Genomic DNA, 54,384 nt, shown 5'->3' with positions numbered 1-54,384 from the left:
CGGCCGGTGCCATTCGGCCCAGACGGTGGCGATCGCGATGATCGTCACGTACGCCGCGCCGATCAGGGCGACGGTGCCGCGGATCGCGAACGGCAGCACCAGGATCAGCGCGAACGCCACCGAGGCGGCCGCGGTGGTGTGGCCGCTCGGGAACGAGTTCGGCGCCGGGAAGCCGTCCAGGTCGGGGCGGGGCAGGCGCATCTTGAACAGCCGGGTGCTCGCGTTCGCGCCGAGCACCAGCAGGCCGGCGGCGAGCGCCAGGTCGACCCGGCGCCGGACGATGCCGATCGCCGCGGCCGCCACGCACACCAGCACCAGGCTGGCCAGCGTCGTGCCGTTCAGCGCCCGGTCCAGGACCTGCACCACGCGTTCGTGCTCGACGTCCGCGCCGCGCATCATCAGCGTGTCCACGCTCTGCCCGAGCGGGGTGCGCACGCAGGCCAGGTAGACCCCGGCCACGGCGGCGGCGGCCAGCAGCGCGACGCACGCGTGACCGACCACGTGCCAGAAGCCGCGGCCCGGCCGGTCGTCCGGGGTGGAGCCGGTGCTCCCGGCGGGGCGGGATGCCAGGGCCGTCATCGGCGGTGTCCTCCAGTACGTCACGAGTGGGCGGTTCCGTTTTGCCCAGACGCCACCCATCTCAAGCACGTCCGCGGCGCGGATCATAGTCCTCTTCCGTGACATCCGTCCCGTTCTCCCCGGGCCTGCCCCTCGGCAACTCGGATGCACCCGCGCGCACCCCTGACCCGCAACGCCGTCCCGCGATCTTCGAACAGACGCCGCGACACGGATGCCGGCCGCGATGAAGGGGACGTTCATGCTGCACACCGCTCGCCGGTTGCTCACCGCGCCGCTGCTGCTCGCCGCGCTCGGCGCCGGGCTGGTCGTCGCCCCCGGCACCGCCGAGGCGGCCGGGGTGTCGGCCACCATCAAGGTCGGGAGCACGCTGAAGGTGCGCTCCGCGCCCTCGCTGAACGCCAAGGTCGTCGGCACGGTCCGGAACAAGCAGAAGGTGAGCGTGGCCTGCTTCGTGATCGGCCAGAAGGTCAAGGGCTCGGTGCGCACCACCACCGCCTGGGACCGGCTGAGCACGGGCCGCTACGTCTCGCACGGTTACGTGACGGCGGCGAAGTCGCTCCCGCGCTGCGCGGTCAGCTCGCCGACCGCCGTACCCAGCAGGACCAAGACCTCGGGCACCTCCCGGTACGTCACCGGCACCGTCAAGAGCACCGAGGGCGTGGTGAACCTGCGCTCCGGCGCGGCCACCACCGAGTCCGTGACCGGTACGGTCGCCAGTGGCGCGAAGATCGACCTGACCTGCGCGGTCACCGGCCAGCTGATCGACGGCACCGTCCGCTCCACGACCCAGTGGGACCGGACGCCGACCGGCTCGTACATCTCGCACGCCTATGTCTACTCCGGCACGCTGCCGGTGTGCGCGGGCTCGCAGACGCCGACGCCGTCGGTGACCCTGACCCCGGCCCAGTTCATCGCGGCCTCGGTGCCCGGCGCGCAGCGCGGCTGGCGCGAGTACGGCGTCCCGCCGTCGGTCACCATCGCCCAGGCCGTCCTCGAGTCCGGCTGGGGCCGCAGCGGCCTGGCGGCGGTGGACCGCAACTACTTCGGCATCAAGTGCCAGAACGGCAGCTTCGGCAAGCTCGCCACCGGCTGCCACGTCTACCGGACCAACGAGTGCACCAAGGCCGGCACCTGCTTCGCCACCTCGGCGAGCTTCCGGACCTACGCCACCCAGTCGCACTCGTTCCGGGATCACGGCAACTTCCTGCGGGTCAACAGCCGGTACGCCGGCGCCTTCACCCACACCAGGGACGCCAACAAGTTCATCTGGACGGTCTGGAAGGCCGGCTACGCCACCGACCCGAACTACTACACCAAGGTCACCGGCATCATGGCCTCCTACGACCTGTACCAGTACGACACCTGGAAGTGAACCGGACTCACCCCCGTCGGCGGAAGCCCGCCGGTGGGGGTGATTCGCGTCTTATGCTCCGTTCGGTGAGAAGTCGCGGTGCGCGGGTGCGGGCCGGCGCGACGGGGGCGTGGCAGGGACGCTTCGTCGGCCCGCTGCTGGCCGCCACCGTCTTCATCGTCGGGCTCACCGCCACCCTGCTCACCGTCACCGCGCTCCGCGCCGACCAGCGCGAGAGCGCGGCCCGGGTGATGGACCAGCGCACCGCGGTCGCCCGGGTGGCGGTGGCCGGCGAGGTCGGGCGCTACCGCGACCTGCTCCAGACGGTCGCCGCCGGGCTGGGCACCAACGGCCGGCTCACCGCCGAGGACTACCGGGCCGCAACCGCACCGCTGGCGACGGCCGACCTGCTCGGCGCCACCTCGGTCGCGTACGTCGTGCCGGCCCGGACCGAGGCGGTCGCCGCCACCCAGGCCCGCTGGCGCGCCCTCGGAGCCACCGGGCTCCGCCTGGTCCCCAGCGGCAACCACGACGAGCACTACTTCTCGATCTTCCAGCGCAGCCTGGCCGGCACCAAGCCGGTCACCCCCGGGCAGGACGTGGCACCGTCCGCCGAGGGCAGCGCCGCGCTCACCGAGTCCCGCCGCACCGGCCGGCCGGCCGTGTCCGACACCTACGTGCTGCTGCGCGACCGCGGGTTGCCGGCGGACCGCCAGCAGCTGTCGTTCGTGTTCGTGGCGCCGGTCTACGCCACCGACGCCGGCGCCGGGCGGTACCCCGAGTTCCGCGGCTGGGTCGCGATGGGCCTGCACGGCCAGGACTTCCTCGGCGGCGTGCTGGGCACCGCCAGCCAGGGCCTGCTCGACGGCGAGCTGTACGCCACCAACGGCGACGGGCGCCGGGTGCGGGTGGCCGCCTACGACGCCCCGGGCGGGCAGGATCTGCGCCGGGTGGCGACCTTCCCGGTGGCCGACCGGCATTGGACGCTGGTGACCGCGGCCGCGGCCGCCAACCTGCCCGGCGCGCTCAGCAGCACGCCCCTGATCGTGCTGGCCGGTGGTCTGTCGATGACCGCCCTGCTGGCCTGGCTGGTCTGGATCCTGGCCACCGGCCGCTCCCGCGCCAAGGCCCAGGTGCTGGTCGCGACGGCGGAGCTGCGGACCGCCGAGACGGAGAGCCGGCGCCAGGCCGGGCTGCTCGGCGCGATCATGTCCAGCCTCGGCGACGGCGTGGGCGTGGTCGACGAGAACGGCGCCTTCCTGCTGCACAACCCGGCGGCCAAGACGTTGCTCGGGGTCCCCCACGACGTCGACAATCCCGGGGACTGGCAGGAACACTACGGGCTGTTCCGCCCGGACGGGCACACCCCGTTCCCGATGGCGGAGATGCCGCTGGTCCGGGCCCTGCACGGGGAGGTCTCCAACGGCGTCGAGATACTCATCCGCAACGAGCACCGGCCCGAGGGCATCCTGGTCAGCGTCGACGGCCGGCCGCTGGACGCCAACGCCGCGGGCCGGCACGGCGCGGTCGCGGTCTTCCACGACATCACCGAGCTGCGCCGTTACGAGACGGACCTGGCGGTCTTCGCCGGGGTGGTCGCGCACGACCTGAAGGCCCCGCTGGCGGTCATCCGCGGGCACTGCGAGACCGCGTCGGACGAGCTCGGTGACGCCCCGCCGAGCCCGGAGGTGACCGAGGCGAGGCGCACCCTCGGCCGGATCGCCGACAACGCCGACCGGATGGCCGCGCTGATCGACACCCTGCTGGCGTACACGACCTCGCGGGACGCGCCGCTGCGGCTCGGCACCGTGCAGCTCGGCCCGCTGGTCGCCGACGTCATCGAGCACCGCATCGAGTCCCCGCGCCCGGGCGGCGGCGCCCCGCCCGACTTCTACCTCGGGCCGCTGCCCGACGTCTGGGGCGACGCCGCGATGCTGCGCCACGTGGTGGACAACCTGATCGGCAACGCGCTCAAGTACGTGGCGGTGGGCCGGCACGCCCGGATCGACATCACCGCGGGTCCGGGACAGCCCGGCTGGACCCGGGTCGAGATCGCCGACCGCGGCATCGGCATCCCGGACGAGGACAAGCCGCGGATCTTCGAGTCGTTCCACCGGGCCCGCACCGCCGTCGGCTACGCCGGCACCGGTCTCGGCCTGGCCATCTGCCGGCGGATCGTGGAGCGCCACGGCGGCACGATCGGGGTCGCCGACAACCCCGGCGGGGGTACGCGGTTCTTCTTCACACTGCCGCTGCCCGCCGCCCGGGAGAGCGCCGACCCGGAGGCGGACCGGAGCGCCCTGGAGCGGGCCCTGGCCGAACGCGCGGCGGTCGAGGAGTCGACGCCGGCGTCGCTCCCGCCGCTCAGGCCGGGTCCGGCGGCAGCAACGACGCCACACACGCCAGGAGCTGAGCGGGCAGGAACGGCTTGAGCAGGGTCGCGTTCGCGCCGACCTCGGCCGCCCGGGCGTCGCCGGGCAGCATGGAACCGCTGGCCAGCACCACCGGGATGTGCTTGAGACGGGCGTCGGCCCGGATCGCCCGGCACAGGTCCAGGCCGGTCATCCGGGGCATGTCCACGTCGGTCACCACGATGTCCGGGCGATGCTTGCGGACCGCCTCCAGGGCGGCGGCGCCGTCACTCGCGACGATGACCTGGTGCCCGGCGCGCTCGAGAGCCCGCTGGAGCACGAACCGGATGTCCTCGTGGTCCTCTGCGACGACGATCATGGCACCTCGGTCTCTCTACGCCGGCCACGCTGCCGGAAGCTGTCCGAGAGATACCGAATGAGACGCCCGGGGGAAACGGTCTGCCGCGCTGAGTTTGCTGTGGAGCAAACATCGTGGCCTGATCCCGCGCGCGCTGGGCAAGATGGGGACATGACGATTCCCTCGGTGCCGCTGGGTGGCTCGGTCGAGATGCCGCTGCTCGGCTTCGGCACCTGGCAGATCCGTGGTGCCGCCGCGTACGAGGCGGTGCGCGAGGCGCTGGAGGCCGGCTACCGCCACCTCGACACCGCCACCATGTACGGCAACGAGGCCGAGGTCGGCCGGGCCCTGCGGGACAGCGGCGTGCCCCGCGACGAGGTCTTCGTCACCACCAAGCTGCCGCCCGACCGGGCCGGCCGGGAACGGGCCACCCTGGACGCCAGCCTCGCGGCGCTGGGCCTCGACGCCGTCGACCTGTGGCTGATCCACTGGCCGCCGCGGCGCGGCAAGTCGGTGCCGGTGTGGCGCGAGTTCCTGGCCGCCCGCGACCAGGGGCGGGCCCGCGCGGTCGGGGTCAGCAACTACGGCACCGACGAGATCGACGAGCTGATCGCCGCCACCGGGCAGCGGCCGGCAGTCAACCAGATCCGCTGGGGCCCCCGGCTGTACGACGCCAAACTCGTCGCCGAGCACCGCGGGCGCGGCGTCGTGGTCGAGGGTTACTCGCCGTTCCGGACCACCGACCTGCACGACCCGGTGCTGACCCGGATCGCCGCCGCGCACGGCGTGGAGCCGGCCCAGGTGGTGCTGCGCTGGCACGTGCAGCACGGGATCGTGGTGATCCCGAAGAGCGTGACCCCCGAGCGGATCGCCCGCAACGCGCAGCTCACCGGCTTCGTGCTCAGCGAGCAGGAGATGGCGCAGGTCGACGGCCTGTCCCGGGTGTGACCGGAACGGCCGGTTAATCACCAGGCGATCCGGGCCCGGACTGCCTATTGTTGACCCGCCATGTCTGTCACACCCATCAGCCCGGATCTCGCCGAGCTCCGCCGCCGCCTGTCCGAGCTGTTGCCGCGCGACGAGCGCCGGCTCCAGCGCCGCATCGAGGGCACCCGCAGGATCCGCGACGAGGTCGCCCGCGCCGCCGTGCTCACCGAGATCGCCGCCGAGGTGGCCGAGGCCGAGCAGCGGCGCGCCGCCCGGCTGGCCGCGGTCCCGCCGATCACCTACCCGGCCGAGCTGCCGGTCAGCCAGCGCCGCGACGACATCCTGGCCGCGATCCGCGATCACCAGGTCGTGGTGATCGCCGGCGAGACCGGCTCCGGCAAGACCACCCAGCTGCCGAAGATCTGCCTGGAGCTGGGCCGCGGGGTGCGCGGCCAGATCGGGCACACCCAGCCGCGCCGGATCGCCGCGCGCACGGTGGCCGAGCGCATCGCCGAGGAGCTGGGCACGCCGCTGGGCGCGACGGTGGGCTACAAGGTCCGCTTCACCGACCAGGTCACCGACGAGACCATGGTCAAGGTGATGACCGACGGCATCCTGCTGGCGGAGATCCAGAACGACCGGATGCTGCGCCGCTACGACACGCTGATCATCGACGAGGCGCACGAGCGCAGCCTCAACATCGACTTCATCCTGGGCTACCTGGCCCAGCTGCTGCCCAAACGCCCCGATCTCAAGCTGATCATCACCTCGGCCACCATCGAGACCGCGCGCTTCGCGGAGCACTTCGCCGGCCCCGCCGGTCCCGCGCCGGTCATCGAGGTGTCCGGCCGCACCTACCCGGTCGAGGTCCGCTACCGGCCGCTGCTGGAGCAGACCGGCGACGAGGAGGACGAGCAGGCCCGGGAGGAGCCGATCGACCAGGTGGACGGCATCGCCGCCGCGGTCGACGAGCTGGGCCGCGAGAGCGACGGCGACATCCTGGTCTTCCTCAGCGGCGAGCGGGAGATCCGCGACGCCGCCGACGCGCTGACCAAACGCAACCTGCGCAACACCGAGATCGTCCCGCTCTACGGCCGGCTGTCCGCCGCCGAGCAGCACAAGGTCTTCCAGCGGCACACCGGCCGGCGGGTGGTGCTGGCCACCAACGTCGCCGAGACCTCGCTGACCGTGCCGGGCATCCGGTACGTGATCGACCCCGGCACCGCGCGCATCTCCCGCTACAGCAGCCGGCTCAAGGTGCAGCGGCTGCCCATCGAGCCGGTGTCGCAGGCCAGCGCCAACCAGCGCAAGGGCCGCTGCGGGCGCACCTCGGACGGCATCTGCATCCGGCTCTACGCCGAGGAGGACTTCGCGGCCCGGCCCGCGTTCACCGAGCCGGAGATCCTGCGCACCAACCTGGCCTCGGTCATCCTGCAGATGACCGCGCTCGGGCTCGGCGACCTGGCCGCGTTCCCGTTCATCGACCCGCCGGACAAGCGCAACGTCACCGACGGCATCAAGCTGCTGGAGGAGCTCGGCGCGCTGGAGGGCAGCCGCAAGCTCACCGCGCTGGGCCGCCAGCTGGCCCAGCTGCCGGTCGACCCGCGGCTGGCCCGCATGGTCATCGAGGCGGACAAGCAGGACTGCCTGGCCGAGGTCATGGTGATCACCGCGGCGCTGTCCATCCAGGATCCGCGCGAGCGCCCGGCGGACAAGCAGCAGCAGGCCGACGAGAAGCACGGCCGGTTCGCCGACAAGGAATCCGACTTCTTCAGCTACCTCAACCTCTGGAACTACCTGCGCGAGCAGCAGCGCGAGCTGTCCGGCAACCAGTTCCGCCGGCTGTGCCGCAGCGAGTTCCTCAACTACCTGCGGGTCCGCGAGTGGCAGGACATCTACTCGCAGCTGCGGCAGGTCGCCCGTACCCTCGGATTGACCCTGCACGAGCGCGACGAGCTCGCCGCCGCCCAGTCCGTGCACACGGCCATGCTCTCCGGCCTGCTCTCGCACATCGGGCTCAAGGACACCGACAAGCGGGAGTATCTCGGCGCCCGCGGCGCCAAGTTCGCGATCTTCCCCGGCTCGGCGCTGTTCCGGAAACAGCCGCGCTGGGTGATGTCGGCCGAGCTGGTGGAGACCTCGAGGCTGTGGGGCCGGGTGAACGCGCGGATCGAGCCGGAGTGGGCCGAGAAGCTCGCGCCGCACCTGGTCAAGCGCAGCTACAGCGAGCCGCACTGGGAGAAGAACCAGGGCGCGGTGATGGCCTACGAGAAGGTCACCCTGTACGGCCTGCCGATCGTGCCGCGCCGCAAGGTCGGCTACGCCCGGGTCGACCCGGCAATGTGCCGCGAGCTGTTCATCCGGCACGCGCTGGTCGAGGGCGACTGGGAGACCCACCACACGTTCTTCGCGGAGAACAAGAAGCTGCTGGAACGCATCGAGGAGATCGAGAACAGGGCCCGCCGGCGGGACATCGCGGTCGACGACGAGACCGTGTACGCCCTCTACGACGCCCGCATCCCGGCCGACGTGGTCTCGGCCCGGCACTTCGACGCGTGGTGGAAGAAAGCCCGGCACACCGACCCGGACCTGCTCACCTTCACCCGCGAGCTGCTGGTCAACGCGGGGCGTGACGGCGTCGACCCGGGCGCGTACCCGGATGCCTGGCTGGTCGGCGACGTCCGGCTGCCGCTGAGCTACCAGTTCGAGCCGGGTGCGGCCGCCGACGGGGTGACCGTGCGGGTGCCGCTGCCGCTGCTCAACAAGCTCGACGGCGGCGACTTCGGCTGGTCGGTGCCGGGCCTGCGCCGGGAGGTCGTGATCGCGCTGATCAGGGCCCTGCCCAAGCACCTGCGGACCAGCTTCGTCCCGGTGCCGGACTGGGCCGAGGCCGTGCTGAGCCGGATCCCGGCGCGCCGCGGCGCGCTGCCGGACGCGGTCGGCGACGAGCTGCGCCGGCTGACCGGCACCGTCGTGCCGCGCGACGCCTGGCGCCCCGATCAGGTCCCGGACCACCTCCGGATGAACTTCCGGGTGGTCAACGAGGACGGTGCCGTCGTCGGGCAGGGGCGTGACCTCGACGTGCTGCGCGCGAGCCTGGCGCCCAAGGTGCAGGCGACGATCTCCGCGGCCGCCGGCAACATCGAGCGCCGCGGCATCACCACCAACGACTTCGGCACGCTGCCCCGTTCGATCGTGCAGGTCCGGGGCGGCTACGAGGTCACCGTGCACCCGGCGCTGGCCGACGAGGGCGACAGCGTGGCGGTCCGGGTCTTCGAGACCGAGGCCGAGCAGCGCGAGGCGATGCGTGCGGGCACCCGCCGGCTGCTGCTGCTCACGCTGCCGCCGGCCGCCCGGTTCCTGCAGGGCCGGCTGGACAACCGGGCGAAGCTGGAGCTGTCCCGGGGCAACCCGTACCGGTCGATCGCCGACCTGCTCGACGACTGCGCCGGCGCGGCGGTCGACAAGCTGGTCGCCGACGCGGGCGGGCCGGCCTGGGACAAGGAGTCCTTCGCCAAGCTGCGCGACGAGGTGCGGGCCGACCTGGTGGACGCGGTCGCCAACGTGGTGACCCACGTACGGGCGGTGCTGGCCACCGCGTACGACGTCGAGCAGCGCCTCGGCGGCATCCGCGACCCGGCTTTGCTCCCGGCGCTGGCCGACATCCGGCAGCAGCTCAAGGGGCTGGTGCATCCCGGGTTCGTCACCGAGACCGGCTGGAAGCAGCTGCACCACCTGCCCCGCTACCTGCGGGCCGTGGCGCACCGGATGGACCGCCTCGGCGGCACCCTGCCCCGCGACCGGCAGCTCACCGCGCAGGTGCACGAGATCGAGCGGGAATATCGCGAGCTGCGCGCCGAGCTGCCCGCGGGCGGCCCGGCCGACGAGGGGCTGCGGGAGATCCGCTGGATGATCGAGGAGCTGCGGGTCAACTTCTTCGCCCAGGCCCTCGGGACCGCGTACCCCGTGTCGGACAAGCGCATCTACAAGGCCATGGATCAGCTGCCCGGCTAGGAGCCGGTCTGAGTTTTTCCGCGCGCTGTCCTGTTCCGGGGGGTTTCTCCGGCAGCGGGGTGCATGCCGGGCAGCGGTCGGGTGCCGTTCGGTTACCCGGCTGTCAACTCGTGGCGCGAGGCCCTAGCGTCCTTCCCATGACGAACGAATTCCTCGCCTTCGCCCCGCTTTCCACCGCTCCCGCCGTCGACCCGGCCCGCGCGCTGCTGGACGAGATGATGGCGCGGGTGGGGGTCGACGGCCTCGCCGCCGCGCTCGGCGACGCCGGTCTGCTCGCCCACGTCGACCAGCACGCCGCCGCGGTCCGGGACGCGCTGCGCAACGCCGGCCGCGACGTCGACGCCGAGGGCCTGGCCGCGTACGCCAAGTCGATCGCCGCGGCCGCCGACCGGATGGGCCGCCCGGTGCCGCAGCCGGGTCACGCCTACCTGTCGGGCAGCGCGTGGCTGGCCGCCGAGTGGCACCTGATGCGTCTGGTGGCCGTCTGCATGATCGCGGAGTCGGCCGGACTGTTGTAGGGATCAGCCGACACGCTGAACCACCGTTGCATGCGGCGCGATGCGTATTCCGTACCTTATGTCCCATGCGTTTCACCGCCAAGACAGCTTCACTCGCCCTCGCGATGACCGCCCTGCCGGGCATCGCCGCCCCCTCGCCCGCGCTCGCCGCGCCGCCGGTGGTGTCCGCGCCCGCCGCGGTCACCCCGGTCGTGGCGGCACCCGCCGCTGCGGCGGCCGGACCGGTCACCGTCGCCCGCTACTCGTTCGACAAGGGCGCCGGCGCCACCGGCCGGGTCGCCGAGAACTCCGGCCGCGGGACCGCCCTGACGGTCCGCGCCGCCGACCGCGGCCGGGTCACGTTCCCCGGCACCACCGACAAGGTCGCGTCGTTCCCCGCCGCCTGCGCCGCCACCGCCCGGACCTGCCCGCGCGCCCTGCTCGAGGGCACCGACGACGCCGACCTCGACCCCGGCACCCGGCTGTTCCGCTGGGGCGCCGCGGTGCGGGTCACCCGGGCCCAGGTGAACGGCTCGTCGAACGTCGTGCAGAAGGGCGTCGTCGACACCGAGAGCCAGTGGAAGATGCAGATCGGCGCCAAGCGGGGACGGGCCCACTGCGTCGTCGTCGGCAAGGGCTCGGCCCAGGTCTACCTGGTCCGCAGCACCGTCGGCGTCGCCGACGCCAAGTGGCACAGCATCATGTGCCAGCGCGCGGGTGCGTCCCTGACGGTGTACGTCGACGGCCAGGCCCGCGGCCGGATCGCCATCCCGGCGACCCTGAGCATCGCCAACACCCGGCCGCTGCGCATCGGCGGGCCGAACTTCAACGCCAAGAGCGACATGTTCCACGGCCAGCTCGACGACGTGTACGCCCGCCTGGGCTGAGCACCGCCCGCCGGAACGCGCGGCGGCGGCGCCGGCAGGCCACTGGCTGGGCCGGCCGGTGCCGCCACCACCGCGCCGGGAAGGGCCGGCACCGGCACGGTCCGGTCCTTCCCGCCGGGCAGCTCGGGTGGCCCGGCTCTGCCACCATGCCCGTCATGGACCTGCAGTTCAGCGGCGACATCTGGCATTGGCGCGGGCCGGCGCCGTGGTATTTCGTCACCGTCCCCGAGCCCGAGTGCGACACCCTCCGCTCGTGGTCGTACGCGAGCTACGGCTGGGGCATGATCCCGGTGGTGGCGCGGATCGGCGGCACCGAGTGGGAGACCTCGCTGTGGCCCAAGGACGGGCGGTACGTCGTGCCGCTCAAGGCCCACGTGCGCCGGGCCGAGCAGCTCGACGAGGGCGGGACGGTGGCGGTGCGGCTCGCCGTGCGGCTGCCGGAGTGACCGATCAGGACGGTGGCCGCCAGCCCCGCGGGGTCGAGGCGTCCCGGCGCATGACCACCGGGAAGACGCTGGAGTAGGCCTGCCAGGACGGTTGCGCCCGCGGCTTGGGCGCGCCGGCCGACCGGACCAGCGACTGCAGGATGTCCTGCACCGCCCGGTGCAGCTGCGGATCGGTCACCAGGCCCTGCGCGTCGACGGCGGCCGGGTCGAGCGGCACCCGGATGCAGGCCGGCCGCAGCAGCCGCGCGTTGCCGAAGCTGAGGGCCGTCTGCAGCGTGCCGAGCGCGCTCTCGTCGTCGCCGGGCGCAGCCACCGAGAGCCAGGCGGCCGGCTTGCCGGTCAGGTCGCCGCCGTCGACCAGCCAGTCGAGCAGGTTCTTCAGGCTGCCCGGCAACGAGCCGGCGTACTCCGGGGTGCTGAACAGCAGCGCCCCGGCCGCCGCGACCTCGTCCCGCAGCCCGGCCACCGCGGCGGGCACCGGCTGCTCGCCGGGCACGAACGCCGGCAGCCCGCGCAGGCCGTCGTAGAGCGTCGCGGTGAGGTCCGCCGGGGCGAACCGGACCGCCGTGCGCAGGGCGGCGGTGTGCAGCGAACCCTCGCTGGTGCCGCCCGTGATCAGCAGGATGCGCGTCATGACGTGACGATAAGGCCGGGCCCCCGCACAACCCGTGCGACGCGGCGGGGTCGGCGGCTGTCGATCTTGTGGAACCGCGCACCCCGGCGGGTCAGCGGCCCAGCGCGGCCAGGGCGGCGCGGACCTGATCGAGCGGGTTCGCTCCCAGCGGGCGCAGCACCACCGTGTCCGCACCGGCGGCCCGGAGGGCCTCGACCCGCTCCGGTACGGCACCGGCCGGCCCGATCAGCGTGAACAGCTCCGCCGACTCGGCGCCCAGCCAGGCGGCCTGATCGGCGACCATCTCCCGGGTGGCCGCGGCGGCCCGCCCGGCGTCGTCCTCGACGTGCAGATACGTGAAGACGATCAGCTCGTGCCCCGGGCGGTCCCCGGCCGCGCGCCCCCGGTCGATCGGTGCCAGGGCGGCGGCGATCCGCTCGGGCCCGATGCCCTCGGCGAGGATCGTGCCGTCGGCGACGCGCCCGGAGAGCTCCAGCGACTTCGGCCGGACCACCCCGGTCACCAGCGGCGGCGCCGGGACGGGTGGGTGCACCAGCCGGACCCCGTCGACGGTGACCTCCCGGCCCTTCATCGTCACGGTCTCGCCGGCCAGCAGCCCGCGGACGGCGACGATGGTCTCCTCCAGCAGCGCCAGCTTGCTGCCGGCCTCCGCGCCGACCTGGCGCATCCACTCGGCCACCCCGTGCCCGAGCCCGGCAACCAGCCGCCCCGGGTACGCCCGGGCGAGCGTCGCCAGCTCCATGGCCAGCAGGGCCGGGTTGCGCAACGCCACCGGCGCGATGCCGATGCCCACCCGCAGGCGCCCGGTCGCGGCGAGGGCGATGGCGGCCGAGCTGATCGAGCCGGCCCAGCCCAGGTCCTCCACCACCCACAGGTCGTCGGCGCCGGCCCGCTCCACCTCGGCGGCGAAGGTGGCCAGCTCCTCGGGTGCGCGGTCCCGGTCGAACATGACGCCGATCCGCGGCCGTCCGGACCCTGGGGTGGTGATCGTGGCAGACATCGGCCGAGTCTAGGGGTTCCGGCCGGCGACCGTGTGGTGCGCCGGAGCCGGCGGTGTCGAGCACGTCGAGAGCTACCTGGTGCGGGGCGCTCGTCCCGCCGAGGCCGACCCATTCGGCGAACGGCGGGCGAACAGGGAGGATCGCCCGTCTCGGGGCAATCCGGCCGACCGCTCGGCGCTCACGATCATGAATGTGGAATCCTCGGTGGGCCGCCTGGCCATTCCTGGCCGCGGGATCCGACGGACGGAAGGAACTTCCTATGGCAGTCTCCGCGAACCTCGACAAGATCCTCGACAAGGCGTACGAATCCAGCTCGCCCGCCGAGCTGCTCAACGCCCCGGTCGCCGCGCTGGCCGGGGTCAGCGACAGCGACGCCGAGCTGCTGCAGAAGGCGTTCAACATCAAGACCATCGGCGACCTGGCCGGCAACAAGTACTTCAAGGCCGCCGGCGCCATCGCGGCGATCGCCGCGGTCTCCGCGTAGGTCCGAGCACAGTCGACGGCGCCCGCCCTTGTGGCGGGCGCCGTCGTGTTTCCGGGGGCTTCAGGGGTGGTGGCGATGGCCTCCTCAGCGATCGCCGCAGTGGCCCACCGGTGGATGCCGGCCCGGTCAGCTGCGCCGGAAGGCGTAGCTGCGGGCCGATCCGCCGGTTGCCCGGCCCGCGTGGGCGCGTTCGGAGCGCTGGCGGGCCGCCAGCCGGGCGTCCCGGGCGCCGTGGCGCACCGCGGTGTCACCGGCGGCGGGCTGCTGGTCGGCCGGGCCGCTGACGGCGGTGTCCATGGACACCGCCGCGGTCAGGTCCCGGCGGGCGAGCTCGTCGGGATCGACGTGCACGGAGAAAGGTCGGTCAGGCATACGGCTACCTCCTCATGGAGCGAGGTGAGAGGTGCGGACGGAACGGGAGCACACGGCGGCCGCGGGAAGCGGGAACCGTGGCGGGCACGCGCCGGCGCGGCGCGGCGGGACCGGGGCCTCGCCCTGGGTCCGGATCTGCGCGGGGCGGCGTCAGGAGATCATGCCCGTACGGTAACTCCGCGGCCGGCCGAAGCGCTACGTCTTTATTCGCGGAGCGTCGCCACACCCGCGTCGAGGATCGCCACCGCCGACGGGAAGTCGCGGAGCTGGTCGCGGATCAGCGTCAGGCCGATCTGCAGGGCCACCGGCGGCACCCGGCGGGCCTCCAGCACCCGCGCCGTCCAGCCGACGAAGTCGGTGAAGACCAGGTCGTCGGCGACGTACAGCGCCGCGGCCAGGAAGTCGACCACGTGGCCGAGGTCCTCCACGGTCGAGTCGTGCTGGCGCTGGCTGTAGCCGCTCATCGGCGGGTACGCCGCGGTCAGCCGGGTCACCGCGGTGCTCACCAGCTCGCCCCGGTGCCGGACCAGGTATGTGTACTCGTCGTCGCCCAGGAACCCGGTCTGGTACGGGTCGTCGATCTGCGGCGGCCAGTCGCGGGCCAGCCGCTGCACCGCACCCTCCGCCCCGGCCGCCCAGGCGTCCGCGCCCAGCCGGTGTGCCCACCGGCCGTCGGGACCGAAGCCCGGGCCGCCGGCGATCACCGGCACGCCCACCGAGCGGCAGGCGGTGATCGCCGCGTGCGCCCGCGGCAGCCGGGTCGCCAGCATGCAGCTCAGCGCCACCGCGTCCGGGCCGGTCTGGTGCAGGTGGGTGACCAGGTGCGGGCCGGGCACGTTGGCGCCGAGGAAGTCCACCCGCCAGCCGTCCAGCCGCAGGATCTCGCCGATTATCCGCACCGGCACGGCGTGCCACTCACCGTCGACGCAGGCCACCGTGATCCGCCCGCGGGTCGGGCGCACCGGGGTCCGGGCCGAGACGGTGGCCAGCGCCCGCTCGCTGATCGCGGTCGCCGCGTGTTCCCGGGCGATCGACCAGTCGTTGGTGGCCCACAGCTCGCCGACCCGGCGCTGGGTGCGGGCGATCAGGTCGAGCATGAGGCGCGCCGGCGGCACCCCGTTGTCCAGCAGGGCGGTGACGATCTCGATGGCGCCGTACTCGTCGCCGTCGCCCACCAGGCGCAGATACCGGTCGCCGAGGCCGGGGTCGTCCAGGGAGCGCGGGGGAGTGGTGGTCGAGACGGTCATCAGCGGCTCCGGCCCCGGCGGTCACCCCGTCGGGCGTCGATGGCGAACGGCGAGGCGGCCGGCGCGCCGGTCTCCATCAGGCTGAGCTTGGTGCGCGACGGGGCGCGGACCACGAGCATCGCGATGTCGTCCCGGACGCCGCCGTGCACCCAGTCGGAGACCAGCTGGCGGACCCGTTCCACGGCCGCCGCGCCGGGCATGCCCAGGCAGCTCGCCAGCGCGTCGCGCAGCCGGGCCTCGCCGTACTGCTCGGTGCCGCTCGCGCCGCCGCGGGCCTCGGTGAGGCCGTCGCTGTAGAGCAGGCAGAGCTCACCCGGGGCCAGCTCGACCACCGCGGGCTGCACGGCGATCCGCGGCACCACGCCGATCAGGGTGCCGGCCACCGGCACGGTCTCGACCGTGCCGTCGGCGCGCAGCACCAGCGGCGCCGGGTGCCCGCCGGTGGCCAGGTGCAGCCGGACCCGGCCGTGCTCGGCCCGGCTGACCGCGGCCACGACCAGGGTGACGAAGCGGTGCTGGCGGCTGGCGCCGAGCAGCGCCTGGTTGAGCACCGTCAGCATGGCGGCCGGGTCGGAGCCGACCAGGCGCAGCGCACGCAGCGTCTGGCGCACCTTGCCGGTCAGCACCGCAGCCTCCGGGCCCTTGCCGCAGACGTCGCCCAGGGCGATCACCGTCTCCGGGCTGTCGGCGGTCGGGCCGAAGACGTCGTAGAAGTCGCCGCCGATCCGCACCGCGTCCCGGGCCGCCTGGTAGGAGCCGAGCAGCTCGATGCCCTCGGGCTGGGGCAGCTCCGGCGGGAGCAGGTCGGCCTGCAGGATCGCGGTGGTGTCGACCTGCTCACGGTAGAGGGCGGCCGCGGAGATCGCGCCGCCGGCCCGGGCGGCGAAGATCCGGGCCAGCATCTCGTCCTCGCCGGAGAACACCGCGTCGGCGCCGCACCGGGCCAGGATCAGCGCGCCGGCCGGCTCCGCGTTGCCCGGCAGCGGCGTGACCAGCAGCGCGCCGACCGGGCCGAAGCCCTCGGGCAGCAGCCAGCCGGGCACCTGCCCGGCGTCCAGCCAGCGGCTCGGGATCGGCGGGAACCCGCCGAGCGCCTCCTCGAGGCCGGGCACCTCGCCCAGCTGGTGCTCGCGCAGCACGCCGTCGGTGACGCCGCCGCCGGCCACCAGCCGTACCCACTCGCTCTGCCGGCTGCGGGCCGGCAGCACCACGACCGCGGCGTCGGCCAGGTGCGCCGCCGCCAGCTCGACGGTGGTACGCAGGCAGCGCCGCTGGTTCAGCGAGGCGGACAGCCGGCGGCTCGCCTCGGCCAGGAAGATCGTGCGGGCCCGTTCGGCCTGGAACGCCTCGGCCCGCGCCAGCTCCTCGGTGGTGTCCTGCAGATACCACCCGTAGTGGTCGTCGCCGAGCGGGCGGCGGTAGCCGAGCAGCTGCCGGCCCTGATACTCGCCGGTGAAGACGGCGGCGTCCTCGGCGGTGGCGTGGGCCAGCCCGGCCAGCGGGCTGCCGACGGTGCTGCCACCCGGCTCCAGGCCCGGCAGCAGGGCCCGCGCGGCGGCGTTGACCAGCACGATCCGGTCGTCGGCCGCGGTGCACAGCAGCACCGCCTCACCGGCGGCGTCCAGGGCGGCACGCAGCAGCGCAGGCGCGGGGGCGAGGACCGGAGCGGCCGGTACCCGGGTGTCCAATACCGTTCCCCTCTCACTCCCCGCCGGATTTTCGGTGATCCGGCCAGCCTACGCGGTGGGCGCGGATCCGGCTCTGCTCAGACGGAGGACCCCGGCACCTCGATGTCCACGATCACCGGGGCGTGGTCGGACGGGCCCTTGCCCTTGCGGGCCTCCCGGTCGACCACCGCATCGCGGACCGCGGCGGCCACGTCGGCGGTGGCGTAGACCAGGTCGATCCGCATGCCCTTGTTCTGGTGGAACATGCCGGCGCGGTAGTCCCAGTAGGTGAAGGGATGATCACCTTTCAGCGGCCGGGGCAGCACGTCGGTGAGCCCGAGCGCGCGCAGCGCCGCCAGCGCCTCGCGCTCCGGCGCGGTGACGTGGGTCGAGCCGACGAAGACCTGCGGGTCCCAGACGTCGTCGTCGGTGGGCGCGACGTTGAAGTCCCCGGCCACCACGGCCGGGCCGGTCGTGGCGGCGAGCGCGTCCCGCAGCGCGGCGAACCAGGCCAGCTTGTACGCGTAGTGCGGGTCCTCCGGCGTGCGCCCGTTCGGCACGTACACCGAGGTGAACCGGATGCCGGCGCAGGTGGCGCTGATCGCGCGGGCCTCGGGCTCGGGGAAGCCGGGCTCGCCGTCGAAGCCGTGCCGCACGTCGTCGAGGCCGACCCGGGAGAGCAGGGCGACGCCGTTCCAGCGGCCCTGGCCGTACGCGGCGGTGCGGTAGCCGAGCGCGGCGACCTCCTGCTCGGGGAAGCCGTCGGCGGCGACCTTGGTCTCCTGCAGGCAGAGCACGTCGGGCCGGGCCTGATCGAGCCACTCCAGCAGCCGGGGCAGCCGGGCCTTGACCGAGTTCACGTTCCACGTGGCGAAGCGCATCGCCCCAGCCTGCCAGCGCCCCGGCCGGGCGTCGCGGCTGGGTCAGCGCTCGGGGGCGCGGTGCTCGGTGCGGATCGGCGCCGAGCTGCTCCGCACGGCCGCGAGCAGGGCGCCCGCCAGCCCGGAGGCCAGCACGAGCAGCACCAGGACGAGCCACAGCACGGACCCCTCGGATCCGATCAACGTCGTCATCATGTCGCCTCCTCCGGTCTCCCTGTCATCGGCCGGCCGATGCGCGGGGCAAGGATCCGGGCCGAGGGAATAATGCCGGACTTGTCGGCGGTGCACCAGTGGCAGGGGAGACGTTTGTCACCCCATGGGGAAGACGGTACCCCCGGGTGCGCTCTCAGCCGGGTGGCACGGGCGCGTACCGGCGGGCGGCCCAGTGGCCGGCGAAATCGCCCGCCGGCACCCCCGGGCCCCACAGCCAGCCCTGGCCCTGGGTGACGCCGACCGCGGCGAGCGCGTCGCGCTGCACCCGGGTCTCCACGCCCTCGGCCACGATGCTCAGCCCCAGCGCCCGGCTCATCGCCACCACGGCCCGGACGATCTCCTCGTCCTCGACGCTCTCGCCCAGGCCGGAGACGAACGACCGGTCGATCTTGACGCCGGTGACCGGGAAGCGGCGCAGGTAGCCCAGCGCCGAGAAGCCCGTGCCGAAGTCGTCGACCAGCAGCTTGAGGCCGAGCTCGCGCAGCTCGTACAGCACCCGGGCGGTGACGCTGCCGCCGTCGGCCATCACCGACTCGGTCATCTCCAGGGCCACCGCCGCGGCCGGCACCCCGTGCTGGAGCAGCTCGCCGGCCACGATCAGGGGCAGCTCGGCGTTGCTGAGCTGGCGCGGCGAGACGTTGATCGACAGGTAGAACTCCGGGCCCACCGTGCCGTCCGCGCGCCACCGGGCCAGCTGGGCCAGCGCCTCGTTGCGCACCCAGGTGCCGAGCGCGCCGATCAGCCCGGCGTCCTCGGCGACCGGGATGAAGGTCATCGGCGGGATCGGCCCGCGCCGCGGGTGATTCCACCGCACCAGCGCCTCGGCGCCGATCGGCCGGCCGTTCTCCAGCCGCACGATGGGCTGGTAGACGACGGAGAGCTGGCCCTCGGCCAGGGCCGTGCGCAGCGCGCCCTCCAGCTCGATGCGCTCGCGGACCCGGTCGTGCATCGAGGTGTCGAAGATCGTGGAGCGGCCCGGGCCCTCGGCCTTGGACCGGTACATCGCGGTGTCGGCGTCGCGCAGCAGGGCCTGGGTGGTCACCTCGGGGGAGTCGTCGCCGGGCGCGTGCGCGATGCCGATCGACGCGCTGATCACCAGCTCGGTGTCGCGGACCGGCAGCGCCCGGGCGAAACACCCGTGCACGTCCTCGACCAGCCGCAGCGCGCCCTGCTCGTCGCCGAGGTAGGCGACCAGGAACTCGTCGCCGCCGACCCGGGCCAGCATGGTGCCGGCCGGGATGGCCGCGCGCAGCCGCGCCGCGACCTCGATGACCAGCTGGTCGCCGGTGTCGTGGCCCCAGGAGTCGTTGACCCACTTGAAGCCGTCCAGGTCGAGGAAGTACACCCAGATCCGCCGGACGTCCGGCGGCGGCACGGTGCCGAGCAGTCGCTCGATCTCGTGCGAGATCATCCGCCGGTTCGGCAGCCCGGTCAGCGGGTCGTGCATCGCCTGGTGCTCGGAGTGCAGCTGCGCCGCCACCTGGGCCTGCACCGCGGAGATCGCCCGCAGCAGCAGGAGCGCGACGATGGCCAGGCCGCAGGCGCCGATCAGCGCGCGGTATTCCGGCGAATCCCCGCCGACGGCCACCAACAGCACGAACGGGGTGGACACCGCGGGCACCAGCAGCGTCATCCGGCGCCACGACCAGGCCTGCACCGGGTGCCGGGCCGCGTGCCCCAGCTGGACCACCGACGGGTGCAGGGCGGCGACCCCGAGCAGCACGTACGCGAGCAGGAACGGCACGTCCAGCAGCGGCGACACGTACGTCTTGCCGCCCACGCCGATGATCGCGTACGCCACGTCGCCGATCACCATGAGCACCATCCCGGCGACCAGCGTCGCCAGGCTCACCGGCCAGCTCCGCGCGGTGAAGGTCAGGTTGACGCACAGCGCCAGCAGCACCACGTCGAACAGCGGGTAGAGCCCGGCCAGCACCGACTCGATCGGCGGCCGGTCGGCGATGGCGGCGGCCGGCGCGGCCAGCAGCAGCGCGCTGGCCAGCCCGCCGGCCAGGCACACCATCAGCCCGTCCAGCACCGAGTGCCGGGCGATGCTGCCCCGGGAGCGCAGCAGCATGGCGAAGAAGACGGCCTGCAGCACGTAGCCGGGCACGGTGAAGGCGTCGGCGATCAGCGGCTGGCTCACCACCAGCGGCCGGACCACCACGCCGACCAGGAAGCAGGCCGCGGCGGCGCCCATGAACGGCCAGGCGGCCCGGGGCTCGGCGCGGAAGCGGCGGGGAGCGGTGAAACAGGCCCAGACGGTGCCGATGCCGATGACGGCGAAGGCGGCGCTGTTGACCGCGGAGGCCAGGTTGAGCGTGTAGAGGGCGGTGGCGAGCACGCCGGCGACGCCGAAGACCTTCCACCATCGCCGACCCTGTGTCGACGGAGCTGTGGACAGCACCCGTCATCGCCCCCTGGCCAGTCAGCTCATCAGCGCTCCCGCCGATGGCACCGTACCCGCCGGTGAGCTCTCCCCGGCAGAGGTTCCGTGGACAAAGACTGTCGGACAGGCACACCTGCGCAGCAACTGCTGGGCCACCTCGCCGAGCAGTGAGCCGCCGCTGGTACCCCGCGGACCCACGATCATCATCCGTGCCCGGTGCGACGCGTGGACCAGAATCGGCGCAGCGTCGCCGACCAGCAACCGGGTCCGGGCCCCGCTCAGCTCCGGCACACCCGCCAGCGCGGACTCCAGCAGCCGGCGCCCCGCCTCCCGCTCGTCGTCGTGGCCCACCACGTGGGCGACCTCCACCGCGATGCTCCGGCGGCGGCCCTCCGCCGCGGCCATCCGCAGGGCCAGCAGCGAGCTGGGCGAGCCGTCGACCGCGGTCAGCAGCGGGCCGGCCGGCGGGCGGTTGCCGCGGGACACCACCACCGGGCAGCGCGCCCGGGAGACCGTCTGGACCAGCACGGAGTCGGCCGGCAGGCGCGGGCTCAGCGCCAGGTCGTCGTCGCCGAGCACGATCAGCTCCGCGGTCCGGCTCTGCCGCAGCAGCTCGCGCACCGGCAGGCCGTCCACCAGCAGGCCCTCGACCTGGACGCCGGGGACGGTGCGGCCGGCGGTCGCCACCGCCTCGGCCACGATCCGGGCCGCCTCGCGGCGCGCGGTGGCCCAATCCGGTGCATCATCGGAGGAAGGGCGGCCGGGCCAGGCGAACACGTGCAGGATCCGCAGCGGTTGTCCCCGGGCCACCGCCTCGCGGGCGCCGAGCCGGGCGGCGGCCAGCCCGGAGGACGTGCCGTTGACGCCTACGACGACAGGAGCAGGACCCGGCATCCGCATCGGTGCACCACCTCCGGACCGCGACGGCGCGGTAGACAGACCATTATCTATGGTGTTCCTGGGAAGGCGGTCGTGATCAATCCCTCAGCGCTCGACCGCCTGATGACCCGTTCAGCTTGAGGGTTTACGGTGAACGGCAGGTTATTGGCGACATCTGCCGGTGAAGTGAGGGAATTACATGACGGATGTCAAGCTCGACCACCCAGGTGGCCAGTTGTCCATGCCGGTGCGCCCGGCGGTCGAGGGTCCAGGCGGGATCGACGTCAGCGCGCTGCTGAAGGAGACCGGATACGTCACCCTGGACCAGGGCTTCGTCAACACCGCCTCGTGCGCGTCGGCGATCACCTACATCGACGGTGACGCCGGGATCCTGCGCTATCGGGGCTTCCCGATCGAGCAGCTCGCCGGCAAGGCCTCGTTCCTCGAGGTTTCGTACCTGCTGATCCACGACGCGCTGCCGACGCCGGCCCAGCTGGCCGAGTTCGGCGACAAGATCCGCGTGCACACCCTGCTGCAGGAGGAGATGCGCGCCTTCTTCTCCGGCTTCCCGCGCGACGCGCACCCGATGGCGGTGCTCTCCTCGGCCGTCACCGCGCTGTCGACGTTCTACCAGGACGCGCTCGACCCGACGGACCCCGAGCAGGTCGAGATCTCCGGGATCCGGCTGATGGCGAAGCTTCCGACGATCGCGGCGTACGCGTACAAGAAGTCCATCGGCCACCCGCTGCCGTACCCGGACAACTCGCTGGACTACGTCGAGAACTTCCTGCGCATGACGTTCGGGCTGCCCACCGTCAACTACGAGGTGGACCCGACGCTGGCCAAGGTCCTCGACATGCTGTTCGTGCTGCACGCCGACCACGAGCAGAACTGTTCCACGTCGACCGTCCGGCTGGTGGGCTCGGCGCAGGCCAACCTGTTCGCCTCGGTCTCGTCGGGCATCAACGCGCTCTCCGGCCCGCTGCACGGCGGCGCCAACTCCGCGGTGCTGGAGATGCTCGAGGGCATCCGCACCGACGGCGGTGACGTCGACGCCTTCGTGCGCCGCGTCAAGGCCAAGGAGAAGGGCGTGAAGCTCATGGGCTTCGGGCACCGGGTCTACAAGAACTACGACCCGCGCGCCGCCATCGTGAAGAAGGCCGTCGAGGACGTCGTCTCCACCATGGACAAGCCCGACCCGCTGCTCGAGATCGCGCTGCGGCTCGAGGAGATCGCCCTGGCGGACGACTACTTCGTCTCCCGCAAGCTGTACCCGAACGTCGACTTCTACACCGGCCTGATCTACAAGGCCATGGGCTTCCCGACGAAGATGTTCACGGTGCTGTTCGCGCTCGGCCGGCTGCCCGGCTGGATCGCGCAGTGGGGCGAGATGATGGCCGACCCGACCACCAAGATCGGCCGCCCGCGCCAGCTCTACACGGGCGAGGCGGAGCGTCGGTTCGTCCCGATCAACGAGCGCTGACCGTCCGCTCGCGAAGCGTCGCGGCCGTCCCCCTGATCAGGAGGACGGCCGCTGTTCGTCCAGCCAGCCGAGGATCCGGGTGGCGCCGTCCTCCGTGGCGAGCCGGGCCGCGACGGCCGCGGCCCGCGCCGCGTACCGCGGGTCGGCCGTGACCGACCGCAGGGCGCCGGCCAGCCGGTCCGCCGTCAGCTTCGGCAGCGGTACGGGCGCCGGCGCGACCCCGAGCTCGTGCAGCCGCCGGGCCCAGAACGGCTGATCGGCCAGCACCGGCACACCCACCGCCGGCACTCCCGCCCGCAGCCCCGCCGCCGTGGTCCCGGCGCCGCAGTGGTGCACCACCGCGGCCATCCGGGGGAACAGCCAGTCGTGCGGCAGCGACCCGACGCTGAGCACGTCAGGCCCCGCGGCGACGCGCAGCCCGGACCAGCCTGCCTGCACCACCGCGCGGACCCCGGCGGCGCGCACCGCGGCCAGCACCGGCCCGGCCAGCCGCTCGCCGTGGCCCGGCGCCATGCTGCCGAAGCCCACGTAGACCGGGGCCGGTCCGGCGGCGAGGAACCGCTCGACCTCGGCCGGCGGCGTCCAGCCCGCCGGCCGCTCGGGCCACCAGTAACCGACCACCTCCTGCGACGCGGGCCAGTCGGCCGGCCGGGGCACCACGGCCGGGCTGAAGCCGTGGAAGGTCGGCCACCGGTGCTGCTGGGCCCGCTGCAACGCGGCCATGCCGCGCCGGGGCAGGCCCAGCCGGCGCCGCAGGTCGCGCACCGGCCCGGCGTAGAGCGGGTGCGCCGCGGACTCCAGGAAGCGCCCGGTGAGCCGGTTGCCGGTGCCTCCCAGCGAGCGGCCACCGACCAGCACCGGCCCGAAGTCGCCGGTGGGGAACACCGGCTGCGGGAAGACGCCCGCCCACGGGATGCCGGCCGCCTCCGCCACCTGGTAGCCCAGCGGCGCGACCACGGTGGACAGCAGCACCGCCTCGGCCCGGGTCTGCCGGACCGCCGCCACGATGCCGTCGCCGAGCTCGGCGACCAGCGGCCGGGCGATGCGCAGCAGCCGCAGCAGGGCCCGCGGCCCGGTGCCCGAACCCGTGCCGTCCTGGCCCCGGGCCTGCGGCAGGATCCGCCGCAGGTCGCCGGGCAGGGCCAGGAACGGCAGCTCGACCAGCTCCCGGAACGGCTCGTGGGTGGCCAGGGTGACCTCGTGACCGGCCTGCCGCAGCCGGGCGCCGAGCCCCGTGTACGGCGCCACGTCGCCGGTGGAGCCGGACGTCACGATCACCACGCGCATGATCCGAGCCTAGCCCTATGCCTTGACGGTTATATAACCGCAGTGGAATAGTCGGCCTGTGCCCGTGGACGCCATCGCCGTACTCGCCGAGCCGACCCGCCGCCGCATCCTCGACGAGCTGCGGCAGGCCGACAGCAGCGTGGGACAGCTCGTCGACAAGCTCGCGATGAGCCAGCCCGCCGTCTCCAAACATCTCAAGGTGCTGCGCGAGGCCGGGTACGTCTCCAGCCGTACCGCCGCGCAGCAGCGCATCTACTCCCTCGAGCCCGGTCCGTTCCGCGCGCTCGACGCCTGGCTGGCCCCGTACCGCCGGATGTGGACCCGGCACCTGGCCGCCCTGGAACGCCACCTGGAGGAATCATGAGCAGCGCTTTCGACCCCGGCCCGCCCGCCGACGCCGCGGTCGTCGCCGCGGGCGAGCAGTGGACGCTGATCTTCGTGCGCACGCTGCCGCACCCGCTGGCGAAGGTCTGGGCCGCCCTCACCGACCCCGGCCGGCTGGACCAGTGGGCGCCGTTCACGGCCGCCGGCGACCTGTCCCGCCCCGGCGCGACCACCCTGACGACGGTCGACGGTCCGGATCGGACGGACCTGCCGGCGACCGTGCTGCGCGCCGAGCCGCCCACCCTGCTCGAGTACACCTGGGGCGACGACCTGCTGCGCTGGGAGCTGGCCCCGGCCGGCGACGGCACCCGGCTCACCCTGCGGCACACCCTGGCCGAGCCCGACCTGGCGCCGATGGTCGCCGCGGGCTGGCACCTGTGCGTCGCCGTGCTGGACCGGCTGCTGGCGGACGACCCGGTCGGGGTCATCCGCGGCCGGGACGCGAAGGCACACGGCTGGGACGGGTTGCGCGCGGCCTACGCCGACATGTTCGCGCGCTGACCGGCAACCTTTCCCCGCCCGCCGGTGTCAGGCAGGGTGACACGACGGGGAGAGGCAGGTCATGCGCGACGGGTTCGACGAGTTCGTGCGGAGCCGCGGCACGGGTCTGCTCCGGATCGCGTACCTGCTCACCGGGGACCGGCACAGCGCCGAGGACCTGGTGCAGGAGGTGCTCGAGCAGATGTACGTGAAATGGCGCCGGATCCACGGCATGCCGGAGGCGTACGCCCGCCGGGCGCTGGTCAACCGGTCGGCCAACCGGTGGCGGCGCCGCGGCCGGCGTCCCGAGGCGCCCCTGGGCAGCCACGACGTCGCCGCGCCGGACCACAGCGAGCACGTCGTGGTCCGCGACACGGTGCTGGCGGCGTTACGGACCCTGCCGCCGCGGCAACGCGCCGCGGTGGTGCTGCGCTACCTGGAGGACCTGCCGGTCACCGAGGTGGCCCGGGCGCTCGACTGCTCCGAGGGCAACGTCAAGAGCAGCGTGTCCCGGGGCCTGGTGCGGCTGCGCGCCGCCATGACCGACCACAACGAGCGGCACCCGGCCGCGCCACGAGCGACGGAGGCTCCGGCATGACCGACACCGACATCCGGATCGCGTTCGAGCAGGCGACCGGTGAGCTGCGGACGCCGCCCGACCTGCTGGACAGGGTCCGGGCGGGCGGGCGGCGCCGGGTCGTGCGGCGCCGTACCCTGCTGGCCGGCGGCCTCGCCACCGTCGCGGCCGGCGCCACCGCCGGGGTCCTGTTCGCCGGCCGCGGCGGCGCCGCGCCGGTCGCCTCGCCGCTGCTCGACCGCGCCACCCGCGGCGACCTGCGCGGCGACCGCGACTTCCTGGACCGGGTACGCGCCGCCTGGCGTGCCAAGGTCGGTGCCATCCCGGTCCGCGGCGAGCCGCACGTGGTCTGGGCCGGGCAGGCGCCGCACGGCGGCGGGGCGGCGGTGGTCGCGCAGCGGGTCCCGGAGCAGGTGGCGTCGCCGATCGGCCAGATCCGGTACGGCCTGCTGGGCTTCGCCGAGCAGGACGCCGACGGCCTCCGGATGATCTCCCTCGAGGAGATGCTCACCGGGGCAGCCAACGCGACGGCGGCGCTGCTCGGCCGGGAGCGCTCGGTGCTCATGGTGCTGGACGACGGCCGCCGGGTGCGGTACTCGCCCGCTGTCTCCTACACAGCGGCGGGTGCGGTCGAGCGCACGTTCGACCCACTGGACTTCCGGGTGCACGACGGCGTCGCCTTCGCGGCCACCGCCGCGTCGCGGACCCTGATCCGGGCCGGCCTGCGTGCCGACGTACCGGACTCCCAGGGTGACCGCTCGGTCGGCCTGGCCAACCTCTCCCGGCTGATCGGCGACGCCGGCCGCGGCACCCCCGCCGACGGCGCCCGGCGCTTCACCCGGTCGCTGACCGGCACCGGCGTGCCGCTCACCGAGGGCGGCCCGTGGGACGTCACGACCCGCGACGACCTCGTCGACCGGTACGGCTACCGCGTCGTGCCACCGGCCGACACCTGGTATCTCCGCGGCACGACGGCCGACCGCCGCCCGTTCGCCGTGCAGACCCTGGCCGGCACCGACGACCGGCTCCGGCTGTTCCTGTCCATCGGCGCCCCCGAACCGGTCCTGCGGGGCTTCCCGTCCCCCGCCGCGCCCCTGCCCGTGCAGGTCCGGCTGCCGGACGGGCAGGGCGTTGTCGTCGCCGGCCGGGGCCGGCTGCGCTACCGGGTGCCGCACGGCAGCTGGCTCCCGGTCGCCGGGGACGCGGCGCTGCTGCCGGCCGCGGCCGCCGAGGTCGAGGTGACCCCGGAGGGACGGCGGGCGATCCGGGTCCGGCTGGCCTAGGGTCGAGGTGCATGTGCCCGGCCCGGCCGCCGGTTGAGCCGCGCCCCGATCGGGCATGTGTCCCGCGATCAGGGAGGCTGCATGGACGTCGTCATCGGTGTCGACACCGGAACCACCGCGACCAAGGCCATCGCCGCCGGGCCGAGGGGCGAGGTGCGCGCGATGACCAGCGTGCACTACCCGCTGTCGGTGCCCGGACCGGGTCAGGCCGAGCTCGACCCGGTCCGGCTGCGCGACGCGGCGATCGAGGCACTGATCGCGGTCGCCAAGCAGTCGCACGAGCGGGGCGACACCGTGCTCGCGGTGAGCCTCAGCGCGTTCCTGCACGCGCTGGTGCCGATGGACGCCGGCGGCGCCCCGCGAGGCCCGCTGATCACCTGGGCGGACAACCGGGCCGCCGGGCAGAGCGAGCGGATCCTGGCCTCCGGCCGGGCCAAGGAGCTGCAGGCCCGCACCGGTACGCCGGTGCACCCGATGGCGCCGCTGAGCAAGCTCGTCTGGTGGCGGGAGACCGACCCGGCCGTGCTGCGCGACACCCCGCGCTGGGGCGGGGTCAAGGAGATCGTCCTGGCCGGCCTGGCCGACGAGGGCTTCCTGCTCGACCTCTCCGTGGCCTCCGGCACCGGCCTGTACGACATCCACCGGCGGTGCTGGGACCCCGAGGCGCTGGAGCTGACCGGCGTCCGCGAGGCCCAGCTCGCCGAGGTGGTCCCGACGACCCGCCGGCTGCGCCTGAAGCGCGAGGTGGCGGTGGCCGCCGGGCTGCCGCCGGACCTGCCGCTGATCATCGGGGCCGCCGACGGGCCGCTGGCCAACCTGGGCGTCGGCGCCACCCCGGCCGGCGTGGCGGCGGTGTCGCTGGGCACCAGCGGCGCGCTGCGTACGGTCGTGAACGCCCCGACCGCGGACAAGGCCGGGCGGCTGTTCTGCTACGCGCTGACCGAGGACCGCTGGGTGGTCGGCGGCGCGATCAACAACGCCGGCTCGGTGGTGCGCTGGGCGGGGCAGACGTTCGCGAGCGGCTTCGACCGGCCGTCCGCCGACGGCGAGGATGCGGACGTGCGCGACGCGGCGCTGCTGATCGAGGCGGCCGAGGTCGAGCCGGGCAGCGAAGGGCTGCTGTGCCTGCCGTACCTGCTGGGGGAGCGGGCGCCGTGGTGGCGCGGCGGGATGCGCGGGGCCTACCTCGGGCTGCGGCGCGAGCACGGGCGGGCGCACCTGGTGCGGGCGGCGGTCGAGGGCGTGTGCCAGCAGCTGGCGCTGGTCCGCGACACGTTCGACGACGAGGGCATCACGATGACCGAGGTCCGGGCGACCGGCGGCGCGGTCGCGTCGGAGCTGTGGGTGGGCGTGCTCGCGGCGGCGCTGGACCTGCCGGTGGCGATCGCGGACACGCCGGAGGGAACCGCGCTGGGCGCGTGCCTGCTGGGCCGGCACGCCCTGGGCGAACTGCCGGACCTGGACGAGGCGGCGGCGCTGGTGGCGATCACCGAGCACGAACGCCCGGACCCGCGGAACGCCACGCTGTACCGGCGGATGCGGCCGCTGGTGGAACGGTCGGCGCTGGCGGTCACGGACGTCCTCAAGGAACTGGACAGGCTCGCGCCGGAGCCGCTGCCGGACACCGAGAAGGCCCTCCCCGAGGGCCGGTAGCCCGGCCGGGCCGGATCGGGCGGGCTGAGCTGCTGGGTGCGGGTTGGTGAGGATGGCCACGTGACCCCGCGTTGACGGCGTGGCGGGCCGTGAGAAAGAGTGGCTCGCGAGCGGCAGTGGAGGAACCCGGTGGGAGACCGGGACGGTCCCGCCACTGTGACCGGGGTTTCGGCCCCGGAAGTCAGGAGACTCCGGCCGCTCGTACCTTCCACACGTGGGCGCGGACCCGCGGAAAGGACCGGGCGTGACGCCGTACCCGTTCTCTGCCGTCGTCGGCCTCGACGACCTGCGGCTCGCGCTGCTGCTGACCGCCGTGTCACCCGCCGTCGGCGGGGTCCTGGTCCGCGGCGAGAAGGGCACCGCGAAGTCGACGGTGGTGCGGGCGCTGGCCGCGCTGCTGCCCGAGGTCGACGTGGTCCGCGGCTGCCGCTTCGCCTGCGACCCGGCGGCCCCCGACCGGGGCTGCCCGGACGGGCCGCACGAGCCCGGCGCGCCGCACGGGCACCGGCCCGCCACCCTGGTCGAGCTGCCGGTCGGCGCCACCGAGGACCGGGTCGTGGGCACCCTGGACATCCAGCGTGCGCTCGCCGACGGCGTCAAGGCGTACGAGCCGGGTCTGCTGGCCGCCGCGCACCGCGGCGCGCTCTACGTCGACGAGGTCAACCTGCTGCCCGACCACCTGGTGGATCTGCTGCTCGACGCCGCGGCGATGGGCCGCGCGCACGTCGAGCGCGACGGGGTGTCGGTCAAGCACGCGGCCCGGTTCCTGCTGGTCGGCACCATGAACCCCGAGGAGGGCGAGCCGCGACCGCAGCTGGTCGACCGGTTCGGCCTGGTGGTGACGGTCGCCGCCCCGCGCGACGCGAAGCTGCGCGCCGAGGTGGTCCGGCGCCGGCTGGCCTACGAGGCCGGGCCGGACGCGTTCGCGGCCCGGTTCGCCGGCGACGAGACCGCGCTGGCCGCCCGGATCGTGGCCGCCCGCGCGGCGGTGCCCCGGGTCGACCTGCCGGACGCCGAGCTGGACCGGATCGCCCGGGTGTGCCTGGCGTACGGCGTGGACGGCATGCGGGCGGACATCGTGGTGGCCCGCTGCGCGGTGGCGCTGGCCGCCTGGCACGGGCGCGACCGGGTCACCGAGCAGGACATCCGCGACGCGGCCCGGCTGGCGCTGCCGCACCGGCGGCGCAAGGACCCGCTGGACCCGCCCGGCACCGACGAGGAACGCCTCGAGGAAGCCCTGGAGCAGGCCGCCCAGCAGGCCAGGGAAGCCGCCGAGGACGAGCCCGACGAGGACCCGCCGACGCCGGGCCCGGACGGTGACGGGCCGGCCCCGCCCGAGCCGGACGGCGGACCGCCCCGAGGCGGCGAGGGTCCGCAGGGCGGCGGCCCCGGCACGCCCGGCCCCGATACGCCCGGCCCCGATACGCCCGGCCCCGACGCGCGCGGCGGGCCCGACGGCGGTGGCGCGGCCGATCCGGCGCTCCGGGACGACGCGGCGGGGCCCGACGGCCCGGCGCAGGAGCAGCGTGAGGTCCGCGCGCCCGCGCCGGCCCAGGCCGGTGCCGCCTACCGGCCGCGCACGTTGCGGATCGCGGCCCGGGGTGAGGGCGGGCACGCCGGTCGTCGCTCGCCGGCTTTCGCCCGGCGCGGGCGGGTGGTCGGCTCGCGGACCCCGCAGGGCAAGCTCGCCGGCGCTCCGCACCTGCCGGCCACACTCCGAGCAGCCATCCACCGCGGCGCCCTGCGAAGGCCGGCCGATTCCGCCGTCGGCGCGGCTGCGGTCAGCGCGGCTGCCGTCGGCGCGGCCGCCGCGGTTGGCTCGGGTGCTGCGGTTGGCTCGGGCGCGCGGGCCGTGCGGTTTGTGCAGCCGCGGGATCTGCGGGAGGCCGTGCATGTCGGGCGGGAGGCCAATCTTGTGCTGTTCGTGGTGGACGCCTCCGGGTCCATGGCGGCGCGCAAGCGGATGACCGTCGTCAAGACCGCCGTGCTCTCGTTGCTGCGGGACGCCTACCAGCGGCGGGACCGGATCGGGATGATCACGTTCCGGGGTGCCACCGCGGAGCAGGTGCTGCCGCCCACCTCCAGCCACGAGGTCGGGGTGCTGCGGCTCGCTTCGTTGCGCACCGGTGGGCGTACCCCGCTTGCTGCCGGCTTGCGGGCCGCGGCCGCGACCATCGCCACCGAGCGGCGGCGTGATCCGCGGCGGAGGCCGCTGCTGATCGTGGTCACCGACGGGCGCGCGACCAGCGGGCCCGACCCGGTGCGGGTGGCCGGCGCGCTGGCCGGGGTGGCCGCGGTGGTCGTCGACTGCGAGTCCGGGCCGATCCGGCTCGGGCTGGCCCGGCGGCTCGCCGCCGCGCTCGGCGCCGATGTGCTGCCGCTGGACGCGCTCGCCGCCGATCCCGCCACCACGCCGCTGCGAAGGGCTGCCTGATGCCACAGGGACAGGTCACCACCGTGCCGCAGGACGGCCTCACCACCCGGCAGCGCCGCCGCCAGGCCGTGCTCGCCGTCCACACCGGACACGGCAAGGGCAAGTCCACCGCCGCGTTCGGGATGGCGATGCGGGCGTGGAGCGCCGGCTGGCCGATCGGGGTCTTCCAGTTCGTGAAGTCGGAGAAGTGGCGGGTCGGCGAGGAGACCGCGCTCAAGGCGCTCGGCGAGGCCGGCGGCGCGAGCGTGGCCTGGCACAAGATGGGCGAGGGCTGGTCCTGGATCCAGCGGGCCGGCACCGAACGCGACCACGCCGCCGAGGCCGCCGAGGGCTGGGCGCAGATCAAGCGGGACCTGGCGGCGGAGACCCACAAGTTCTACGTGCTCGACGAGTTCACGTACCCGATGAAGTGGGGTTGGGTGGATGTCGCCGACGTGGTGGCGACCCTCGCCGACCGGCCCGGCATCCAGCACGTGGTGATCACCGGCCGGGACGCGCACCCGGACCTGATCGCCGCCGCCGACCTGGTCACCGAGATGACCAAGGTCAAGCACCCGATGGACGCCGGCCGCAAGGGTCAGCAGGGCATCGAATGGTAACGATCCCGCGGGTGGTGATCGGCGCGCCGGCCTCCGGGCACGGCAAGACCACCGTCGCCACCGGGCTGCTCGCCGCCTTCGCCGCCCGCGGCATGAGCGTGGCCCCGTTCAAGGTCGGCCCGGACTACATCGACCCCGGCTACCACGCGCTCGCCGCCGGCCGCCCCGGGCGCAACCTCGACCCGGTGATGGTCGGCGCGGAGCGGATCGGGCCGCTGTTCGCGCACGGCTCGGCCGGCCTCGACCTGGCCGTCGTCGAGGGCGTGATGGGCCTCTACGACGGGCGCACCGGCGAGGGCGACACCGGCTCGACCGCGCACGTGGCGGGCCTGCTCGAAGCGCCCGTGATCCTGGTCGTCGACGCGGCCGCGCAGGGCCGCTCGGTGGCCGCGCTGGTGCACGGTTTCCGCAGCTTCGGCAGCGTGCGCCTGGCCGGGGTGATCCTCAACCGGGTCGGCTCCGATCGGCACGAGTCGATCCTGCGCGAGGCCTGCGAGGAGGTCGGCACGCCGGTGCTGGGCGCGATGCGCCGCGCGGACGCGGTCGCGGCGCCGTCCCGGCACCTCGGCCTGGTGCCCGCGGCCGAGCGCCGCAGCGAGGCCACCGCGTCGGTCGCGGCCCTGGCGTCGCTGGTCACGGCCTCGGTCGACCTGGACGCCGTGCTCGCCGTCGCCCGCTCGGCGCCGCCGCTGACGGCGACCCCGTGGACCCCGGTGGCCGAGGACCCGGTGCCGGGCCGTCCGGTGGTCGCGATCGCGGGTGGCCCGGCCTTCACCTTCGCGTACGCGGAAACGGCCGAACTGCTGGCGGGCGCCGGCGCGGAGGTCGTGACGGTGGACCCGCTGCGCGACGAGGCCCTGCCGGCGGGAACGCGCGCGCTGGTCGTCGGCGGCGGCTTCCCCGAGGTGTACGCGGCGGAGCTGTCCGCGAACGAGCCCCTGCGCGTGGCGGTGGCGTCGCTGGCAGCGGTGGGCATGCCCATCGCGGCCGAGTGCGCGGGCCTGCTGTGGCTGTGCCGGACGCTGGACGGCGCGCCGATGTGCGGGGTGCTGGACGCGGAGGCGGTGATGACGCCGACGCTGACCCTGGGATACCGGGACGCGGTGGCGCTGACCGACAGCCCGCTGTTCCCGGCGGGGTCGCGGATCACCGGCCACGAGTTCCACCGGACGCTGGTGCATCCGCGGTCGGGGTTGCTGCTGGAGCCGGCCGGGGGAGCGGCGTGGGCCTGGCGGGGCGGGGATCCTGAGGGGTTCGCGGCGCCCGCTCTGCACGCGTCATATCTGCATCTGCACTGGGCGGCGGCGCCGGCGATCGCGCGGCGGGTGGTGGCGCAGGCTGCTGCGGTGGCGCCGGCCGGCGTGGCCTGACCCGGGGGCGGTCCCGGCGTTCGGCGCTGCGGATTCCGCCAACCCCGGCGACCGGTCACCTGTCGTCCCCCGAGGGGTGTGGATCTGGCACGCTCCGCAGCACGGCCCCGGCCACGGTGTCGACGTACCACTGCTGGAACTCCTCGGCCGTCCAGCCGCGTTCGCGGACCAGGCGGTCGTAGTTGCGCACGTCCTGGGCCAGCCACAGGACGTCCGCGATCCGGTCCCGGGTCAGGTCGTCGCGCAGCTCGCCGGTCGCGGCCAGGTCGCCGGCGAACATCGTCATGCCGCGCTGCCGGTCCTCCAGGTTCTTGCGCCAGACCGCCGCGGCGTCGGGGTCGGCGGTGGCCGCGCCGGCCAGCGCCAGCATCACCTGCGCCTGGCGTTCGTGGGTCTCGGTGAGGTGCCGGGCGAAGCGGGCCAGCCGGGCGCGGGCGCCGGGCAGCGCGCGGATCTCGGCGACGAACGCCCGGTCCGGCAGCGCCACCGGGGCGTCGTCGCCGGCGATCGTCACGTCGACCAGCTCGGACAGCAGCTGCCGCTTGCTGCCGAACACCGCGTACAGCGTCTGCACGGCCACCCCGGCCTCCGCCGCGACGGTGGTGAGCCGGGTCGCCGCGTAGCCGGGGTCGACGAACAGCCTGGCGGCCGCGTCCAGGATGGTCCGCCGGGTCTGCCGGGCCTGTTCCTGTCGCCGAGTTGACGTGTACGCCCTGCTGCCGGTCACCGCTTCAGTGTAGTAATCTATTCGATAGAGCCAAACTCTATTGAAGGAGCGTCGCGATGCCGTTCGGTGTGCTGCAGGAGATGCCGGGAGTCAGCGAGGCCGAGTACCGGCAGGTCGAGAAGCACCTCGGGCCGGACCGGCCGCCGGGCCTGCTGGCGCACGTCGCCGGGCCCAGCGAGGACGGCTGGCGGATCATCAACATCTGGGTGGACGAGGCGGCGTTCCGCGCGTTCCAGTCGCAGCGGCTCGTGCGCGCCGCCGGGCTGGCCGCCCAGGAGGACGGCTTCGACCCGACCAAGGCCGCCAAGTTCAGCTCGCTGAGCGTCGACGGCGACGAGATGCCCTTCTGATGGCCCAGGTCGCCGAGCTGCGCGCCCGCAACGCCGCGTTCTGGGACCGGGCCGCGCCCGGCTGGATCCGGCACGCCGAGCGGCAGGACGCGCTCGGCCGGCCGCTCGGCGCGGCCGCGCTCGATCAGCTGCGGGCCGCGCCCGGCGAACGGGTCCTGGACGTCGGTTGCGGCTGCGGGGGCACGACGGCAGAGCTGGCCGCCGCGGTCGGGCCCACCGGCGCCGCGGTCGGCGTCGACCTGTCCGAGCCCATGGTGACGCAGGCGCGGCAGCGGTTCCCGGGCCCGCGCTTCCTCGCCGGCGACATCGAGACCATGGGCGCCGTGCCGGGCGCCCCGTTCGACGCCGCGTACTCGCGGATGACGCTGATGCTGCTGGCGGACCCGGTCGCCGGCCTCACCACGATCAAGAAATCGCTGCGCCCCGGCGGCCGGCTCGCCGCGACGGTCTTCCGGGACGGGGGAGCGGTGCCGTGGCTGTTCGCCGCCGTCCTCGGCGCGGCCCCGCACCTGGGGCCGATGCCGCCGCTGCCGCTCGGTGACGAACCGGGGCCGTTCGCCTTCGCGAACCCGGCGCGGCTGGTGCGCGCCCTGACGACCGCCGGCTTCGACGACGCCGCGGCCGAGGAACGGGACGTCACGCTCGACACCCCGGACGAGCCGGACCCGGTCGCGGAGTGGCTGATCGAGGTCGGACCGGCCGGCGCGGCCTACCGTGAGGCCGACCCGGACGCCCGGGCGGCGGCGCGGGCGGGTGCGGTGCGGCTGCTCGAGCGCTTCCGCACGGCGGGAACGGGCTATCGCCTGCCGACCGGTCTGTGGCTGGTGACCGCGGTCGCCGGCGGCTGACGGACGTGACGGTCCGGAAGCCGGTGACCGAGGCGTACGGTCCGGAGGTGACCGGGACGGGCAGGGTGATGCTGGGCCTCGGGGCCCGGGCCGGCGTACCCGCCGACGAGCTGGCGGCCGCGATCGACGCCGCGCTGCGGCAGGCGGGTCTGGACGCCGCCGGGATCGCGGGTCTGGCCACTGTGGACCGGCGCGCCGCCGAGGCCGGGGTCCGGGCCGTCGCGCGCCGGCACCGCTGGCCGGTGCTGAGCTTCGAGCCCGCGCAGCTGGCCGGCGTCGAGGTGCCGCATCCCTCCGGAGCCGTGGCCGCGGCTGCCGGCACCCCGAGTGTCGCGGAGGCCGCCGCACTGCTGGCCGCCGGGCCCGGCGCCGTGCTCGTCCTGCCCAAGCGGATCTTCGCCCGCGCCACGGTGGCGATCGCCCGGGGCTAACGCCACCACTGCGGCTCGTCGAGCAGGTGCGGCTTGAGGCCGTGCCGCTCGGTGAGCCAGCGGGACAGCTGGGTGCGCAGGACGAGCTGTTCGCTGGCGGCGTGCGACACCCCGATCAGCGTCATCGTCGTGCGCTCGGCGAACGCGCGCACGTCGGCGTATTTGCGGCGGCCGTACTCGCCCTCGATCCGGACGTGGATCTCGCCGGTCAGCCAGGCGTGCGCGCCGCGCCGCTCGGCGGCGGCCATCTCCTCGATCCGGTCGCCGATGCCGCCGACCACCGCGATCCGCTCGATCACCGCCCGCTGCGGCCCGGCCACCTCCACCGGGTCGACCCGGAAGATCCGCCGGGCGGTGGCGGCCAGCTCCGCGCTCGACAGCGGCGGCACCCGGCAGATCAGCCCGGCACAACCGTTCCCGTACGGCCAGAAGTCGTCCTCCACCGTCCCGCCGAGCGCCGCCACGATCGCCGCGGCCGTGCCCACCTCCCGGGAGGTGTCCATAGGGGCGTGCACGGCGTACACGCTCAGGCCGCGGCCGGTGATCGCGGCGAGGTGGCGGCTGCCGATCGGCACGAACCCCTCCGCCCAGCGCCCGTCCGGATGCCCGTTGCGGATGTCGATCGGGTGGTGGGTGATCAGCAGGTCGCCGGGGCGGGCCAGGGCCAGCCACTCCTCGAGCACGTCGGCGGAGGGGAAGCAGGCGGCGAAGACCTGACCGACCTGCGCCCGCCCGCGGATCATCAGCCCGTTGAACCGCGCCGCGAACTCGGGGGTGGCCCAGCGCCGCCAGTCGACCCCGGCCTCGGCGTAGACCCGCGGGACGTGCCGGCTCATCGCGACGTCGGGGGTGGCGGCCGCCAGCTCGAACAACCCGTCCAGGTCGTCGACGAGAGTCTGCAACTGCGCCATGGCGGCGACGGTAGCTCGCGTACCTCGGAGCCGGGGGTCCGCGGCGGTCCTAGACTGGGTTCTCGTCACGAGGGAGGGGGACCGCGATGTCGCTCCTGCGGTCGGCCATCGGCACCGTGCTGCGGCGGTTGCGGCACCAGCAGGGCCGCACGTTGCAGGACGTGGCGGACGCCGCCGGTGTCTCGCTGCCGTACCTGTCGGAGATCGAACGCGGCGCAAGGAGGCGTCCTCCGAGATCCTGGCCAGCATCTGCCGGGCGCTCGGCCTGCCGCTGACCGATCTGCTCGAGCAGGTCCGGGCCGAGCTGCTGCGCACCGGCCCGCTGACGGCACCGGTCCGCGCCCCGCGGATGCGCGTGCCCGGCGGCGCCGCCGTCTGCCGAGCCGGCCGGGATCGCCGGGCCGGCCGGGATCGCCGAGCCGGCCGGGATCGCTGGGCCGGCCGGGATCGCTGGGGCCGTCGGTTCGCCGTCGAGCAGGCCGTGGTGCTCGGCCTGCTCGACGCGGTGTTCGGCGTGGTGGTGCGCTGACTCAGCGCCGTACCGTGGCTTTGCGGATCTCCGTGCGCAGCGCGGGCGGGCCGTCCAGCGGCGCCGGGTCCTCCGGGGTCGGGGTCACGCCGCCGGCGGCGATCCGGTCCAGGGTGCGCAGGCCGGGCCGCTCGACGCCGCCGAAGATGGTGTAGTTCGGGCGCAGCGCGGAGTTGCCGTAGACCAGGAAGAACTGGCTGCCGTTGGTGTCCGGGCCGGCGTTGGCCATGGCGAGCACGCCGCGGGCGTAGACCTTGCGCACGCCGGTCGGGTCGGTCGGCGCCGGCGGCAGGTCGGTGGGCAGCTCGTCGGCGTACCGGTAACCCGGGCCGCCCTCGCCGGTGCCGCTCGGGTCGCCGCACTGCAGCACCAGCAGCGTGGGGTACGCCGTCAGGCGATGGCAGATCGTGCGGTCGTAGAACCGGTGCCGGACCAGGTGCAGGAAGCTCTGCACCGTGCAGGGCGCCTGGGCCCGGTCCAGCTCCAGCGGGATCGGCCCGAGGTTGGTGCGCAGCAGCACGTCGACGGTGCCGCGATCGGGCGTGTGCCGGGGATCGCGGGGCAGCGGCACCGGCCGCACGGCGGGATCGTCCGGCGTGGGCGTGTACGCGCAGGGTCCCGGGGTCGGCGCGGTCGGATCGGTGCCGTGCGCCGCGGCGGGTGCGGCGCCGACCGCACCGGCGGCCAGCATCGAGGCCAGGACGAACGCCAGACGTCGCTTCATCATCACCCCGGTCTAATCGATCTCCTTGGATACGTCAAGCGTCATCACGACCGTGGCCCGAGCCACCCGCACGGCAGGTGTGACAATGATCCAATGTCATCGATCCCCGCGGCCGGGTTCGGCCTGTCGGGCGCGCTGCTCGTCGTGCTCGCCCTGCCCGCCGCCGGCCGGCTCGACGGGCTGCCACGCGCGCTCGCGCTCGTCGCGGTCGTGCTCGCGGTGCTGGCCGGGGCGACCGCCGTGCTGGTGAACCTCCGGGCCGCGGACCGCACCCCGCGCCTGCGGGCGCTGCTCGTCGCGGTCGCCGGGACGCTGCTGATGGCGGCGACGGTGCTCACCGGCTCGGCAGCGGTCGCGGTGCTCGCCGACGACCCGGCGCCGGCCGGCGGCGCGGCCGGGGACGGCCTGACGGTGGTGATCAGCGGGGTCGGCGAGGACGCGCGACTGACGATGCGCGCGGAGATGCCGGACATCGCGGCCGGTGATCTGGTACGCGCGGAGGTGACGGTCGCGCTGGACGGCGAGAACCGGACGGTGCTGGCCCGCCAGCTGACGGTGGCCCGCGGCACCGGCTCGGTGCCGGTGGAACTGTCGGCCCCGGCGGTCGGCACCTACGACATGCTCCAGATCCTGGTCGAGTCCCCGCACCGCCGATGCACGGCCAACGTGCGCCCGCAGGTCAGCGAAGCCCCGGTGGCCTCCTGCAAGGCCCGCTAGGCAGGGCGGGGCCTGGCGATCGTCGAAGCTGCCGTCAGGACACCGGCCACTCGTGGACCGGGATGTTCTCGTGCATCGGCGGGAGGTAGCGGCGCAGCATCTCGTGCAGGGCCGCCTGCCGGTCCAGCCCCTCGCCCTCCAGCGAGTGCAGCGTCTCCACCTGCCAGGTCGCGCCGTTGCGGCCGGTCAGGCAGCGCTGCTCGATGATGCCCAGCAGCCGGTCGCGTTCCCGGACCGACACGCCCCACTTGTCGAGGCCCTCGCGGGCCAGCGGCAGCAGCCGGCGCAGCACCAGCTCGGACACCGGGACGTAGCCCAGCCCGGGCCAGAACACCGACGCCGCGATGCCGTGCCGGGCGCAGGAGTGGAAGTTCTCCTCGGCGGCGCTGAACGACATCTGGGTCCAGATCGGACGCTCGGCCTCGGCCAGCATCCGGACCAGGCCGTAGTAGAACGCGCCGTTGGCCACCGTGTCGACCACCGTCGGGCCGGCCGGCAGCACCCGGTTCTCCACGCGCAGGTGCGGGCGGCCCTTGACCACCGCGTAGATCGGCCGGTTCCACCGGTACACCGTGCCGTTGTGCAGCCGCAGCTCGCTGAGCGCCGGGATGTCGCCGCTCTCCAGGATCTGCTCCGGGTCGTCGTCGTCGCAGATCGGCAGCAGCGCCGGGAAGTACCGCACGTTCTCCTCGAACAGGTCGAAGACCGAGGTGATCCAGCGTTCGCCGAACCACACCCGCGGGCGCACGCCCTGGGCCCGGATCTCCTCCGAGCGGGTGTCGGTGGCCTGCTCGAACAGCGGGATCCGGGTCTCGCGCCACAGCTCGCGGCCGAACAGCAGCGGCGAGTTCGCCCCGAGCGCCACCTGCACCCCGGCGATGACCTGGGCCGCGTTCCAGTACGCCGCGAACTGGTCCGGGCTGACCTGCAGGTGGAACTGGGTGCTGGTGCAGGCCGCCTCGGGCGCGATGGTGTCGGTGGTGACCGCCAGCCGGTCGATGCCGTCGATCCGGATCTCCAGGTCCTCGCCGCGGGCCGCGAAGATCTGCTCGTTGAGCAGCTTGTAGCGCGGGTTCGCCGACAGCGAGTCCGCGGTCATGTGCTCCTTGCGCAGCGTCGGCAGGATGCCGACCATCGCCATGTGCGCGCCGACGCTGCGGGCGCGCTGCTCGGCGTGGTTCAGGCTGGCCCGCAGCTGGCGTTCCAGGTCCGCGTTCTCGTCGCCGGCCAGCCGCCGCGGCGGCACGTTGATCTCGACGTTGAACTGGCCCAGCTCGGTCTGGAAGTCCGGATCCGCGATGGCGGCCAGCACCTCCGCGTTGCGCATCGCCGGGTCGGCGTTCTCGTCGACCAGGTTGAGCTCGATCTCCATGCCGGTCAGCGGCCGTTCGAAATCGAACCGTGAATCGCGCAGCATCGTCGCGAACACGTCGAGACTGCGCCGGATCTTCTGCCGGTACAGCGATCTGTCCTCGCGGGTGAATGTCCTGTGGTCGACCTCTTCGCCCACCGCGCACCGCCCCTCTGCCTGCATCTATGATCTCGTGCACAACCCGCCGGCGCACCAGGGGAACGCGTCGAAACACCCGAGAGGTTTCCGCGTGCGTCGCTTACCTGCCCTTTTCGTCGCCGTCGCAATCGCCGAGGCGGGCAGCTGGGCGGCGCTGCTGATCGGCATGTTCTTCAAGTACGTGGTCGTGCGCAACGAGCTCGGTGTGCAGCTCGCCGGGCCGGTCCACGGCGCCCTGTTCATGGCCTACCTGGCCGTCACCGTGCTGCAGGCCCGCGCGGCCGGCTGGCGGTGGCGGGTGACGCTGGTGGCGCTGGCCTGCTCGATCCCGCCGTTCGCGACCCTGGCCTTCGAGCGCTGGGCCCGCTCCCGCGGCCTGCTCACCGCGACGGACTGCGACGTGCTGGAGCGGCTCAGCTGATCCAGGCCACCGCGACGACGGTGGCCAGCGTCAGTCCCAGGACGGCCTGGATCAGCAGCCCCGGTCCGAGGTGCGACCACATGGTCGGGATCCGCGGCCGCAGCGGCTGCAGCGTGGTCAGGTTGAGCACCTGCTCCAGCTTCACCGGCAGGTCCGGGTCCTTCTGCGCCCGGGTGCGCACCTGCACGAGGTCACCGCGGTGCAGCGCCGACTGCGGCAGCTGCCCGTGCATCTCCACCTCGTAGGTCTGGCCCAGGTCGTCGCGCAGCCGCACCGGGGTCACCAGGTATTCGGGGCCCTTCTTGAGCTCCTTGAACCGGCGCCGCGCGCCCCCGCCGCCGGTGCGCAGCAGCGCGAGGATCAGGGCGGCGAGCGCGTGGGTGATGGTGGCCATGACGAACACGGCGACCAGCAGCGGCTGGCCGACCTTGACCTCGCGGGTGTAGGAGGGCCGGAAGCCGAGGAACCGGCCGGTGATGACGGGACCGGCGTGCCGGAGGATCCGCTCGCGGTAGAGCTCGGTGTCGTCCATGGGGATATCTCCAGGGGTGGGGGAGATGTATGACCCTCAATGGTACGGAGAGCAACCGAAGCAGCACAGTGAGTGAATAAGCGTGCGCCGCTGGTCACGCGGTTTGGCGGATCTTTCACCGGGCATCCTCAGGTCCCGCTTGCTCCTGAGGACGTGCCTGATGAAGATGCCCTCCGCCCGTGGACCGGTCTCGGCCGCCGTCATCGACGCGCTCGCGCGCTCGCCGTACGACTTCTCCTGCGACCCGGACGGCGTCGGCGACGAGGACCTGCACCTGGCGCTTTTTGTGCTCTACGAGCTGCACTACCGCGGCTGGGACGGCGTCGACGACCGCTGGGAATGGCACCCGGGACTGCTGGCGCTGCGCGCCGGGCTGGAGGCCCGGTTCGAGGCCCAGCTGATCGAGCTGGTCGGCCCGCCGGCGCCCGCCGAGGACGTGCCGCGCGCACTGGTCGCGCTGACCTCCGACAGCAGCGGGCCGTCGCTGTCGGGCTACCTGCGTGGCCGGGCGGCCCGGGAGCAGTTCCAGGAGTTCGCCACCCACCGCTCGATCTACCACCTGCGCGAGGCGGACCCGCACACCTTCGCGATCCCCCGGCTGGGCGGTGCGGCCAAGGCCGCGCTCATCGAGATCCAGATCGACGAGTACGGCGGGGGCGTCGCGCACCGCATGCACCAGGAGATGTTCAAGGCCACGATGACCGCGCTGGGCCTGGACACCGAGTACGGGGCCTACGTCGACGTGGTGCCGGCCGCGACGCTGGCGAACAACAACCTGATGTCGCTGTTCGGCCTGCACCGCCGGTGGCGCGGGGCGCTGCTCGGGCACCTGGCCGCGTACGAGATGACCTCGACGGGACCGAACCGCGCGTACGGCAACGGCCTGCGCCGGCTGGGCGGCGACGCGGACGCGACCCGGTTCTACGACGAGCACGTGGAGGCGGACGCGGTGCACGAGCAGATCGCCGCGTACGACATGTGCGGCTCGTTCTGCAAGGCCGAGCCGGAATCGGCGGGTGACGTGCTGTTCGGCGCCCGCTGCGTGCTGGCGATGGACGACCGGTGGGCGGCCGAACTGCTGGAGCGCTGGGCGGCGGGGGAGAGTTCCCTGCGCGGCTGAGGTACGGGGTCAGGCGTCGCCGCGCGGGGCGGCGCTGTCGCGGCCCACGCCGGCGCGGAAGCCGACGGCCTTGTGGGTGCCGTCGCAGAACGGCTTGATGGCGGACTTGCCGCAACGGCAGAGCGCCACGGTGCCCCGGCCCGGCTCGATAACGTCGCCGTCCGGCGTGCGCAGGGTGAAATCGCCCCGCAGCAACAGGGGCCCGTCCTCGTACGGGATCACGGTCGCGCCGTGCTCCTCCACCGGTCCGCTCATGCCGGGGGAGATGCCCCGGGCGGCCCCGCCGAAACCCGGGTGTCCGCCGTCGGTCTACCGATTGGCCGAAACGCTCACGGTCCCGTCCCGGACACGGTGAACTTGTGCTGAACGCCTGTCGCGGGCGGTATACGGGGGTGGGACGGCATGGCGCTGATCGGCATGAACTACGTGAATCCAGACAGTGTGCTCGCGCGGACGGCGTGGGAGATGGTGCAGACCCACGCAGGCGGCCTGGGCCCGCACAACGGCATGACGGTCTGCCCGGTCTGCGGCGAACCCCTGCCGTGCACGGCCGGCCGAGCGGCGGCCGAGGTGGTGGCGGCCGCCGGGCTGGCCGAGTCCTCGGGCCTGGTGGAAGCCGCCCGGCAGGGCCGCGGGGAACCGGACCCGGCATCACCGTTCGGCCTGCCGCCGGCGCGCCCGACGTCCGTCCAGGAGCCGTTGTCATCTTCCGGCCCGTCACTGGATGTGGCGGCAACTCCGCGCAATTCCGGGCGGGAGCCGTCCGGTATCGGTGGCTCGGGCGCGTCGGGGCTGACGCCGCCGGGGCCTGAGGCGTTCGGGCCGGCTTCGGCTGTGAAGCCTGCCGGGGGGTTCGCAGCCGAGGAGCCGGCGGCTGGCCGGCCGCCTGCGGGCCTGCCGGCGTTCGGCCAGTCGTTCGGTGAGTCGTCGTTCGAGCGGCCGTCGTCTGATCGCGCGTCTGATGCGGGCGGTGGGGATACCGGCGGCAGGTCGGATCTGGGCGCGTTGGTGGCCGGTCGGGCGGAGGCCGGTAGCGCGGGGGTCGGTAGCGCCGGGGTCGGTCGTGCGGAGGCCGGTAGCGCGGAGGTCGGTCGTGCGGAGGCCGGTAGCGCCGGGGTCGGTCGTGCGGACATCGGCAGCGCGGAGATCGGCAGCGCGGAGGCCGGTAGCGCCGGGGTCGGCAGCACGGAGTTCGGCGGCGCTGGGGTCGGTCGCGCGGAGTTCGGCGGCGCTGGGGTCGGCCGTGCGGAGTTCGGCGGCGCTGGAGTCGGTCGCGCAGAGTTCGGCAGCGCGGAGTTCGGCAGCGCGGAGTTCGGCAGCGCAGAGAGCGGTCGTGCAGACAGCGGTCGTGCAGGAGCCGGCGGTGCGGAGATCGGCCGCGCGGATGCCGGTGGTGCGGATGCCGGCGGTGCGGATGTTGGTCGCGCGGAGGTCGGCGGGGCGAATGTGGATCGCGCGGAGGTCGGCCGTTCGGAGGCCGGTCAGCCCGAGGTGAGTGGCTCGCCGGGGAGCCGCCCGGCGGCCGGGAGGCCGGACGCGGGGCCGGATGCCGGCAGGCCGCACACCGGACTCGCTGCCGACCGTCCGGAAGCCGGACATGCCGACCTGGATCGCCCGGATGCGGGTCTCGCCGGACCGTCCGACCGCAGCGCTGGGCAGCCACACGCCGGGCGGCCCGCCGCCTCGCCAGAGCCGCCACGCGTGGTGCCGGACGTGGATCCCCTGCTGCTCGGTCCGCCGTTGTTCGCTCAGCAGAACCGGCCGCTGGACGCGCCGCGGTTCACCCCGTCGGTGCGGGCTCCGGAGCCCTCCGGCCAGGCCCAGCACCCGCTGCCGCCGAACGGCACCACGTTGCCGCAGCCCGGCCTCTCCGGCCCGAACCAGGCCCGGGGCGCCGACCCGGCCGCCCCGACCGGTCCGGCAGCCCACCCGAACCCGGCCGCCCCGACCGGTCCGGCAGCCCACCCGAACCCGGCCGATCAGCCCGGCGCGGCCCCGCACTCTGGCGCCGCTCCGCAGCCCGGCGGTGCCTCGCAGCCCGGCAGTGCCTCGCAGCCCGGCGGTGCCCCGTGGCCCGGTAGCGCTCCGCAGCCCGGCAGTGCGCCGCAGCCCGGCAGTGCGCCGCAGTTCGGAAATACTCCGCAGCCAGGCGGTGCATCGCAGCCAGGCGGTGCATCGCAGCCAGGCGGCGCTCCGCAGCCCAGCGGACTCCCGCAACCAGGCGGGCACAACCTCGGCGCAGGACAGCAGCCGGGCGGCACCTCGCAGCCCGGCCGTTCCTCGCAGCCCAGCGGCTTTCCGCAGCTCGGCGGTCAGCACCCAGGCCCCAGGCCGCAGCCGGGTGCCGCGCCGCAGCAGGGCGCCGCCCTGCAGCCCGGCACCGCGCCACAACCTGGCGGCCTCCCGCAGCCCAGCAGCCAGAACTTCAGCCCGGCGCAGCCCCCGGCAGGCGCTCCGCAGCCCCCGGCAGGCGCTCCGCAGCCCCCGGCAGGCGCTCCGCAGCACCCGGCAGGCGCTCCGCAGCACCCGGCAGGCGCTCCGCAGCACCCGGCAGGCGCTGCGCAGCGGAGCGCCCAGCACCCCGGCATCGTCCCCCAACCAGGTGCCCCCCACCCCGGCCCGGAACAGCAACCCGCCGCCACCCACCAACCAGCCCGCGACCCGAGCACCACCCCCACCGCCTGGACCGGAGAACTCACCCCGCCGGCCGAAACCCGCCCGCCGAGCGTCGAGGCCCAGTTCGCCCGCCCTGCCCAGCAGCCCGGCACACCCAGCCGCCAGCCGCAGGGCCAGACCCCGCCCATCACCGGTCTCGGCTCCCCGGCGCCCTTCACCCGACCCGCCAACCCCGACGACCAGTCCGGCGGGACGCCGCCGGCTCACCACCGGCCGCCTGCACAAACCGACATCCCCGCCCCCCAACCGGCCGCCCCGCCCCGCCCCACCAACCGCCCGCCGCTCGAGGCGCCCCAGATGGGTCAGCTCAACCGTCCCCTCGACACCCCGCCGCCGACCGGCCTGACCCATGCCCAGCCAGGTCCCGACACCGCCCGGCCGCCGCTCGAGCCCTCGGAGTCGGGCCAGCTCAACCGGCCCGTGCCGCCGCCGCAGGAGAACACTCCGTCCGGTCTGCCCGCCCGGGCCGGCGCGCCGCCCGCTCCAGCCGCCTGGCCCCCGGCCGCGCCCGCGGCACCCGGCACCCCCACCGCGGACGCGCCCAGCGGGCTGCCGCGCCGTCCGCAGCAGCCCGCCGCTGAGCAGGATCAGGAGCGTCCCCAGGGCTGAGCATGGCGGGAAGAGACAATCAGGGTCACCGATCGGTGGATTTGTTTCGGTTCGTGTTGACCGGGGCAGTAGCGTGTCTTGAGGAGCCGGTCCGGGCGTTTCGTGGGCCGGCTCGGGACACGGCACCGGAGCCGTCCCGGCCTCGGGGTCACTAGTCGCGTGTCGCGGTGCTGCCCCGGCGCGCGGGTCCGAGGGGGATTCCCTTGTCCGTACGTGATGGGCCGTCGGCCGCCGGCCGGGTGTTCGAGGACCTCGACCTGGCCGCGACCGACTATGCGGCCCGGATCGGCGCCGTCACCGCCGCCGAGCGGGCCGAGCTGCGCGAGCGTTTCGTCGAGCTGTGCCTGCCGTTCGCCGGCCGGCTCGCCCGCCGCTACCGCGATCGCGGCGAAGCCCTGGAGGACCTCGAGCAGGTGGCGCGGCTCGGCCTGATCAAGGCCATCGACCGGTACGACCCGCACCGGGGCTCCTTCACGGCGTACGCGGTCATCACGGTCTCCGGTGAGATCAAGCGGCACTTCCGCGACCGGACCTGGGGGGTGCACGTGCCCCGGCGGGTGCAGGACCTGAGCCTCGAGGTCGGGCACGCCGCGGTGGTGCTGACCGCCGAGCTGACCCGGCAGCCGACCCCGGCCGAGCTGGCCGGCTATCTGCGGCTGCCGGAGGAGTCCGTGCTGGAGGCGCTGGAGTCCTCGGCCGGGTACGCGCCGGCCTCGCTGAACGCCCCGGCGGGCGCGGACGGCTCGGTCGAGTTCGGCGACCTGATCGGTGGCGCCGACGCGGACCTGGAGGCGGTGGACGACAAGGTCACGGTCAGCGGGCTGCTGCTGCGGCTGCCGGCCCGGGAACGCCAGATGCTGGCGATGCGGTTCTACGGCAACCGCACCCAGGCGGAGATCGCCGCCGAGCTGGGCATCTCGCAGATGCACGTGTCGCGGATGCTGAGCCGGGCGCTGAGCTGGTTGCGCGAGGCGATGCTCAGCGACACGCTGCCGCGCTGGGAAGGCGCCAGCGAGCTGTCCGACGGCCACGGCATGGAGGTCCGGATCGTGCGGGCCGGTGGCGCGCTCACCGTGCTGGTCCGGGGCGAGGTCGACCGGGACACGGCCGGCCGGTTCCGGACGACGTTGCGCCAGTCCGTCTCCGTGGCCGGCGCCGACCGGCTGGTGGTCGACCTGTCGGCCGTGCCCCTGGTGGACGCCGCGGGGGTCACGGCGCTGCTCGACGCGGCCGCGGCGGCCGCCGCGGCGGAGGTCGAGCTGTCGCTGGTCGGCGCCCAGCCCCTGGTGGCCCGCGTGCTCGGGGTCTCCGGCCTGCAGAGCCTGCTGCAGCCGCCCGGCTAGCGCACCCGCAGCGACGCCCAGACGACCTTGCCGTTGCTGGTGGGCAGCCAGCCCCAGGAGCGGGCGGTGGTCGCCACCAGGATCAGCCCGCGCCCGCGCGGGCTGACGTCGCCCGGGCCGGCGGTGCGGCGGACCGGCTCGGCGGTGTCGCCGTCGCGTACGGCGATCTGCAGGTAGCGCGGCCGCAGCGTGAGGCCGAGGGTCATCATCGTGTGCGCGTGGTCGACGACGTTGCCGACCAGTTCACCGGCGATCAGGCCGGCCGGGCCGACCAGGGCGGGCAGGTCCCAGCGGGCGCAGGCGTCGGTCGTCAGGTTGCGCGCCTGCCGGGCAGCGCCGCTGACGGGCAGCAGGTCGTCGCTGAGCACCGGCAGCGTCCGCCGGTCGTGCCCGGCGTGCGCGCGGGCCGCCTCGACACTCGGGAACACCGGCAGGGACCGGAACGGCGCGCCGCTCAGGTGGGTGCCGAGCGACGCGGTCGCGCACAGCAGCATCGGGGTGCCGGGCCAGCGGGCCGCCTGGCGCCGTACGGCGCTGAACACGGCCAGCGCCAGCGGGTCGGACACGGTCAGCCGGGACAGGTCGATCAGCAGCGCCTCCGGCTGTTCCGCCAGGCACTTCAGCAGGCGCACCCGCAGCTCGACGACATCGGTGAGGCCCAGCTCCCCGGAGAGGGCGGCGATCAGCCGGCGACCGTCGTGGTCCACGGTGCAGTCGACCGACACGTCTCCTGCCCTCCCGTCCGGGGTGGTGGAGATCACGTCTTACCCGATGCATTCTGGGTCAAACCTGGTTCGTGGCGATGTCCCGCAGCGTGTCGGACTCCATGACGATGATGGCGCCGTTGTCCTTCCGCCCGGCGTTCGAGGCCGCCAGCGGGGTGGCCGCCACCCGCACCGTGATCGTCCGGCCGCGCCGGTTGACCGCCTGCACGTCCACCTCCGCGGCCTCGCCGGGATCGCCCAGCACGCCGCGCAGCAGCGGCCGGAGCCGGTCGAACGGCAACCCGATGTCAAGATTGAGGAAGTGCTGGCCGACCGCCTCGGGTGAGCGCAGTCCCCAGAGGTCCTCGGCGCACCGGTTCCAGACCCGGATGCGCAGGTCGTGGTCGACCACGACGACCCCGGCCCGGAGGCCGGCCAGCACCGTCTCGAGGAAGGTGTTGGCGTCGTCCAGCTGGTCGGTGCTGATCCGCAGCTGGTCGTTGATGGTCTGCAGCTCCTCGTTGGTGGACTGGAGCTCCTCGTTCATCGTCTCCAGTTCCTCGTTGGTCGACTGGAGCTCCTCGTTGGTGGTCTCCAGCTCCTCGACCGTCGACTGCAGCTCCTCGTTGGTGGTCTCCAGTTCCTCGTTGGTGGACTGGAGCTCCTCGTAGGCCGCCTCGAGCTGCTGGTGGGTCTGCTCGAGGTCGGCCTGCAGCCGGCGGGCCGCGGTGACGTCGGTGAAGACCAGGTCGACCCCGAGCAGGCTGCCGTCGGCGGCGGTCAGCGGGCTGACCTGGATCTCCAGGTGGATGACCTCGCCGGCGCGCAGGTACTCGACGTCGCTGACCCGCAGCGTGCGGCGCTCGGCCTGGGCCTGCTCGACATAGCGGCGCAGCTCCACCGGCCGGTACGACAGGTCGAGGTCGCGGAACGGCCGGCCGAGGTCACGGGCGGACACTCCGAACAGGTCCTCCAGCCGCTGGTTGGCCAGCGCGACCAGCCCGTCGGAGGTGATCGCCAGCTGGGCCACCGGGCTGGCCGCGAACGCCTCGGCGCGCAGCTGGTCCAGGCCGCTCAGCGGGGTTGCCTGCGGCGGCAGCGCGCCGGCGAACACGGCGCCCTGGGGCAGGGCGCGGGGCACCCGCCGGAACACGCGGCGTTTGAGGTCCACCGGGGTGAAGATGCTGCCGTGGCTGAGCAGCATCTCGGCCTTGCCGAGCAGCAGGATGCCGCCGTCGGCCAGCGCGAAGTGGAAGCGGGACAGGATCCTGGTCTGGGTCTCCGCGTTGAAGTACATCAGGGTGTTGCGGCAGGCCAGCAGGTCGATGCGGGAGATCGGCGCGTCCTGCACCAGGTCGTTGCGGCCGAAGATGACCGAGCGCCGCAGGTCCTTGCGGAAGCTGAACCGGCCGTTGGCGGGCTCGAAGTACTTCGCCACCAGCCCGGCCGGGAGCGCCGCCAGCGCCTGCGCGGGGTACGTGGCCTGCCGGGCCTCGGTGAGCTGCTCCTCGTCGACGTCGGTGGCGTAGATCTTCACCCGCTCCCGGAACGCCTCGATGCCCAGCGCCTCGGCCAGCACGATCGCCAGCGTGTACGCCTCCTCGCCCGAGGCGCAGCCGGCCGACCAGACCCGGATCGGGGCGTCCGCGGGCCGCGCCGCCAGCACCGGCGGGAGGATCTCGGCGCGCAGGTAGTCCCAGGTGTCCGGGTCGCGGAAGAAGCCGGTGACGTTGATCAGGATGGTGTTGAACAGCGCGCTGAACTCGTCCGGATGCAGTTCCAGGTGGTCCAGGTAGTCCTGGTAGCCGGTGATCCCGGCCTGCGCCATCCGGCGGTCGACCCGGCGCATCAGGCTGGACCGCTTGTAGCCGGTGAAGTCGAAACCCCGGGACTCCTTGAGGTGGACCAGCAGCGCCTCGAAGTCCGGGTCGGTCGGGATCATGGTGGCCTTCCGTCACGTGGTTGAGCGGCGACGTTATCGCACGTCCGACGGCAGATCACCCGGACGCGCGCCGGACGGGGCCGGGGCCGGGTGCGGCTCCGGCAGCCCGCCGAGCCGGGCGATCAGCCGGCGGATCGTCGCCCCGGCCGCGTCGGCGTCGGCGGCGATGCTGTGGAAGCGCTCGCCGGTGCCGCCGCGGCGGTGCGTGCCGCCGGCCGCCAGCCGGCGGCTCAGCGCGGATTTCTCCTCCAGCGCCCGCAGCGCCATCCAGAGCGCGCTCTCCAGCGCCAGGGCCTGCTCGTCCAGCAGGCTCTCCGCCGACCAGGCGTGCCCCACTCGGCACCGGTACCGCGGCGTCGCTCCCTCGCCGAGCTGGAAAAGCCCGCCGCCGCAGGTGGGGCAGCCGAAGCCGGCCGAGGGGGCGAACTCGTCGGTGGTGAGCGGGGCGAGGTCGGACATCGCGACCTCGGTGTCGAGCAGGGCGTCGGGCGGCATGAGGGGATCGTCCAGCGGCAGGGCGGCCAGCTCGGCGAGCAGGCCGCCCAGCTTCGCGGCCGGCTGGACGTACGCGGTGGGCGACTGCGCGAGCGAGGCGAGCGGCATCGACGGGTACAGGGCGTCGGCCGGGTCCTGCACCACGGCGGTGCCCCCGCGCGCGACGATGGCGGCCAGCCCGGCGGCGCCGTCGTCGCGGGACCCGGACAGCACCACGCCGACGGCGCGCGGGCCCACGGCCCGGGCCACCGAGCGGAACAGCGGATCGATCCCCGGCCGGTGGCCGCTCTCGGCCGGGCCGTGCGACAGCCGCAGGTGCCCGTCGAGCAGCAGCAGGTGGTGATCGGTCGGGGCGACGTAGATCCGGCCGGGGCGCAACGGCTCGCCGTCGAGGGCGGCGGCAGCGGGCAGCGGGCCGCTGCGGGCCAGGATCGAGGGCAGCGCGCTCGGGGCGTCCCGGGGCAGGTGCAGGACCACCAGCAGCGAACCGGGGAAGGCGGGGGGCAGCCCGGCGACGAGTGCGCGCAGGGACTCGACACCGCCCGCCGAGGCGCCGACGGCGATCACGTCCCGCCGTCTGGCCGTCACATCGACGCTCCCGCTGTCAGGTGGGTCCACACCACCTTACCGTCGGGAACGGGGAGAACCCCCCACGCCTCGGTCAGTTCGCGGATCAGCTGCAGCCCACGGCCGCCCGCGTCGCCCACCCCCGGCTCCCGGGGGCGGGGCAGCAGCCGGCTGCCGTCCCGGACGGTCAGGCAGACCCGGCCGTCGCGCAGCCCGAGGGTGAACTCCATCGTGGTGTGCGCGTGCCGGACCACGTTCGCCACCAGCTCGGTGGCGACCAGGGCCGCGGTGCCGGCCACCTCGCCGCGGTGCCAGGCGGTGCAGGTCTGGGTGACCAGCTGGCGCACCTGCCGGCAGGCGTCGGGGACCGGCCGGAGCCGGATCCGGATCCGCTGCGGTTCCGGCTCCTCCTTGATGCCGGCCAGGGCCTCGGCGCAGCTCTGCGCGGTGCTGACCGAGGAGCAGTCCGGCCAGGCCGCGATGGCCCGGCCGGTCGCGGGCCCGGCGCCGCAGAGCACGATGGGCACGTTCGGCCACTCGGCCGTGCGGCACACCACCCGGCCCAGCACGTCCAGCGCGGCAGGCTCGCTGATCTCCAGCGCCGCCACGTCCAGGAGCAACGCCTCGGGCTGCGCGGAGAGGGCCAGCCCCACCGCGTGTTCCAGGGCGTCGCTCGTGATCGCGTCCAGCACGCCGCTGACCCGCAGGATCCCCACCGGGAGGTGCTGCTCAGGCCGGCAGACCAGCTGGCTCGTCATCCGCCCCCCTCTTGACGACGCGTCGGATCGGTCGCGTCGCTCGCGGTCAGTGCCCGCGAACCGGCCGGGGCAAACGCGCAGTCGGGCATCACACCGCGACCGCGGCCCCGTCCCGGACCCGTTCGTAGAGCCCGAGGTAGCCGGCGGCCATCACCGCCGGGGTGAACCGGCGGGCCGCCTCCTCCCGGCACGCGGCCTCGGCGATCGTGCCGGCGGCGGCTACCAGCTCGCCCAGTTCCTCCTCGTCGGTGGTGAGCAGGCCGGTCCGGCCGTGCTCGATCAGCTCGGGCAGGCAGCCGCGGGCGATGCCGAGCACCGGGGTGCCCAGCGCGAGCGACTCGACCACCGCCGTGCCGCCCGGCTCCTCCCAGCGCAGCGGGAACAGCGCGGCCCGGGCGCGCGCGACGAGATCGTCGCGGTCCGGCCCGGTCACCGTGCCGACCCAGCGGACCCGGTCGCCGTCCACGTGCGGGGCGACCTGCTCCCGCCAGAACCGCACGTCCGGGTTCTGCGCCGCCGCCGGCCCGGCCGCGGCGAGATCCTCGGGACGGTGGTACGGCCCGACCGGCCCGGCCAGCACCAGGTCGAACCCGAAGCGGTGGGCGAGCCGCGCCGCCAGGTCCTGGCCCTTGCCGGGGTTGATCCGGCCCAGCACCACCGCGTAGCCGTCCTTGGCCACCGGGGCCCGCAGGTCCGCGCCGTCGGCCAGGGGCGTCGCGAGGTGCACGTGGCCGACTGCGTGGGCACGCAGCGCGGCGGGCGCGTGGGTGAGCTGGTTCGCCGAGACGCCGTTGACCCGGACCCGGTCGCCGCCGTCGAAGGTGCCGTACAGCTCCGGGTGCTTGGCCAGGTCCCAGTGCAGGGTGTGCAGGCCGGGCGGGCCGTCGGCGCCGAGCGCGGCCAGGCCGGCGAGCCCGGCGGCCTCGACGTGGTCGTGCACCAGGTCGATGTCACCCTCGGCCAGCCGCCGCCGGACCGCGTGCAGGTGCGCGGGCACGATCCCGCAGACCTGGTTGTACGGCCGCTGCAGCAGCTCGAAGCGCCCGGTGTCGAAGACCGCCAGCCGCTCGTCGACGGCCAGCGTGCTCTCGCCGACGGTGGCCAGCACCACCTCGACCCCGAGCCGGCGCAGCTCGGGCACCAGGGTCGCGATGACGTTCTCGATACCGCCGTAGCCCAGCGGGGGGACCGGCAGCCAGGGCCCGGCGTTCATCAGGATCCTCATGCGGCGGACACCGATCGCAGCGCCACGGACTTCAGCGGCGGCCGTTCCGCCACGCTCACGTCGGTGAGCACGATCTCCCGGTCCAGGTGCGGCAGCGCGTCGGCGCCGCCGCGGCGGAACTGGGTGAGCAGCGTCGACGGCGGCAGCGCCGAGGTGACCAGGCCACGCCGGTACAGCCGGGACCACGCGGTCACCACGATCTGCGCGGACATCCGGCCCAGCGCCTCGGTGCCCTGGTGCCGGTGGAACCGCTCGCCGAGGTCGACCTGGGCGAGCGCGTCCAGCCCGACGAGGTCGAGCAGGTCGATCAGCATCGCGATCTCCACGCCGTAGCCGGAGACGAACGGGATCCGCTCCAGGGTGCGGCGGCGGCCCGCGTACTCGCCGGCCAGCGGCTGGACCACGCCGGCCAGGTCCGGCCAGAACAGGTTGATCAGGGGCCGGGCGGCGAGCTCGGTGACCCGGCCGCCGCCGTCGGTCTCCACGCCGCTGCTGCTGACCAGCGGGCGGTGGTAGAAGCCCTTGACGAACTCGACCGACGAGTCGGTGAGCAGCGGGCCGAGCAGGCCGGTCACGAAGTGCGGGGAGAACTCACGCAGGTCGCCGTCGACGAAGGCGACCACGTCGCCGGTGCTGGCGGCCAGCCCGGCCCACAGCGCGTCGCCCTTGCCCTCCAGCCGGGGCAGCCCCCGGGTCACGTCGTCCTGGTGCACGACGCGCGCGCCCGCGGCCCGGGCGACCGCCGCGGTGGCGTCGGTGGAGCGCGAGTCCACCACCACGATCTCGTCGACCAGCGGCACCCGGTCGGCCAGATGCTCGCGGATGATCGCCACGATGGCGCCCACCGTGGCCTCCTCGTTGCGTGCCGGGATCACGACGCTGACCCGGGTGCTCCGCTTCGCCCGGGCCAGCTGGCGTGCCGTCCACTGTGTGGCGTTCCCGGTGCGGTAGGCCGCCCACGCCTCGACGATGGGTGACGCGGTCGGTGCAACGCTCGTATACGAATGCCGCATTGGCACACCCCCCAGTTCACGACCAACTACGAAGCGTCGAACGTTCCCCGGTCGAGGGTTATCAATCTTGACGCCAGGTAACAGGTGCATGTCGTGCGGCGGCGAAAGAGCTCACGTTTCGGACGCGGCGTGCCGGAGAAGTCGAGGGCCGCACAACAGCATCGATGATCGGGGAGGGCCTCATGGCCGGGACAAGAGTGGGAATGATCGGCGCCGGCGGCGTGGCGCAGCGGCACGCCAAGGTGTTGTCCGGGCTGGCGGGCGTACAGGTGGTGGGGGTGACCGACGTCGTGCCGGCCGCGGCACAGGGCCTTGCCGACGCGCACGGCGCACGCGTCTACCCGGACGTCGAGGCGCTCCTCGACGCGGGTCTGGACGCGGCCTACGTGTGTGTGCCCCCCTTTGCCCACGGCCCGGCCGAGCGCGCCGTCGTGGCAGCAGGTCTGCCGCTATTCGTGGAAAAGCCCATTTCGATCAACTGGGACACCGCACTGGAAATTGCTGCACTGGCTGCACAGAGTGAGATCATCACTGCGGTCGGTCACCATTGGCGGTACCTCGGCATCGTCGAGCAGGCCCGGGCCCTGCTGGGCGACCGGCCGGTACGGCTGGTGACCGGCGCCTGGCTGGACAAGGTGCCCCCGGTCGCCTGGTGGCCGCACCGGGACCGGTCCGGCGGCCCCGTGGTCGAGCAGGCCGCCCACGTGCTCGACCTGGCCCGGCACCTGGCCGGCGAGATCACCGAGGTGACCGCGGTCGGCAACGGCACGCCCCCGCCCGTGCCGGACGCCGATGTGGACGGTGCGACCGCCGCCACCCTGCGGTTCGCCGGCGGCGCGGTCGGCACGCTCGCCGCCACCTGTGTGCTCGGCTGGAAGGAGCGGGCCGGCCTGGAGATCTACGCCGACGGGCTGGCGCTGGCGCTGACCGAGACCGGGCTGGTGGTGCGCGACGCCGACGGTCCGCGCACCGTGGACAGTGATCCGGAGAGCGCGCGGATCGCCGTGGACCGGGCGTTCATCGACGCGGTCCGGGGCGACGGGAACGACATCCGGGTCCCGTACGCCGAGGCCCTCCGTACCCATGCCGTGGCCCTGGCCGTCGCCGAGGCCGCGGCCACCGGCCGGGCCGTCACCCCCCGCACCGCGGAGGTCTCGCATGTCTGACCGCAACATCGTCGTGGCCGAGCCGGGCCGGCTGGCGGTCGCCGAGGAGCCGGTCGCGCCGCTCGCGGCCGGCGAGTTCCGGGTCGCCACCCTGTTCAGCGGCGTGTCGGCGGGCACCGAGCTCAGCTACGTCAAGGGCACCAACCCGGCCCTGCACCACGGCTTCGACCCGGTCCTCGGGCTGTTCGGCGGCCCCGTCGAGCACCCCTTCCCGGTCACCCGGCTCGGCTACATGGAGGTCGCCCGGGTCGAGCAGAGCCGCACCCCGGCGGTCGCCGAGGGCGCGGTCGTGGCGATGACCTACGGGCACCGCACCGGCTACACCGGCGACCCGCTGCG

General features: G+C 74.3%; 53 protein-coding genes and 1 riboswitch (2 of these 54 cut by a window edge). Of the genes, 29 read left to right on the top strand and 24 right to left on the bottom strand.

The features are described 5' to 3' along the window. Positions 1 to 579: the 5' portion of a phosphatase PAP2 family protein gene (locus ACIBQZ_RS05440; RefSeq protein WP_396087219.1), read on the bottom strand. Its footprint begins 369 nt before the window's first position; only the first 579 of its 948 coding nucleotides appear in the window; it begins with the start codon at positions 577 to 579; its stop codon lies beyond the left edge, outside the window. Positions 580 to 817: 238 nt separating this feature from the next. Between ACIBQZ_RS05440 and gsmA the strand changes: the two genes are divergently transcribed. Together gsmA and ACIBQZ_RS05430 are read left to right on the top strand one after the other, a co-directional pair. Next, positions 818 to 1,951, top strand: coding sequence for a sporangiospore maturation cell wall hydrolase GsmA (gene gsmA / locus ACIBQZ_RS05435; protein ID WP_396087218.1), 1,134 nt, complete (start codon positions 818 to 820; stop codon positions 1,949 to 1,951). A gap of 65 nt (positions 1,952 to 2,016) precedes the next feature. Continuing rightward, positions 2,017 to 4,362 (top strand): ATP-binding protein, encoded by a 2,346-nt coding sequence (locus ACIBQZ_RS05430; protein ID WP_396087217.1) that lies wholly within the window; start codon positions 2,017 to 2,019, stop codon positions 4,360 to 4,362. Here ACIBQZ_RS05430 and ACIBQZ_RS05425 read toward each other — a convergent pair. Beyond that, positions 4,295 to 4,660 (bottom strand): response regulator, encoded by a 366-nt coding sequence (locus tag ACIBQZ_RS05425; RefSeq protein ID WP_396087216.1) that lies wholly within the window; start codon positions 4,658 to 4,660, stop codon positions 4,295 to 4,297. The two genes, ACIBQZ_RS05430 and ACIBQZ_RS05425, sit on opposite strands and share 68 nt — an antisense overlap. Positions 4,661 to 4,810: 150 nt before the next feature. Between ACIBQZ_RS05425 and ACIBQZ_RS05420 the strand changes: the two genes are divergently transcribed. The 5 genes from ACIBQZ_RS05420 to ACIBQZ_RS05400 all read left to right on the top strand — a co-directional run bounded on the left by ACIBQZ_RS05420 (position 4,811) and on the right by ACIBQZ_RS05400 (position 11,410). Further along, the gene (locus tag ACIBQZ_RS05420) at positions 4,811 to 5,587 is read left to right on the top strand and encodes an aldo/keto reductase (RefSeq protein WP_396087215.1); all 777 of its coding nucleotides are present in this window, start codon (positions 4,811 to 4,813) and stop codon (positions 5,585 to 5,587) included. A gap of 60 nt (positions 5,588 to 5,647) precedes the next feature. Continuing rightward, positions 5,648 to 9,580 (top strand): ATP-dependent RNA helicase HrpA, encoded by a 3,933-nt coding sequence (gene hrpA, locus ACIBQZ_RS05415; RefSeq protein WP_396087214.1) that lies wholly within the window; start codon positions 5,648 to 5,650, stop codon positions 9,578 to 9,580. Positions 9,581 to 9,717: 137 nt separating this feature from the next. Beyond that, on the top strand, positions 9,718 to 10,098 hold the full coding sequence (locus tag ACIBQZ_RS05410) for a DUF6401 family natural product biosynthesis protein (protein WP_396087213.1): 381 nt from the start codon (positions 9,718 to 9,720) through the stop codon (positions 10,096 to 10,098). Between the two features lie 65 nt (positions 10,099 to 10,163). Beyond that, on the top strand, positions 10,164 to 10,964 hold the full coding sequence (locus ACIBQZ_RS05405; protein WP_396087212.1) for a LamG-like jellyroll fold domain-containing protein: 801 nt from the start codon (positions 10,164 to 10,166) through the stop codon (positions 10,962 to 10,964). A 155-nt stretch (positions 10,965 to 11,119) separates the two neighbouring features. Next, on the top strand, positions 11,120 to 11,410 hold the full coding sequence (locus ACIBQZ_RS05400) for a DUF1905 domain-containing protein (protein WP_396087211.1): 291 nt from the start codon (positions 11,120 to 11,122) through the stop codon (positions 11,408 to 11,410). A gap of 4 nt (positions 11,411 to 11,414) precedes the next feature. Here ACIBQZ_RS05400 and ACIBQZ_RS05395 read toward each other — a convergent pair whose 3' ends face one another. Both ACIBQZ_RS05395 and ACIBQZ_RS05390 read right to left on the bottom strand, forming a co-directional pair. After that, entirely contained in the window at positions 11,415 to 12,044 is a 630-nt protein-coding gene (locus tag ACIBQZ_RS05395; RefSeq protein ID WP_396087210.1) for an NADPH-dependent FMN reductase, read from the bottom strand. A gap of 91 nt (positions 12,045 to 12,135) precedes the next feature. Beyond that, complete coding sequence (locus ACIBQZ_RS05390) at positions 12,136 to 13,044, bottom strand: LLM class flavin-dependent oxidoreductase (RefSeq protein WP_396087209.1); 909 nt, start codon at positions 13,042 to 13,044, stop codon at positions 12,136 to 12,138. Positions 13,045 to 13,304: 260 nt separating this feature from the next. Here ACIBQZ_RS05390 and ACIBQZ_RS05385 point away from each other — a divergent pair, with 260 nt between their 5' ends. Beyond that, positions 13,305 to 13,529 carry a hypothetical protein gene (locus tag ACIBQZ_RS05385; RefSeq protein ID WP_396087208.1) on the top strand — a complete coding sequence of 75 codons (225 nt, stop codon included), beginning with the start codon at positions 13,305 to 13,307 and terminating at the stop codon, positions 13,527 to 13,529. A gap of 126 nt (positions 13,530 to 13,655) precedes the next feature. Here ACIBQZ_RS05385 and ACIBQZ_RS05380 read toward each other — a convergent pair whose 3' ends face one another. From ACIBQZ_RS05380 to ACIBQZ_RS05350, 7 genes are all read right to left on the bottom strand, one after another. Continuing rightward, positions 13,656 to 13,901 (bottom strand): hypothetical protein, encoded by a 246-nt coding sequence (locus ACIBQZ_RS05380; protein ID WP_396087207.1) that lies wholly within the window; start codon positions 13,899 to 13,901, stop codon positions 13,656 to 13,658. Between the two features lie 203 nt (positions 13,902 to 14,104). Next, positions 14,105 to 15,148 carry a B12-binding domain-containing protein gene (locus tag ACIBQZ_RS05375; protein WP_396087206.1) on the bottom strand — a complete coding sequence of 348 codons (1,044 nt, stop codon included), beginning with the start codon at positions 15,146 to 15,148 and terminating at the stop codon, positions 14,105 to 14,107. Beyond that, positions 15,148 to 16,836: a PP2C family protein-serine/threonine phosphatase gene (locus tag ACIBQZ_RS05370; protein ID WP_396087205.1), complete on the bottom strand. Its 1,689-nt coding sequence runs from the start codon at positions 16,834 to 16,836 to the stop codon at positions 15,148 to 15,150. The genes ACIBQZ_RS05375 and ACIBQZ_RS05370 overlap by 1 nt, the downstream gene beginning before the upstream one ends. A gap of 77 nt (positions 16,837 to 16,913) precedes the next feature. After that, a complete protein-coding gene (locus tag ACIBQZ_RS05365; protein WP_396087204.1) occupies positions 16,914 to 17,696 on the bottom strand; it encodes an exodeoxyribonuclease III in 783 nt (260 codons plus the stop codon). 42 nt (positions 17,697 to 17,738) lie between these two features. Next, positions 17,739 to 17,891 carry a hypothetical protein gene (locus ACIBQZ_RS05360; protein WP_396087203.1) on the bottom strand — a complete coding sequence of 51 codons (153 nt, stop codon included), beginning with the start codon at positions 17,889 to 17,891 and terminating at the stop codon, positions 17,739 to 17,741. A gap of 151 nt (positions 17,892 to 18,042) precedes the next feature. Then, the gene (locus tag ACIBQZ_RS05355) at positions 18,043 to 20,316 is read right to left on the bottom strand and encodes a putative bifunctional diguanylate cyclase/phosphodiesterase (RefSeq protein ID WP_396087202.1); all 2,274 of its coding nucleotides are present in this window, start codon (positions 20,314 to 20,316) and stop codon (positions 18,043 to 18,045) included. A 21-nt stretch (positions 20,317 to 20,337) separates the two neighbouring features. Then, positions 20,338 to 21,198: a universal stress protein gene (locus tag ACIBQZ_RS05350; RefSeq protein ID WP_396087201.1), complete on the bottom strand. Its 861-nt coding sequence runs from the start codon at positions 21,196 to 21,198 to the stop codon at positions 20,338 to 20,340. A gap of 178 nt (positions 21,199 to 21,376) precedes the next feature. Between ACIBQZ_RS05350 and ACIBQZ_RS05345 the strand changes: the two genes are divergently transcribed. Beyond that, on the top strand, positions 21,377 to 22,660 hold the full coding sequence (locus ACIBQZ_RS05345) for a citrate synthase (RefSeq protein ID WP_396087200.1): 1,284 nt from the start codon (positions 21,377 to 21,379) through the stop codon (positions 22,658 to 22,660). 36 nt (positions 22,661 to 22,696) lie between these two features. On the opposite strand, the gene ACIBQZ_RS05340 is transcribed toward ACIBQZ_RS05345, so the two are convergent. After that, a complete protein-coding gene (locus tag ACIBQZ_RS05340; protein WP_396087199.1) occupies positions 22,697 to 23,947 on the bottom strand; it encodes a glycosyltransferase in 1,251 nt (416 codons plus the stop codon). 58 nt (positions 23,948 to 24,005) lie between these two features. On the opposite strand from ACIBQZ_RS05340, the gene ACIBQZ_RS05335 reads away from it, so the two are divergent. From ACIBQZ_RS05335 to ACIBQZ_RS05300, 8 genes are all read left to right on the top strand, one after another. Next, positions 24,006 to 24,311, top strand: coding sequence for an ArsR/SmtB family transcription factor (locus ACIBQZ_RS05335; protein WP_396087198.1), 306 nt, complete (start codon positions 24,006 to 24,008; stop codon positions 24,309 to 24,311). Next, positions 24,308 to 24,832, top strand: coding sequence for an SRPBCC family protein (locus tag ACIBQZ_RS05330; protein ID WP_396087197.1), 525 nt, complete (start codon positions 24,308 to 24,310; stop codon positions 24,830 to 24,832). Before ACIBQZ_RS05335 ends, ACIBQZ_RS05330 begins: the two co-directional genes overlap by 4 nt. A 61-nt stretch (positions 24,833 to 24,893) precedes the next feature. Continuing rightward, positions 24,894 to 25,409: a SigE family RNA polymerase sigma factor gene (locus tag ACIBQZ_RS05325; protein ID WP_396087196.1), complete on the top strand. Its 516-nt coding sequence runs from the start codon at positions 24,894 to 24,896 to the stop codon at positions 25,407 to 25,409. Further along, positions 25,406 to 26,671 (top strand): hypothetical protein, encoded by a 1,266-nt coding sequence (locus ACIBQZ_RS05320; RefSeq protein WP_396087195.1) that lies wholly within the window; start codon positions 25,406 to 25,408, stop codon positions 26,669 to 26,671. Before ACIBQZ_RS05325 ends, ACIBQZ_RS05320 begins: the two co-directional genes overlap by 4 nt. Before the next feature lie 81 nt (positions 26,672 to 26,752). Further along, positions 26,753 to 28,324: a gluconokinase gene (locus ACIBQZ_RS05315; protein ID WP_396087194.1), complete on the top strand. Its 1,572-nt coding sequence runs from the start codon at positions 26,753 to 26,755 to the stop codon at positions 28,322 to 28,324. A gap of 84 nt (positions 28,325 to 28,408) precedes the next feature. Next, positions 28,409 to 28,538: riboswitch (cobalamin riboswitch) on the top strand. Positions 28,539 to 28,568: 30 nt separating this feature from the next. Next, positions 28,569 to 30,758, top strand: coding sequence for a VWA domain-containing protein (locus ACIBQZ_RS05310; protein WP_396087193.1), 2,190 nt, complete (start codon positions 28,569 to 28,571; stop codon positions 30,756 to 30,758). Beyond that, positions 30,758 to 31,357 carry a cob(I)yrinic acid a,c-diamide adenosyltransferase gene (gene cobO, locus ACIBQZ_RS05305; RefSeq protein WP_396087192.1) on the top strand — a complete coding sequence of 200 codons (600 nt, stop codon included), beginning with the start codon at positions 30,758 to 30,760 and terminating at the stop codon, positions 31,355 to 31,357. Before ACIBQZ_RS05310 ends, cobO begins: the two co-directional genes overlap by 1 nt. Next, positions 31,351 to 32,727, top strand: coding sequence for a cobyrinate a,c-diamide synthase (locus ACIBQZ_RS05300; protein ID WP_396087191.1), 1,377 nt, complete (start codon positions 31,351 to 31,353; stop codon positions 32,725 to 32,727). Before cobO ends, ACIBQZ_RS05300 begins: the two co-directional genes overlap by 7 nt. Before the next feature lie 55 nt (positions 32,728 to 32,782). Here the strand turns inward: ACIBQZ_RS05300 and ACIBQZ_RS05295 are convergent, their stop codons facing one another. Next, entirely contained in the window at positions 32,783 to 33,454 is a 672-nt protein-coding gene (locus ACIBQZ_RS05295) for a TetR/AcrR family transcriptional regulator (RefSeq protein ID WP_396087190.1), read from the bottom strand. Positions 33,455 to 33,510: 56 nt separating this feature from the next. Here ACIBQZ_RS05295 and ACIBQZ_RS05290 point away from each other — a divergent pair, with 56 nt between their 5' ends. The 3 genes from ACIBQZ_RS05290 to ACIBQZ_RS05280 are packed head-to-tail and all read left to right on the top strand — an operon-like array spanning position 33,511 to position 35,083. After that, entirely contained in the window at positions 33,511 to 33,804 is a 294-nt protein-coding gene (locus tag ACIBQZ_RS05290; protein WP_396087189.1) for a hypothetical protein, read from the top strand. Next, positions 33,804 to 34,652 carry a class I SAM-dependent methyltransferase gene (locus ACIBQZ_RS05285; RefSeq protein ID WP_396087188.1) on the top strand — a complete coding sequence of 283 codons (849 nt, stop codon included), beginning with the start codon at positions 33,804 to 33,806 and terminating at the stop codon, positions 34,650 to 34,652. Before ACIBQZ_RS05290 ends, ACIBQZ_RS05285 begins: the two co-directional genes overlap by 1 nt. Before the next feature lie 5 nt (positions 34,653 to 34,657). Then, positions 34,658 to 35,083, top strand: a complete 426-nt coding sequence (locus tag ACIBQZ_RS05280) for a cobalamin biosynthesis protein (protein ID WP_396087187.1) — start codon at positions 34,658 to 34,660, stop codon at positions 35,081 to 35,083. Here the strand turns inward: ACIBQZ_RS05280 and ACIBQZ_RS05275 are convergent. Next, positions 35,080 to 35,994 carry a Nif3-like dinuclear metal center hexameric protein gene (locus tag ACIBQZ_RS05275; RefSeq protein ID WP_396087186.1) on the bottom strand — a complete coding sequence of 305 codons (915 nt, stop codon included), beginning with the start codon at positions 35,992 to 35,994 and terminating at the stop codon, positions 35,080 to 35,082. The genes ACIBQZ_RS05280 and ACIBQZ_RS05275 overlap by 4 nt on opposite strands. An 86-nt stretch (positions 35,995 to 36,080) precedes the next feature. On the opposite strand from ACIBQZ_RS05275, the gene ACIBQZ_RS05270 reads away from it, so the two are divergent. Both ACIBQZ_RS05270 and ACIBQZ_RS05265 read left to right on the top strand, forming a co-directional pair. Next, entirely contained in the window at positions 36,081 to 36,269 is a 189-nt protein-coding gene (locus tag ACIBQZ_RS05270; protein WP_396087185.1) for a helix-turn-helix domain-containing protein, read from the top strand. A gap of 74 nt (positions 36,270 to 36,343) precedes the next feature. Further along, positions 36,344 to 36,523 (top strand): hypothetical protein, encoded by a 180-nt coding sequence (locus tag ACIBQZ_RS05265; protein WP_396087184.1) that lies wholly within the window; start codon positions 36,344 to 36,346, stop codon positions 36,521 to 36,523. 1 nt (position 36,524) lies between these two features. On the opposite strand, the gene ACIBQZ_RS05260 is transcribed toward ACIBQZ_RS05265, so the two are convergent. Beyond that, a complete protein-coding gene (locus ACIBQZ_RS05260) occupies positions 36,525 to 37,250 on the bottom strand; it encodes a peptidylprolyl isomerase (protein WP_396087183.1) in 726 nt (241 codons plus the stop codon). 90 nt (positions 37,251 to 37,340) lie between these two features. Between ACIBQZ_RS05260 and ACIBQZ_RS05255 the strand changes: the two genes are divergently transcribed. Beyond that, positions 37,341 to 37,964: a hypothetical protein gene (locus tag ACIBQZ_RS05255; RefSeq protein WP_396087182.1), complete on the top strand. Its 624-nt coding sequence runs from the start codon at positions 37,341 to 37,343 to the stop codon at positions 37,962 to 37,964. 34 nt (positions 37,965 to 37,998) lie between these two features. On the opposite strand, the gene ACIBQZ_RS05250 is transcribed toward ACIBQZ_RS05255, so the two are convergent. Beyond that, on the bottom strand, positions 37,999 to 39,474 hold the full coding sequence (locus tag ACIBQZ_RS05250) for a glutamate--cysteine ligase (protein WP_396087366.1): 1,476 nt from the start codon (positions 39,472 to 39,474) through the stop codon (positions 37,999 to 38,001). Positions 39,475 to 39,565: 91 nt separating this feature from the next. Between ACIBQZ_RS05250 and ACIBQZ_RS05245 the strand changes: the two genes are divergently transcribed. After that, on the top strand, positions 39,566 to 39,895 hold the full coding sequence (locus ACIBQZ_RS05245) for a DUF3817 domain-containing protein (RefSeq protein ID WP_396087181.1): 330 nt from the start codon (positions 39,566 to 39,568) through the stop codon (positions 39,893 to 39,895). Here the strand turns inward: ACIBQZ_RS05245 and ACIBQZ_RS05240 are convergent. Then, positions 39,888 to 40,427 (bottom strand): hypothetical protein, encoded by a 540-nt coding sequence (locus tag ACIBQZ_RS05240; protein ID WP_396087180.1) that lies wholly within the window; start codon positions 40,425 to 40,427, stop codon positions 39,888 to 39,890. The two genes, ACIBQZ_RS05245 and ACIBQZ_RS05240, sit on opposite strands and share 8 nt — an antisense overlap. Positions 40,428 to 40,587: 160 nt before the next feature. Between ACIBQZ_RS05240 and ACIBQZ_RS05235 the strand changes: the two genes are divergently transcribed. Further along, entirely contained in the window at positions 40,588 to 41,547 is a 960-nt protein-coding gene (locus ACIBQZ_RS05235) for an iron-containing redox enzyme family protein (protein WP_396087179.1), read from the top strand. Between the two features lie 9 nt (positions 41,548 to 41,556). On the opposite strand, the gene ACIBQZ_RS05230 is transcribed toward ACIBQZ_RS05235, so the two are convergent. Beyond that, positions 41,557 to 41,802, bottom strand: coding sequence for a CDGSH iron-sulfur domain-containing protein (locus tag ACIBQZ_RS05230; protein WP_396087178.1), 246 nt, complete (start codon positions 41,800 to 41,802; stop codon positions 41,557 to 41,559). A 147-nt stretch (positions 41,803 to 41,949) separates the two neighbouring features. Here ACIBQZ_RS05230 and ACIBQZ_RS05225 point away from each other — a divergent pair, with 147 nt between their 5' ends. Next, the gene (locus ACIBQZ_RS05225) at positions 41,950 to 44,832 is read left to right on the top strand and encodes a hypothetical protein (RefSeq protein WP_396087177.1); all 2,883 of its coding nucleotides are present in this window, start codon (positions 41,950 to 41,952) and stop codon (positions 44,830 to 44,832) included. A 203-nt stretch (positions 44,833 to 45,035) separates the two neighbouring features. After that, complete coding sequence (locus tag ACIBQZ_RS05220) at positions 45,036 to 46,175, top strand: SigB/SigF/SigG family RNA polymerase sigma factor (protein WP_396087176.1); 1,140 nt, start codon at positions 45,036 to 45,038, stop codon at positions 46,173 to 46,175. On the opposite strand, the gene ACIBQZ_RS05215 is transcribed toward ACIBQZ_RS05220, so the two are convergent. The 6 genes from ACIBQZ_RS05215 to ACIBQZ_RS05190 all read right to left on the bottom strand — a co-directional run bounded on the left by ACIBQZ_RS05215 (position 46,172) and on the right by ACIBQZ_RS05190 (position 52,879). Further along, positions 46,172 to 46,936 (bottom strand): ATP-binding protein, encoded by a 765-nt coding sequence (locus tag ACIBQZ_RS05215; protein WP_396087175.1) that lies wholly within the window; start codon positions 46,934 to 46,936, stop codon positions 46,172 to 46,174. The genes ACIBQZ_RS05220 and ACIBQZ_RS05215 overlap by 4 nt on opposite strands. Positions 46,937 to 46,958: 22 nt before the next feature. Then, on the bottom strand, positions 46,959 to 48,821 hold the full coding sequence (locus ACIBQZ_RS05210) for a CheR family methyltransferase (RefSeq protein ID WP_396087174.1): 1,863 nt from the start codon (positions 48,819 to 48,821) through the stop codon (positions 46,959 to 46,961). A 33-nt stretch (positions 48,822 to 48,854) separates the two neighbouring features. Next, on the bottom strand, positions 48,855 to 49,904 hold the full coding sequence (locus ACIBQZ_RS05205) for a chemotaxis protein CheB (protein WP_396087173.1): 1,050 nt from the start codon (positions 49,902 to 49,904) through the stop codon (positions 48,855 to 48,857). Continuing rightward, positions 49,901 to 50,641: an ATP-binding protein gene (locus ACIBQZ_RS05200; protein WP_396087172.1), complete on the bottom strand. Its 741-nt coding sequence runs from the start codon at positions 50,639 to 50,641 to the stop codon at positions 49,901 to 49,903. Before ACIBQZ_RS05200 ends, ACIBQZ_RS05205 begins: the two co-directional genes overlap by 4 nt. An 88-nt stretch (positions 50,642 to 50,729) precedes the next feature. Further along, a complete protein-coding gene (locus ACIBQZ_RS05195) occupies positions 50,730 to 51,866 on the bottom strand; it encodes a glycosyltransferase (protein ID WP_396087171.1) in 1,137 nt (378 codons plus the stop codon). Beyond that, entirely contained in the window at positions 51,863 to 52,879 is a 1,017-nt protein-coding gene (locus ACIBQZ_RS05190) for a glucosyl-3-phosphoglycerate synthase (protein ID WP_396087170.1), read from the bottom strand. The genes ACIBQZ_RS05195 and ACIBQZ_RS05190 overlap by 4 nt, the downstream gene beginning before the upstream one ends. A gap of 182 nt (positions 52,880 to 53,061) precedes the next feature. Here ACIBQZ_RS05190 and ACIBQZ_RS05185 point away from each other — a divergent pair, with 182 nt between their 5' ends. Together ACIBQZ_RS05185 and ACIBQZ_RS05180 are read left to right on the top strand one after the other, a co-directional pair. Next, positions 53,062 to 54,045 (top strand): Gfo/Idh/MocA family protein, encoded by a 984-nt coding sequence (locus ACIBQZ_RS05185; RefSeq protein WP_396087169.1) that lies wholly within the window; start codon positions 53,062 to 53,064, stop codon positions 54,043 to 54,045. Continuing rightward, positions 54,038 to 54,384: the 5' portion of a zinc-binding alcohol dehydrogenase gene (locus tag ACIBQZ_RS05180; protein ID WP_396087168.1), read on the top strand. 739 nt of this gene lie beyond the right edge of the window; 347 of the gene's 1,086 nt are visible here — the first part of the coding sequence; its start codon is at positions 54,038 to 54,040; its stop codon lies beyond the right edge, outside the window. Before ACIBQZ_RS05185 ends, ACIBQZ_RS05180 begins: the two co-directional genes overlap by 8 nt.

The sequence above is a fragment of the Actinoplanes sp. NPDC049599 genome (assembly GCF_044465625.1).
GTDB lineage: Bacteria > Actinomycetota > Actinomycetes > Mycobacteriales > Micromonosporaceae > Actinoplanes.
The sequence above is the reverse complement of the archived record's forward strand: the minus strand, read 5'-3'. Positions and strand labels throughout refer to the sequence as shown.

Bases quoted from the DNA above. Each gene is read 5' to 3' on its own strand.
- gsmA (WP_396087218.1), top strand. From the start codon at position 818: ATGCTGCACACCGCTCGCCGGTTGCTCACCGCGCCGCTGCTGCTCGCC.
- ACIBQZ_RS05425 (WP_396087216.1), bottom strand. From the start codon at position 4,660: ATGATCGTCGTCGCAGAGGACCACGAGGACATCCGGTTCGTGCTCCAG.
- ACIBQZ_RS05420 (WP_396087215.1), top strand. From the start codon at position 4,811: ATGACGATTCCCTCGGTGCCGCTGGGTGGCTCGGTCGAGATGCCGCTG.
- hrpA (WP_396087214.1), top strand. From the start codon at position 5,648: ATGTCTGTCACACCCATCAGCCCGGATCTCGCCGAGCTCCGCCGCCGC.
- ACIBQZ_RS05410 (WP_396087213.1), top strand. From the start codon at position 9,718: ATGACGAACGAATTCCTCGCCTTCGCCCCGCTTTCCACCGCTCCCGCC.
- ACIBQZ_RS05405 (WP_396087212.1), top strand. From the start codon at position 10,164: ATGCGTTTCACCGCCAAGACAGCTTCACTCGCCCTCGCGATGACCGCC.
- ACIBQZ_RS05400 (WP_396087211.1), top strand. From the start codon at position 11,120: ATGGACCTGCAGTTCAGCGGCGACATCTGGCATTGGCGCGGGCCGGCG.
- ACIBQZ_RS05395 (WP_396087210.1), bottom strand. From the start codon at position 12,044: ATGACGCGCATCCTGCTGATCACGGGCGGCACCAGCGAGGGTTCGCTG.
- ACIBQZ_RS05390 (WP_396087209.1), bottom strand. From the start codon at position 13,044: ATGTCTGCCACGATCACCACCCCAGGGTCCGGACGGCCGCGGATCGGC.
- ACIBQZ_RS05385 (WP_396087208.1), top strand. From the start codon at position 13,305: ATGGCAGTCTCCGCGAACCTCGACAAGATCCTCGACAAGGCGTACGAA.
- ACIBQZ_RS05380 (WP_396087207.1), bottom strand. From the start codon at position 13,901: ATGCCTGACCGACCTTTCTCCGTGCACGTCGATCCCGACGAGCTCGCC.
- ACIBQZ_RS05375 (WP_396087206.1), bottom strand. From the start codon at position 15,148: ATGACCGTCTCGACCACCACTCCCCCGCGCTCCCTGGACGACCCCGGC.
- ACIBQZ_RS05365 (WP_396087204.1), bottom strand. From the start codon at position 17,696: ATGCGCTTCGCCACGTGGAACGTGAACTCGGTCAAGGCCCGGCTGCCC.
- ACIBQZ_RS05360 (WP_396087203.1), bottom strand. From the start codon at position 17,891: ATGATGACGACGTTGATCGGATCCGAGGGGTCCGTGCTGTGGCTCGTC.
- ACIBQZ_RS05350 (WP_396087201.1), bottom strand. From the start codon at position 21,198: ATGCGGATGCCGGGTCCTGCTCCTGTCGTCGTAGGCGTCAACGGCACG.
- ACIBQZ_RS05345 (WP_396087200.1), top strand. From the start codon at position 21,377: ATGACGGATGTCAAGCTCGACCACCCAGGTGGCCAGTTGTCCATGCCG.
- ACIBQZ_RS05340 (WP_396087199.1), bottom strand. From the start codon at position 23,947: ATGCGCGTGGTGATCGTGACGTCCGGCTCCACCGGCGACGTGGCGCCG.
- ACIBQZ_RS05330 (WP_396087197.1), top strand. From the start codon at position 24,308: ATGAGCAGCGCTTTCGACCCCGGCCCGCCCGCCGACGCCGCGGTCGTC.
- ACIBQZ_RS05325 (WP_396087196.1), top strand. From the start codon at position 24,894: ATGCGCGACGGGTTCGACGAGTTCGTGCGGAGCCGCGGCACGGGTCTG.
- ACIBQZ_RS05320 (WP_396087195.1), top strand. From the start codon at position 25,406: ATGACCGACACCGACATCCGGATCGCGTTCGAGCAGGCGACCGGTGAG.
- ACIBQZ_RS05315 (WP_396087194.1), top strand. From the start codon at position 26,753: ATGGACGTCGTCATCGGTGTCGACACCGGAACCACCGCGACCAAGGCC.
- cobO (WP_396087192.1), top strand. From the start codon at position 30,758: ATGCCACAGGGACAGGTCACCACCGTGCCGCAGGACGGCCTCACCACC.
- ACIBQZ_RS05300 (WP_396087191.1), top strand. From the start codon at position 31,351: ATGGTAACGATCCCGCGGGTGGTGATCGGCGCGCCGGCCTCCGGGCAC.
- ACIBQZ_RS05290 (WP_396087189.1), top strand. From the start codon at position 33,511: ATGCCGTTCGGTGTGCTGCAGGAGATGCCGGGAGTCAGCGAGGCCGAG.
- ACIBQZ_RS05285 (WP_396087188.1), top strand. From the start codon at position 33,804: ATGGCCCAGGTCGCCGAGCTGCGCGCCCGCAACGCCGCGTTCTGGGAC.
- ACIBQZ_RS05275 (WP_396087186.1), bottom strand. From the start codon at position 35,994: ATGGCGCAGTTGCAGACTCTCGTCGACGACCTGGACGGGTTGTTCGAG.
- ACIBQZ_RS05270 (WP_396087185.1), top strand. From the start codon at position 36,081: ATGTCGCTCCTGCGGTCGGCCATCGGCACCGTGCTGCGGCGGTTGCGG.
- ACIBQZ_RS05265 (WP_396087184.1), top strand. From the start codon at position 36,344: ATGCGCGTGCCCGGCGGCGCCGCCGTCTGCCGAGCCGGCCGGGATCGC.
- ACIBQZ_RS05260 (WP_396087183.1), bottom strand. From the start codon at position 37,250: ATGATGAAGCGACGTCTGGCGTTCGTCCTGGCCTCGATGCTGGCCGCC.
- ACIBQZ_RS05255 (WP_396087182.1), top strand. From the start codon at position 37,341: ATGTCATCGATCCCCGCGGCCGGGTTCGGCCTGTCGGGCGCGCTGCTC.
- ACIBQZ_RS05240 (WP_396087180.1), bottom strand. From the start codon at position 40,427: ATGGACGACACCGAGCTCTACCGCGAGCGGATCCTCCGGCACGCCGGT.
- ACIBQZ_RS05235 (WP_396087179.1), top strand. From the start codon at position 40,588: ATGAAGATGCCCTCCGCCCGTGGACCGGTCTCGGCCGCCGTCATCGAC.
- ACIBQZ_RS05230 (WP_396087178.1), bottom strand. From the start codon at position 41,802: ATGAGCGGACCGGTGGAGGAGCACGGCGCGACCGTGATCCCGTACGAG.
- ACIBQZ_RS05225 (WP_396087177.1), top strand. From the start codon at position 41,950: ATGGCGCTGATCGGCATGAACTACGTGAATCCAGACAGTGTGCTCGCG.
- ACIBQZ_RS05210 (WP_396087174.1), bottom strand. From the start codon at position 48,821: ATGATCCCGACCGACCCGGACTTCGAGGCGCTGCTGGTCCACCTCAAG.
- ACIBQZ_RS05200 (WP_396087172.1), bottom strand. From the start codon at position 50,641: ATGACGAGCCAGCTGGTCTGCCGGCCTGAGCAGCACCTCCCGGTGGGG.
- ACIBQZ_RS05195 (WP_396087171.1), bottom strand. From the start codon at position 51,866: ATGAGGATCCTGATGAACGCCGGGCCCTGGCTGCCGGTCCCCCCGCTG.
- ACIBQZ_RS05190 (WP_396087170.1), bottom strand. From the start codon at position 52,879: ATGCGGCATTCGTATACGAGCGTTGCACCGACCGCGTCACCCATCGTC.
- ACIBQZ_RS05185 (WP_396087169.1), top strand. From the start codon at position 53,062: ATGGCCGGGACAAGAGTGGGAATGATCGGCGCCGGCGGCGTGGCGCAG.